The following is a 56853-nucleotide window of genomic DNA, read 5'->3' on the forward strand; positions in this document are numbered from 1 at the left end:
TTGCTCCGCAATTCGGCCTGCAGAAATTCGCTCCGCGAATTCCTGGGGCTGGCTAGGGTGTTGGGGTCTGTCTGATTTCGGCTTTCCTACTCATTTTTGAGAATCCGTCACATTCTCTAGATCCTCGGGCCGTTCCTATTCTTCCGGCCCTCTTCTCTGCCTGCCCGTTCTTCAATTTGAATAAGATCAACATGGCGTGGCCGGCTTCGCCATTCTAGGCAATTTTCGCGAATCCTCCGAATTCCCTTTGAGGAAAGGGGAATTGAGGTTTCCGTATTCCGTACTGGGTTCGTCCCTCCAGGCCTTCCCACACGGGCAGTGTGGCAGCGCGGAGGCCAGTCGACGCGCAGCACCCACACACCAGCCCCACCCCCAAGCGACACCGCCGCCCACAGCCCGACTCCCTCTTTCCTCAGTCAGGCACAGGGCACAGGAAACGCACAGGGGGATGTCAGTTCCCCGACCACACGCGGAACCCTTGGTTGACCTGCGGATACGTCGACCCTCCCGAAGGAGCTTGCGCAAGGGATGTTGCAAGAGAAGGCGCAGGCGTTGTTGCAAGAGAAGGTGCAAGAGATGTTGCAGGTCCGGGCGTTTCGGGTGCCTCCCCGAGGCAGAGAGTGTATTATTGATTTTGTGGTCAGGCGGCAACCTGACTGCGTCTCAACCACCAACACGAGGAGCCCCCTTGGAAACCGAAACCGTTGAGGCGGCAAGCCGACTCACGATCCACATTGCTGGAGAGCACGAGACCGATGCATTCATCGGTCTGACGCTCATTCCCCTACTCAAGATCCCCACGGCGATCATCGAATTCCGGCACCCTACCGGCGCACGCGTTTGGTGGGAAGGCTGGTGCGAGGCCGCCGAAATACTCGACAGGATTTTCCCCGAGCAGGTCGACGCAGGCGAATTGCGTGAACCCGAGCTCACCATCAATTCGTTTGTGATCCTGGACGACGCACCCCGACGCGCAAAAGTCCGAGCCCGGAGCGCGGCAGTAAGCCCCGACGGAATCGGCGCACTGTCCATCACTGTCGGAGGTCTGACGATCGCGTGCGCTTCTCGGGACGCGGTCGAGTGCCAGGTAAGCGGGTGGCGCGAGGCCTACGACATGTTCGCCCGTGACGGAGGCTTCGGACTGCCGTCCGCCGACGAGGTGGCCGCGCGCGTTCGGGCCAACCACGCGCGCCACGGGGTCAACGAGCTGTCCACGGCCGCCGAGGAGCAGCGGGCAGGCCGGACGCAGTGACGCACTCAGGGTGGGGTGACCGCCGGTTGCCCCACCTTCCCGCAGGCTCAGCCACCAGAGAGGGGACACCATGACCGCCACAGGACCGATCGGCCAGGGGCAGCGCGTGCGGATCGAGCGCCGCCCCGCCCGGAGCCTGGCCGCCTGTGCCCGCCCGAGGACCGCGCACCGGCCTGCCCCGTGGCCAGAGGTGTGGGAAGGCACGGTGTTGCAAGTGGCCTATGAGGACGACGAGTTGACCGAGGTCGAGATCTACGGCAAGCGCGCGAGCACGGGCGAGACCAAGCGCGTTGCGTTCAGCCTCAGCCGGAACGCGTTCTTCCGTACGACGGTGACGCCGCTCAAGTCGTCGTAACTCGCTACGTCCGGGGGGTGATTGTGGGTTGAGATCACCCTCCGCAAGAGCGTATTATTGATTCTGCGAGTGAGCGGCAACTCACCCGCCACCAACTCACCAACCCAAGGCAGGGGAACCATGAGCGAATACCAAGACCACGTACGGCAGACCCTCGCAGGGCAGAAAGTCGACCCGGGCGAGGATCTCGGCAAGGACGCGATGCGGTGGACCCCCGCACCCGTCGGCGACGCCGAGACGGACGACGCCATGCACACCGCCGCCGACACGGCACGCGCGTTGCTCAACCGAGCGGCGGACGCTTACGTGTCGCTCCTGAACGCCGCACTCGGCCCCGGAACCCACCACATGGTGGCCAACGCCAGCACGCCGCACGGTGACCTCACCGAAGGCCAGCACGTCACCGGCGTGGGTGACGCCCTGATCCTCGACGAGGTCGCATCCACTCGGGTGTGCACCGTAATCGCCGCATCTATGGTCGGGTACGCGACGGGTTCACTAGTCGTGCGGACGTTCGCCCCCGACGGATCGGAGTTCGTACGCGGCTGGAAGGTCCGGAACTACTGGCTTCAGCCGCTCACCGCCGAGGCCATCCGGGAGGCGTACTGCACCGGCCCCGACGGCGCGCCGTTGGCCCCGGAGCCGGGAGTCGAGTACCGCCAGGCCGAGCGAGTACCGCGCCCCGCTCAGGACCAGGCCGAGACGGGCGACCGGGCGGCCAGCCGCACCGCGCCCCGGGACAACCGGCCCCCGAACCGCCGCAGTTGAGCACCACCCCGCCGGGCCGGTCGCCCGACCGGCCCGGCGGGAAGGCCCTGCCTCCCCTGCCTTGCCTCCCGGTGTGAGCGGCAACTCACCCGGCACCAACCCGACCAGGAGTGACCCGACATGACCACGTCCACGCACCCCGCCAGCAGCGCCCCCGCCCAGTGGCAGGGCCCGGCCCCGGCCGACGTGCCGGAGCCCACCGCCCCACCCGCCGAGCAGCCCCGCGCGGCGGACGCCCGAGCGATGGCCCTACCCCGCAACCTGGCCCGCCTCACCGCCCAGGCCGAGGAGGCCGGATGGACGGCCACCGTCCAGACGCAGCCCGGACACTGCACACTGCTGCTCACCGCCCGTCAGGAAGCCGGGGAAAGCGTCCTGCGCTGTATGTGGCGACTCACCGCCCGGGGGCACCGCTGGGACGGCGCCACGCTCACCCGCTCCGGCCAGACGGCCGCCCAGGGCATCGCATGGCGCGCCGTCGCGGACCTGGTGACCGCCGAGGCGCCCACCGCCCGCACTCAGCCGGCCGCGCCGGACCGGGCGGACGCTCCCGCGCCCCGTCCGGCCGAGACTTCGGCCCCCCGGCAGCGTGCCCGTAAGGCGCCATCCGTGACGGAAGTCGAGCGCGCGCTTAGGGCGGCGGAGGAGTGGCCGGAAGCGATGGAAGCGCGGTCGCTGGGCGACCGCTACGAGGGTGAGTTCCGGCGCTCCGACCTGCTGTCGGAACTGTCCGTGTGCGGCGAGCGGTTCCCGTTCCGCTTCCATTTCACGTCCGGCGGCGGACACACCGTGAGCCTTCCGACGGGAAACGTGCGCGGCACGTGGGGCAAGGTCACGGGGGCCGCTATCGCGTACGTGATAGCTGAGCGTCCGGCGGCGGTACTGCGGGCGGCGGCCGAGACGGCGCGCGTGTACGGCATCCATGCGGAAGTCGCGGCGTGCAAGGCGGAGGAGAACGCACAGACAGCCGTGTCGGTCGGCATGGCGCGCGCTGCCCTGGACACGGTCCGTGCGTTCGCCCAGCGCATCGATTGGGACGGGCTGACGGAAGAGCAATACGCCAGCGCCCGGGGCGCGATCCGAGAGGCCGAAGAGTGTGCAGAGGGGGCAGAGTCCGCGTACGGGCTGGGCGACGCCGACAGGGCCCGTTGGGAAGCGCGCGACTGCATCGCCGTCGTGCGCTGGTTCGGGCTTGACGTGCCGTCGGCTCAGGAGTGCGCACAGCGTGCGCCGGAACCGCGCGCGGTTGGCGGGCGGGTGCGGCCCCATGCGTCAGCGTTCCTGCTGCGCATCACCCGCCCGGGGTGGGAGGAACCAGCCGAGACGACCGAGGTTCCGGCCGGCGACGCTCCGGCCAGTAACAGCGCGGCACCGGACCTTCCGGCCGAGGAGAAGGAGACCACGAAGACCCCGGCGGTATTGCCCGACGTCGTGTCGGACCCCGGCGGGGTGGACGGGTGGGCGACCGACGGGGGCGCGGTTGAGGTGCTGCCGGTGATCTGCCACGGCAACACGGGCGGGGTGTTCCCCGTGGCGTTCCGTGGCCCGTACAAGGGCACGGTGCGGGTATCGCGGGCGTGGCTGACCGAGCGTGCGCGCCGCGCGCTGACGGAGGCGGAGGAGCACGCGGAGACGTGCGCAGAGTGGCGGCGGGATGCGTACGAACTTCACCAGGAAGCACGCCGGTCGGCGGGTGTGCTGGGGCCGGATGTGTGGGTTGCGAAGGAGACGGCGGGGGCATGGGCCGCGCGTGCGCGTGACGTGTCGTGGGCCGCAGACAAGCAACGCCAGGACGCGCGGGATGTAGTGCGGTGGTGTGAGCGTGACCTGTCCGCGCTGGAGTCGGAAGCCAGGGAGGCCGGGAAGCGTGCGGCGGCCGGTCGCAAGTTCCTGGCCCGTGCAACGGCCGGTGACGTTCCGGCGGGGCGCGGGGCGTGGGCGTCGGCCGACGGCGGGGCGGCGGTGATGTTCGAGCTTCCGGCGTGCGCTGAGGTGTCGCCGGACATGGAACACGCGCCGGGCATGGCGGAGCGTCGCGCATACGTGGATCTCCTCGCGGACGCCGTGGCGGCCCGTGACGAGGGCCGCGCGCTGACCGGTCGTGACTTCCCGTCGAAGAAAGCGCACGGGCGTACGGGCGGGATTGAGAAGGGACAGGCGTCCGCGTCGGTCAAGACCCTTGTTCAGCCGTGGAAGGCGCCGAAGATCCCGGCATCGGGTAAGGCACCGACGGCCGCTCAACTGGAGGACTGGCAGGACGGTTACGCGGGTGCGCCGGTCGTGGCGGAGACACAAGCGGCGCCGGGCGTGTGGCTGCCCATGGCTGCCGTCGCGTTCGCCGAGACAGCAACGGCGAACGGGTGGACCGTCGCCATGCAGCGCCAGGGCGCCACAGTGACCGTGCGCGCCGGGGGGCGAGCCACGGGCAAGGTTTTGGGCGAAGTGCGCGCCGTGTGGACGGCCGGTCTGTACGACGTGACCGCCTCAGGTGCATGGGTGGACGGGGTCCGGCTGAACACCGTGGCGACGCTCCACGCGGTGAACTCCACCGTTGCCCAGCAATGCAAGGCTCCGGGTCCTCTGACCGAGGACACGCGGCCGGACGCGCACGCCGATGCGGCCGACCTGGACGAGTGGGAGGGCGAGGGCGGAGCGCTCGCGCGGGACGGCGGAGAGCTCCGCCCGCCAGCGATCCGTGCCGAGGTGTCCGCGCGGGCAGCGGACGTAGTGTCCGACCCGTCCGGGGTGGACATGTGGGAGGCGGAGGGAGGCGCAGTGCCGGGCGTCGACCCCCCGTCCCCCGTCGCGGCGGCCGCGGCGGTTATGCCGATCAACTGGGCGAAGCCCGCCGGGCGCGGTGACTGCGCGGCAGCAAACACGTGTAGCGGATTCGGAGTGCTCCTGTGGGACGTACCCGGCTGCGCTCCGCGCTGCGCCGAATGCGCCGCACGGATCATGGGCCACTCACCGGCGGAACTGCGCGCGCTCACCCTGCCCGGGGACGTCGCCGAGGCAGAGGAGGAGGCCGAGGCAGCCGACATCGTCATCCGGCACACCCACGAAGACGGCACCACCGTTGAGGGCTCCGCCAAGGGTGACGGGGTGTGGGAAGCACTGCGCCCACTGGGCTGGACCTACCGCCGCACCCCCGGGATCTTCATCCGTGGCAGCCGCTACAAGGGCGCCGACCGCTGGAAGATCAACCGGGCCGCAGAAACGGTGCGCGCACTCGGACTGTCATGCGCCGTGGTGATCGAAGAAACCATGTCGTTCGCCGAACGGGAGGCCGCCCGCGTAGACGCGGCCGAGGGCCGGGCGCAGCGGTACGCGGACCGCTCCGGACGTGCGGCGACATCCTCGCAGGCCGCGCGGGATGCCTCGGACCGGATCGGCGAACGGTTCTGGATGGGACAGCCGATCTTGGTAGGTCACCATTCGGAAGGGCGCGCCCGCAGGGATCAGGAGCGCATGCACAACGCCATGCGCAGGAGCATCGCCGAGGGCGAGCGGGCCGGTTACTGGGCCAACCGTGCCCAGGCGGCGGAGGCGTACGAGCGGTACCGGAAGAACCCGGGGCGCACGCTGCGCCGTATCGAGAAGCTGGAGGCGGAGCGGCGCAGCGTTCTGCGGGAGCGGGACGGCGTCGACGACAAGGGCCGTACGGCTGATGTGTGGCGACGCGCGCCGTCCGAGGCGCGCCACCAGGAGCTGACGCGCCGTCTGGCCGAGTACGACGACGAGCTGACGTACTGGGCGGAGACCATCAAGGAGGCGGAGCGGCGCGGCTTCAAAATGTGGGGTCGGGCCGACTTCATCAAGGGTGATTTCGTGCGGTGGCGGGAGTCCTGGTACGAGGTGACCCGAGTCAACGCCAAGACGGCGACCGTGCCGCACATCCACGCCGCGTTTGATGGCGGCGCCGTCGGCGCCGTCGGCGGCCGCCGCGTGGTCACCCGCGCGGCAACGGCTGAGACCCGGCACAGGGGCAGCACGTACACGCTCCCCTACAACGAGGTGAGCGGGCGCATGTCGGCCGAGCAGATGCGGGCCGCCCTGGCGGGCGAGGCGATCCCAGCCGACCCGCGCGACACCACCCCGGAGCACGCCCCGACACCGGTTTCATTGCCGCCGTCGGCGCCGGCTTGACCGTCACCACCGCCTGATCACCCCACGGCCGGGCGCCCACGGCCCCGGCCGTCCCATGAAGTCTCAGAGGAAGCACAGTTATGCGGCTGAGTGAGCGCCGAGCGACCTCCCTGAACCGACGCGCGAGGTTTCTGCACCAACACCGGAAGCAGCGAGCCACGTTGCCGTGTCTGGAGACCGGCGGGACCCAGGTCTACGCCTACTGGAGCCGCGGTGAAGGCCTGGTGGTGTCCGTCCATCTGGACACCGGCGAGGTTCCCGGCGACCTGATCAGCCCGGATGGAACGATCCCGATCCGGATCACGGTCAACGGTGAATGCGTCTTCAGCGCCGACTGATGTTGACCCCCTCCCCGCAAGAGCGTAATATTGATTTTGCGGGTGAGCGGCAACTCATCCGCCGCCAACCCAACTCGCAGCAGAAGGACGGGACATGGACTACATCGACACCAAGCACGTGGCCGCCGAGCTCCGTAGCCGCCTGAAGAACGCGTTCCCCGGTGTGAAGTTCAGCGTGCGCAAGGGCACCGGTACCGCCTCCGCATGGATCTCCGTCTCCTGGACAGACGGCCCCTGCACGGCCGACGTCGAAGAGCGCACCCGCCCCATGCAGGGCGCGCAGTTCAACGGCATGGAGGACCGCTACGAGTCCACCGACAACAGGGTCACCGTCACCGTCAAGGGCCGGAAGGTCACCGGTAAGCCCCTGGTCGACGGCATCAACACCCACCGGGACGTCTCCGACGACGCCCTGAAGGCCGCCGCCGTCCTGTGGTCCGAGGCCCACGACGGCACCGAGCCCCCCGCCAGCACCATGCTCGCCGCCTGCGTCATCGACGGCCACGTCATCCGGGAGAACTGGGCCCCGCAGCAGATGTTGCAGATCGCCAGTGACGTTGTCCTCCCCCAGCGCTGGGCCGCCGCCCAGGAGCAGACCGCCTCGCAGGCCACCGCCCGTCCGGCGAACGCCCGCGAGCAGGGCGACGAGGGTGAGGAGGGAATCACGCTCCAGCACACGGACGAGGACGGCACGACGGTCACCGGTACGCGCAGGGGCGACGGCGCCGCCGGCGTCCTCAAGCGCCACGGCTTCAAGTGGCACCGCAAGAACCAGTACTGGTACGCCCCCGGCAGCCGCGACCAGCGGGCCGACACCGCGTTCATCACTGCCGTCGCCGCCGACCTGCGCGCCGAATACCTGACCGTCACCACGGCGCAGCCCGAGCCGACCCCCACCGCCTGACCGCCCCACGGCCGGGCGCCCACGGCGCCCGGCCCGGCCTGCCTCCCGGAGTCCTCATGCCCACCCACGCTGCCTTCCAGCTCATCGGCGACCGCTCCCACCAGTGCGACGCCACCGCCACCTACACCCACCACGGCGCCCGCGCGTACGCATTGTGCGACGGCGTCGGCTCCAGCGACGCGGTACGCGAATGGACCCGCACCGCGGCCCGTCGGCTCGCCAGGGCCGCCGCTGTCCGCGCCGACGCCGAGACCGGTCTGAGGGCCGTTTACGAGGCGTGCGCCGCCGAGCCGGACCGGCAGGACCCGTACGCCCGCTACGACCTGCCCGCCGCGTGCGCCGTCGTGGCCGTCACCGCCCCCGGCAAACAGCTCAGCGTCGCCTGGTGCGGCGACGCCCGCGCTTACGTCCTCGCCCCGCGCGGCACCGTCCACCGCCTCACCGACGACCACAACCTTCGGCGCGTCTTCCAGGGCAGCCGCAACCGCATCACGTCGTGCCTGGGCGCGACGGAGACCGATGCGGAGACGAAAGCCCAGTACGGGCATCCCGCCATCGAGTCCATCACTCGTAGCGCGGAGAACTGCCGTCTGCTGCTGGCCAGTGACGGCGCGTACGAGCCCCTCGAGGACTCAGCCCGCAACCTGGCCGACTACCTCACCGGCACGCCGAGCCAGGCCGCGCGGGACGTCGCCGCCTCGGCGATCGGTCACGCCGGAGCCTACGCCGACAACGCAACCGCCCTGGTCGTCGACCTGCGCACCGCCCGCACCAGATAGGCCGCGGGTCGCACCCCGGTAACCACCTCCGAGCCGACCACCCGAACCGGCCGGGCGTCCCAGACGCCCGGCCCACCGAGCGGAGCCCTCATGTCCACGTACTTCGCCTCTCATCTCACCGGCGGGCACCCGCCCGCCGCCGTCACGGACCTGGCCGCCGTCGAGACGTGGGAGACGGACGGCGGGGCCTGCGCCGGCGTCCAGACGCCCCGCGCCCCGCAGGCCGCCCCGAGTGCCCCCGGCAGCGCCCGGCGGATGTTCATCGCCCGTTGTGCTGTAGGGACTTCCGGGTACCGCACGGCGGACGGCCTGGCCCTGACGGTGCACCGCGCTGAGGAGGACGGCGGCGCAGCTCTGTGCGGCGCTGCCCCGGCATGGTGGGAGTCCGCCGATCTGGGACAGGCCCTGCGCCGGGTGTCCTGTCACGACTGCACCGAACTGTGGATCGAGCGGGCAGGTATCGGGCCCCGCTGGCAGGTGGCCGACTGCATGCGGTGGAGGGTCTACCGGACCGAACGCAACCGGTATGGGTCGCCCATCAGCGTGTTCGACGGCTACGTCACCCGCTGGGATCGCGTCATTGCCCACCGTCGGTGGTACTTCTACCACTCCGCAACGACGGCCGGTGTCCACATCTCTGCATACCCCCGCGACGGCGACAACCGCAAGGAGTGGTGGTTCCCCGCCACGCCACAGCCCAGCGCGTAACGCCCCTCTCACCGAAGGTCCGACGCCGGTCCGGGCGGCACCCCAGACCGGCACACCCCTCCACCGCGAAAGGCGGCATGTCATGGCCGGAAAGCTCAGCAAGGAGCAGACCAAGCAGCACAACCGGGCGTGCGAACTGGTCGACATGGACCGGGACTTGACCGAGGAGGAGCGGGAATTCGTTCTCGACCACTTCCACGAGTCCGCGAACATGGGCCGCACCCTGGACGGCGCGTTCTTCACACCGGCCGAGCTCGCCGGCGAACTCCACCACGTGGTTCCGGGTGAGCGCATCATCGACCTGTGCGCGGGTATCGGACGCCTGGCCTGGCACGCCCGCGACTACTGGAACCGACGCTGGGAGCGTCTGCCGCCGCGCGAGATCGTGTGCGTGGAGAAGAACCCGGAGTACGTGAAGGTCGGGCGGCGCATCCTGCCGGAGGCCACGTGGATCTGTGCCGATGTGCTCGACGTGCCGGGCATGAACCTCGGCCTGTTCGACTGCGCGATCAGCAACCCGCCGTTCGGGCGGATCAAGCGCACCTCCAACGCCCCCGGCTATCGGGGTCCGTTGTTCGAGTTCCACGTGATCGCGGTCGCCGAGACCCTGGCCCGGCGGGGAGCGTTCATCATCCCGAGGGAGTCCGCCCCGTTCCGCATCGAGACCGGATTCATCTCGCAGGACTCGCCCGCGTACGAGCGCTTCCACCGCGAGACCGGGATCAAGCTCCGCCCCAACCCCGGCATCCCCACGGACGAGTACCGCGACCAGTGGCGCGACGCCTCACCGGCCGTTGAAATCGTGGTGCACAACCGCGGCGAGGACGAGCTGGAGGCCCAGGCGGAGCAGGCCGCGCGGGCGGAGCAGGAAGACCTGTTCTCCCGCCCGCGCAGGCCGAGGGCCGAGCGCACCTGCGTGGCCCCCGGAGCTGCGCAGTCGGCCGGGTTCGGCGACGGCGGCGGGGACACCCTGTTCTGAAAAGGGATTGATCAGCTCCCCTGAAGGTGTATTATTGATTTTGCAGGTGAGCGGCAACTCACCGGCCGCCGGCCGACCCGCAACGAGCAGACAGGGAACCGCACATGGGTGCATGCGGACACGACATCACCGCCGGAATGCTGGTCTTCGACCGGGAGGACTTCACCGCCTACCGGCCCGGCTCGGAGCCGGTCTGGCTGGTCGAGGAGGTGACCGGACATGAGGAGCGCCACCCGGTGGGCGGAACCACCATCTACAGCACGTACGCGCATGTCCGACACGCCGAGGTTCACGGCAGGGACACCACCCCGTCCAACTCCGGCTGGACCGGCACCAAGCCCGTGGGACGGCTGGTCGAGGCCGCCGCCGAGGACGACCACACCAAGCCGGGCGCCTTCCGCATGGACCGCGCCATGGTCGCCTTCCTGCGCGCGACCCGCTTCCGGGGATCCACCTCCGACGACTACCCCACCGTGCGCGACCTGGTGAACGCCGCCCCCTACGACCGCCACGGGTTCCTGGTGGGCGCGCGCACCGTCACCCCGCACGGCCTGCGGTACGAGCTCGGTGCCCTCTCGGTCTGCCTGGGGAACCTGTTCTGCGACCTGAAGGCAGGCCGTATGACGGCCTTTGGCCTGGAAGCGGGCGGCATCTCCGTGACGCTGCTGGACGCCACCCGCGAGGCCCTGCGCACCGCCCACTCGGCCGTCAGGGCCTGACCGTCCCGCCGGGCGTCGACCACGGCGCCCGGCCCCCAACCGGAGGAGCGGCAACGCATCCGGCACCACGTGAAACAGGAGGACGCACCATGACCACCACCTGCCCGACCGCACCGGCCCCGGACAACCCCTCCGGCCACGCCCGCGAGGACACGCGATGAGAACGCCGACCGCCCGCCACCGCTGCCCCTACCGGCCGGGCGCACCCTCCTGGTACGTCCGCGCCACCCGCAACGCCCTGCCCGCGAGCCGCTTTCCCGCCGCCGACCGCCCGCAGCTCACCGGAGAGCAGGTGACCGTGTCCGTGGACCACTCCGGCGAGGACGGCACCGCCCACGTGACACTTCACATCGGCCGCCATCTCGGCAAGCCGCCACGCCCCGGACCGGCCCGCGACACCTGGCTGCGGGTGCATGACGACATCACCGCCCGCCTCCAGCAGTCCGGGTTCGCCACCGTGCCGACCAAGGCCGGCGTACGGTCCACACCACCCCGGCCTGAGCCGGTCGCCGTCCACCTGGAGCACGCCAACGTGTTCCGTGACGGGCTCGACGCCTTGGGCCGCTACCGCATCTGGTGCCCCGAGCACCCGCACCTGTCCGGCCGCCTGCAGAACGCTCACGGCCTCGGATCGCAGGTGTTCACCTACGTCTACGCGACCGACAAGGCCCGGCATCCCGTCTGGCCAACGGGCCTTCGCACCCTGCGCGCCGCCGCCGAAGCCTGGGCCGCCCACATGGGCCTACCCCCGGTGTCCGTGACCGAGATCTGACCGCCCCGGCGCGTCCGCACCCACCCGAAGGAGCCCCCGTGTCCGACCGTTCCGCGCTCCAGCTGTACATCTACGCCCTGCCCGAGGAGGACCGGGCCGCCGCACAGCTCGGCATCGACGACAACTGCCTTGAGCCGTGCGAGCCCTCCAGCAGCGACATCACGCTCGGGGTGCGCTACCAGACCGAACAAGTCCCGGTCGGCTCCGCACACGGTCTTGCTGTGCATCTGCTCGCGAGCGCCCCCGGTACGGCGTTCGAGTTGTGGCAGGACCCGGTATTCGAGCACGCCGGCCACTACGTGGCTCACCTTCCCGGCATCGGCACCTACGAGGGGCCGTGCGACTCCCACGGCTCCCCTCTCGTGAAGCTCACCGAGGTACTCGACACTGTGGCCACGGCCCCGGACAGCCCCTCCGCCCTCCCTGAGGACGAGTTCACGCGCCATGGGCCGTTCTTCGCCGCCCTGCAGCGCGCCCAGGCCGCACCGCGCTCGTGACCTGCACGGCTACCTGACTCACCCTCAGAAAACAGGTGTTGCCCCTCCCCCGGAAAAGCGTATAATTGATTTCACGAGCAAGCGGCAACTTGCTCAACACCAACCGACCGCACGAGGAGCAATCCGTGAGCGACACCACAACCACCACACCGATGCAGCGGGTCACCCTGCGGCTCGGCCAGATCCGCGTCAACGAGAACAACGTCCGCCGGGACCTCAGCCTGGACGAGAAATTCCTCAAGTCCATCGCGGCCAACGGCGTGAAGGTCCCCGTCGTAGTCCTGCCGCTGGGCGAGGACACCTACGAGCTGAAGATGGGCCACCGGCGCTACTTCGCCTCCCGGGCCGCCAAGGAGACCGAACAGGAGCAGGACGCGATCGAGGTCCCCGCGTACGTGCTCGACCCCTCCCTGCGCGAGGCGGGCGAGGACTTCATCGACCAGCTCATCGAGAACGACGACGACTACCGCCGGGGCCTGACCGAGCTGGAGCAGGCAGACGCCCTGTTCGGCGCGGTCGGCGCGGGCATGAAGCAGGCGAGGATCGCCGAACTCACCGGCCGCACCCGCAAGGACGTGTCCCAGGCGGTGAAGACCGCCAAGACAGTGGGTGATCGGACCCGTTCGGCACTCGCCGAGACCGGCAGCTATGACCTCGACCTCGAAGTCCTCGGTGTGCTGGGCGAGTTCGACTACGACGCCGACGCCGTAGACCGGCTGCTGGAGGCCCATGCCAAAGGCCGCTTCGAGTTCCAGGTCCAGTGGGAGCGCGACGACCGCGCCGAGCAGCAGGCCCGCGCCAAGGTCCGTCCGCAGCTCCAGGCGGCCGGGGTGCGGCTGGCCGAGGACTCGGACACCCTTCCGTCGACCGCCGAGCAGCTCGCCGAGCTGGACGGCCCGGACGGCAAGCCCATGAGCGCCGAGGCCCACACCGGGTGCCCGGGCCACGTGGCGATCTGGGCCGAGAACCCCCAGGAGCCCGGCGAGGTGGACTACCTCTGCACCGACCCGGACCACTTCGGCCACCGGCCGCCCCAGGAAGACGCCCCCAAGACGGACGACGAGGCAGACGCACAGCCGACCGAAGCGGTGGAAGAGGCCAAGCCGTCCGAGCCGTCGCGCGAGTACGTCAAGGCAGGCAACAAGGTCTACCGCGCCGCCGAGAAGGCCCGGCAGGCATGGCTGAAGGACCTGATCGGCCGCAAGACCGCGCCGAAGCCGCTCGCCGCGTTCATCACCGAGCAGCTCCTGACCTGCCCTAAGCCGGTGGCCCAGTGGTCGGGCGACATCGGCCGCCACAACCTCATCAAGGAGCTGACCGGCTACAGCACCCTGACCGAGCGCACCAAGACGGCGACCCCGGCCAAGCTCACTCTGCTCAACTTCGCGGTGCTCGCCGCGACGTTCGAGAAGCGGATGAACGAGGTTCGGACCTGGCGCACCGACCGCACCGCCCGCTCCTCCGTCTACGAGCTGCACGAGATCCGCGGGGACGCCCGCACGTGGCTGACGTTCCTTGCCGAGATCGGCTATCCGCTCTCCAGCATCGAGCAGGCCGTCGTCGACGACGAGCCCTTCCAGGAGGGCGAGCCGGACGCGGACGACACCGACGCGCAGGCCGACGAGGACACCTCGGACGGCGCGAGCGCCGAGGACTCCGAGGAATCGTCCTGACCGCTGCCCGGGCCGGACCGCGCGGTCCGGCCCGGGCCCCCTCCCCTCTGCGTGCCGCCCGCCCGGAAGGCTTCGCCATGCTCCGCTCCGAACTCTGCCTCCACGCCCCTTTGTTCGTCGCCCAGGCCGCCGTCAGCAACCACACGGGACTTATCGCCCGGGTCGGGCTCGCCATGCCGGCCGCGCCCTTCGGATCCGCTGCCTGGCAGCTGCCCTCGCTGGTCGCCTACCTTCACCGCCTCCATCAGGACGAGGAAGACCCCTCCCCCGGGCTCTGGCGCGAGCACACCGAACGCCAGACCGGCCCCGTGCCCCGCCCGCAGCGCCGCTATCACGGCAACGGCCTGCACGACCCGGACACGGTGTGCGTGCTCGACATCCAGCTCGGACCGCGCGACGAGGAGACCGGCTGGCCCGCCGCCGACCTCGCCGTCATCGAACAGGAGGAAGGCGCCTGCCCCTTCGGGCGCGTCACCCGCCGCCACGGCGCCGAGGCGATCGCCGCCTACACCGCCGAAGAGCTGACCGCCGAGCACGCCCGGCTCATGGACCGCACCCGCCAGCGCCAGGACGCCTCCTTGGCGCGCCTCGCCGAACTGGCGCAGCGCGCCGCCGACTGGGCGGACAAGGTCCGCGCCGCCGCGCACGCCGACGCCGTCCGCGTCCAGGCCGCCAAAGCCCGGGCCCGCATCACCCGCTGACCAGGACCACTCGCCGCTGCCCGTGGAGGTCTGCGCCATGTACGAGTTCGAGCCCGTCTCTCCGACCTACGCCATCTCCGAGGCCGTTGTCGCACACCGGCTGCGCGGCGACGCGCGCCTTCGCGCCGACCTGCCCGGCGGCTACCGCCTGACGTTGCGGACCCGCGAGCCGGGCGGGCCGGTCCAGACGGCCCTGGCCGCGCCGTCGCCCACCGGGCCTGCACGGATCTGCACCGCGCGCATCAGCGCGCAGATCCCGACGCCCGCCGTGTCGAGGATCCTGGACGCCGTCACCCGCTATGCCCCGGCCCTGCCCGATGCCCGCGACGCCCAGCCGCCCCGCGGGGCCGTGGCCCGCCTGCTCACCACCGGCGCCCCGTTCCGGCAGCCCGGCGAGCCGGGGCTGTTCGTCCAGTTCGGACCTGCGCAGGCCTGGCTGGACGGTCGGCGGCTCAGCGTCACCCTGGGCGCCCCCGGTAGCGGGCTGAGCCTCATCCTGGGGGGTCCCTGGGACGCGCCGTCCACCGCGCGTCTCACCGCCGTCGTCCTGCGTGAGCTGACCGACGCCGAGGAACTCGCCGGCCACGTCGCCTCGTTGCTGCCGCCCGGGCCGTGGCAGGTTCTGTCCGACCAGTGGCACCCCGATGCCGCTCTGGTCCTCCCCTCGTCCCGGCGCTGGGACCCGGAAGACCCGCTCGGCCGTCGCGTCTCCCGAGCCCTGCGCGAGCTGCAGCACGGACTGCGCGCGGACCGGCCGGACTGGGACTTCCAGGAGCTGATCTCGGCCGAGGGGTCGGCCGTCGCCTTCCGCGTCACTCCGCGCGATCGCGCCGTCCCCCGCCTGGTCCGCACAGTGGTGGGCGACGGCGCTTTCGGCTCGGGGGAGTTGGGGAACACCCGCACGTCGTTCCTGCCCACCGACCTTCCGGCGTTCCCGTGCCTGGCGCCGGATCTGATGCCGCGCGCCGTCACGTCGCCCCTGGACCTCTACGTCGCCCCCGAGCCCGAGCGGGACATGTACGGCGTGAAGGTGGAGCTCGGCAGCTGGCGGTATGTCCTGGATTCCCAGGTCGTGTTCTACGGGCCCGGCTGGTACCCGTTCCACCAGCACGTGACGCGCCTGGAGAGGGACCCCACCGCGCCGCTCAACGACCGCTTGGTGCCCACCGGCCGCATGGTTCCCGCCGCGGTGCGGATCTGCCCTGACGTCGAGAACCGCTCCTGGCGCAACGAGTACGTACGGCTCACCCCCGTCGACCACCGCGTCGCAGCCCGGCTCCGGCTGTACGCCGGGGATGAGCAGGGATGCCCTCTCGTGCGCACCGTCACGCTGCAGATCGACCTGAGGGCGAGGCGGGTGACGCTCCCCTGCCAGATCCCCGAGGGCCCGCTGCGCCACCAGGCCGCCGTCAAGGGCGAACGGATCCTCGCTGTCCTGGCAACCGCGCTGCAGGAACGCGACCACGGTGCGAGCGAGCCGGGAGCGGTCCTCGGGCCCTGGGGTCGCGGCGACCCTCCCGGCACGGATGCCTAACGCCGCGCGGACGGGCGCAAGCCTCACGATCACCGGCTCGCCCCGCCGCCACGGCGGCGCCCGGCACTTCGCATCACAGCCGGTCCAGGGGCGGCAACCCCTGGACCGGCCCCGCTCACCAACTCACCCACGCCCTGAGGAACTCCCGTGAACGCCACACTCACCGCCCCGGCCCGCCGGATGTCATCGCCGCAGGCAGACGCCCTCTTTCCAGAGACGTGCACCTGCACGGCCGCCGTCCGCTACGCCTGCGGCCACTGCTACCACGATCAGTGCCTGGACTGCGGGTTCTGTGCCGTGGGCAGCTGCGTCTGTCACTGCGAGTACGGTCTCGGCTTCCACCCGGGCGACTCGCCGTCCGAGGGCCCGATGTTCTGGCTCGGCGGACATCACGCCAAGTCGCTGTCCGCCTGGGGCGTGCCGATGTGCGTCTCACGCTCCGCGCTGATCGGCCGCGCCACGCTGCCGCGCGCCGCCGAGGATTGGGTGTACGACTCGGGAGCCTTCTCCGAACTCGACAACCACGGCGGTTGGACGATCGGCCCGCACGCCTACGTCCGCGAGTTGCGCCGTCTTCGCGACGGAGTCGGCAGGCTGGTCTGGGCCGGTCCGCAGGACTGGATGTGCGAGCCCGACATGATCGCCAAGACGGGGCTCACGGTGCGTGAGCACATCGACCGCACGGTCGGGAACTTCGTCGACCTGATGGCCGAAGACCCCGGCGTCGACATCATCCCCACCGTCCAGGGCTGGCTTCCGGCCGACTACGAGTTCTGCCTGAACCTGTACGACAAGCGCGGCGTGCGGCTGGCCGACTATCCGCTGGTCGGGGTCGGCTCCGTCTGCCGCCGCAAGTCGGTCAAGGACGTCGAGGCCGTACTCGCAGCCGTGGCCGCTGCCGGGCTGCGCCTGCACGGCTTCGGGCTGAAGACCCAGGCCCTTCAGTCGTGCGCCGAGTACCTGGCCTCCGCCGACTCCCTCGCCTGGTCGCGCGATGCCCGCTGGAACGATCCGCTGCCCCAGTGCGAGGGCAAGCACAAGAGCTGCTCCAGCTGCGTGCACTGGGCGATGCGCTGGCGCGAACGCGTCCTGAACGTGCTCCATGCTCCCCGTCAGCTGATGCTCCCCTCGACGACCTGAACCCTCACCGACTGCCGGTCCGGGGCGGCAACCCCGGACCGGCATCTCTCACCAACCGACCGCTCCGAGAGGGCCACTGTGATGTCTGCCTACGAACAACCGCCGCTCGATTTCGGCGCCGTCTGCCAGCGGTGGAGGAACCGCCGGCACAGCTGGAGGCCGGCTGGTGAAGGCGGCTTCGACCCCGATCGCTACCGCGTCCGCGAAATGCCGAACGACCTGGTCCACACGGCGAAGGCCTTCGTCCTCGCCCACCACTACAGCGGCTCGTGGCCCGCCGTCCGCTTCGCCTACGGCCTCATCGACACCGCCGCGCCCCCGGCCGGCCAGTTGGTGGGGGTGCTCACCCTGGGCATCCCGACCCAGGCAGCCGTACTCACCTCGGTGTTCGGCCGACTCACGCCGTATGAGGAGTCGCTGGAGCTGAACCGGCTGGTGTTGCTCGACGACGTACCGGCCAACGCGGAGACGTGGACACAGGCGCGCGCCTTCCAACTGGCTGCCGCCCGGGGCATCCGCGGGGTCATCGCGCACTGCGATCCCGAGCCCAGGACACGCCTCACCGCCGACGGGCCCGAGACGATCTTCCCCGGCCACTACGGGACGATCTACCAGGCCAAGGGGATGGACTACCTGGGCAAGACGCGCCCGCGGCGCCTGACCATGCTGCCCGACGGCTCGGTCCTCCACGACCGCGCGATGTCCAAGGTCCGCAACAACGAGCGCGGCCGCGGCGGGGTCGAGCGGCGCCTGGTCGCCCTCGGCGCTCGCCCCCGTGAGGAGGGCGAGCCGGGCAGGGTGTGGCTGACGGAGGCCCTGCACACCGTCCGCGCGCAGGGCGTGCACCACGGCGGCCACCACCGCTACGCCGCCTACATCGGACCGCGCACCGGCCGCCGCCTCGCCGTCACCTCCTACCCGTACCCGAAGGCCGACCAAGGGGGTGCGGCCGCATGACCGCCGTCGCCCGCGTCGCAGCCGGCCTCGGCTTCGAGGGCATCGAGCTGGTCATCAACTGGGGATTGGGGGTCGACTCGACTGCGTACCTGGTGAAGATGCTGGAGGACCCGGCCGCTCACGGAGTCGACTTGGCCCGCACCCTGGTCATGCACCAGCTCACCGGAGACGAGTGGCCGGCCACCCGCGCCCACGCCGAGGAGTTCGTGCTGCCGCTCCTTCGCGAGCACCGGGTCAGGCTCGTTCAAGTTGCCCGGGCCAGCCGTGCGTTGGAGATCGCGGTCATGGACGACTCCCGGCAACCCGAGCGGATCATCGACCGCGGGCCCTGGGCACTGTGGGACGAGTATGAGGCGGGCGGCACGGTTCCCCAGCAGGGAGGCATTCGGCTCTGCAGCCTGCACGCGAAGGGCGAGGTCGGTGACGCGCTGATCGCCCAGGAGATCGGCGACCGGCCGTTTCGGCAGGTGATGGGGTTCAACGCCGATGAGACCGTCCGCAGTCGTCGGGATGCTGCGGCGAGCAAGAATCCGCTGCGCCGGGGCGTGTACCCCTTGATCGACTGGGGGTGGGGGGCGTGATCGGTGCGAAGCGTTCCTGTACGAGCGGTTCGGCGTGCGGTGGGAGAAGAGCTACTGCAGCTTCTGCTGTTTCCCGGTCTCGATGGGCGCCATGGCTGACCACCTGGACCGGATGCGTGCCCACCCGGAGATCGCCGGACGCGTGCTGCGCCTGGAGTACACCTCCGTCAGCCTCAACCCGCAGGCGAAGCTGTTCGGCCGGCGCAGCCTGCTGGAGCAGTTCGACCCCGGCCGGGCCGCGGACCGCCCCGTCCTCGCCGCGTTCGAGGAGGAGCTCACCTGCCCGTGGGCGCTGTACCACGTGCGGAGGATCCTGCCGGTCTCCAAGGCGGACCCCGCCCGGCGGGGGCGGCCGATGCGCTCGGTGGAGCAGGTCCACGTGGGCCGCGCCTCCGCTCTGGGCCGGAGGCTGCGCACCGTCTCGGAACGGCACGGCTACCCCGTCGAGGTCGATGAACGCTACGGGCGGGTGCGGGCGTGGATACAGCGGCGGGAGGCGGAGCTGCCCACAGTCGAGGAGCTGATGGTGACGGCTCCCCATCACGTCCGGGACAAGCAGGTGCCGCGCTTCGAACGGGAATGGAGGGCACATTCCTGGCATGGAGTGGGCCGGCGCGATTGACACCCACCCATCAAGAGCGCCATATTGATTATGCGAACGCAGCGGCAAAAAGCGGTGGGCGGCGGAAGGCACCCTCGTACGAGGGTGTCGACCCAGGGCGGCAACCCCGGCCGAACGTCCCGCCGACCACCATCACCAACTCGACCCGCCCGCCGGCGCGTGAGCACCGAAGGAACAAGAGGAGCAGGCCCTCAGTATAGGGCCGCCGCCAGAACCGGAGAGTGCAATGACCAAGGCCCTCAACCCGCAGCGTCGCCTCGTCGGCGGCCGCGCCGTGGTGAACCGCGACTGGATCCGCGAGCTCACCGGCGCCAGCGTCGGGACCGCGGCCCGCTGGTACAAGGTGCGCGACGAACAGCCCAAGGAGCACCGTCACCCGGAGAAGGAGCGCATCGACGGGACCGACTTCTACGACGAGCAGCAGTTCCGGGACTTCTACGCGTGGTTCCAGGAGGAGAAGGCGAGCAAGGTCCTCAAGGCCGACCCCGAGCTGTACCAGGCCGACCCGGAGGATGTCGTCTCCATCAACACGGCTGCCAAGTGGCTGGGCTTCAGCGGAGCCTCGGCCATCCGCAAGTACCTGAAGGACAACCCCGACTACTTCCCGAAGCCCCTCGCCGAGCCGGTCGAGGGCCCGACCGGCCGCATGATCCCCGGTTTCCGCGTCGGCGACCTGCAGGACTTCGACAAGAGGCGCACCGGGGAGAAGCTCGGCAAGGCCGGCCGCCGCCCGGGCCCGCAGCCCGAGGCGCCCGTCGGTCGGCCTTCCGCTCTCGAGGAGGTGCTCGCGGCCGAGCTGAGCGCCCACGCCGGCGGTGAGCCGCTCACCGCCACGCAGCTCGCCGAGCGGTTCGCCGTCGAGGCGATCGAGCGCGGCGGCTACCGCCCGGGCCTGGCCACGGAACTCAGCGTGCAGTACGGGGGGCCGCAGAGGTCCTGGGAGTGGGTCGTGCGCAACGCCCTCGAGCACCACCCCGCGACGGCGCCTCCCCGCAAGGAAGCCGACCGGCGGGCGGCCGTTGCCCTGGCCGCCCTGCGCGAGCACGGCGACGTCCGGGGCCTTGCCGCTTCCCTCGCCCGCGAGCACGGCGGCAGCCCCGACGTCTGGTCGCGCGCGGTGAACGCGGCCCGCCGGCTCTCCGACCCCACGACCTGAACACTCCCACCTGCCGAAGGACGATCCCCCATGCCCAGCTATCAGCTCCGCGACACCGCCACCGGCCGGCTGCTCGCCTGCGGCCTGGCCGACTACGCCGCGGCCGAGGCCGCGGCGGACCGCCTCGACGACGAACTGGAATGCGACCTCGCAGCCAACGGCGAAGGCACCGGTCGCATCCGGCTGCGCCTCGACGTCGAGAAGGTCACCGCCGGCAGCACTGAAGTCGTCGGACACCACGTGCTCCTCCTGGGCGTCGACGACCCCGTCGACCCCCTGCCCGCGCTGTAGCCGGCAGCGTTTGCCCAGGACCCGCGATACGCCGATCGAACACCAGCTGCCTCGCTCCCCCACGCTGCCTCCCGGCTCAGGCCGGGACCCGACAGCCGCCGTCAGGACGATCGCAGAACACGGACACAGGCTGGACAGGTAGCCCGCGGTCCCATCTCGTCGGGGAGCACCAATGAGATAACGGGGGCGCAGCACACAACCGCGGCCAAGCCTCGGTCGGGCCGACCACAAGCCCGACCACGGCTTTCGTGTCCTCATCGTGACCATGGTTGGGCGCATTGGTCGGGGGTCTGGTCGGGGGCCACGGTTTCCCTAGGTGGTAGCAACACCCGGTTCTGACCTGCTGGTTCGACCGATTCGCCCGCCCCGAAGGAACACCAGTGACTGCTACCTCTGCCGTGTACACTCCCCGGCCCGACGAGCCGCTGCCCCATCAGCTTCTGTCCGCGCTCGCCCAGCACCGGATGGCCACCACCCGCCAACTGCACACGCTGCTCCGGCCGAGCATTACCCGCCAGGCGGTCTCCGACCCACTGAACAAACTGCGCCGGAAGGGGTTCGTCGACTACACGGTGCTGCCCAAGTCCAATCTCACCCGTGTCTGGTACCTCACCGGCGAGGGCGCCCGCGTGGCCCGTGATTTCCCAGCCTTGCGGGGGCGCCCGCCGTACCCGATCACCTCCACAACGGCCGCCTCGCTCAAGACCCCGCACACTCTCACCGTGGTCCGCGGACATCTCGCCTTCCTTTCCGACGCCCGCAAGCTCGGCCACGAGCACGGCCCTTGGGACTGGACCCCCGAGGTCGCACACCCCATCGGCGAGGGCGAGCAGCTCATCGCCGACGCCGTCATGCATTACGCCCTCACCGACGGTGAGCGCCGCCGCAAACTCCGCGCGTTCATCGAGGTCGACCGCAGCACCATGGGCAGCGAGCGCCTCGCCGCGAAGCTCATCGACTACGCCCGGCTGTTCCGCTACGAAGCCCCGACGGTCGGGCGCCGCCGTCCCAGCTCACCGGGACCGGCGTGGCTGCGCTGGTATCCGGTGTTCCCCCGCGTTCTGTTCGTCCTCACCGGAGCCGGCCGAACCCGACTGAACAACCGCATCGGCGACCTGCGCGGGATGGCCCAGCAGCACCCCCTCGTCGCAGCACTCGGCAGAGAGGTCTCCCTGGGCGCGGCCGTACTCGAAGACATCGAGGAGATCGGCCCGTCCAAGGCCTTGTGGGTTCCACTGACCGGCGGTGAGCCGCGCCCGTGGACCGAGCTGTGACTGTTTGTCTGAGCCGGCGCCCGTCCATCGGACCACCCAGTCGACTCCACGAGGCTGGTCGCCGGTCATCCCCGTTGCCGGTCACGGGGTCAGGAAGTCCGGAGCTCCGCGCAGCACAGTGTGCAGTTGACGCTGGGTCGCGTGACTGTGCAGGCGCACGTCCAGGGGCCCGGGGAGCCGACTGTCCGCTCGGCGCGCCGTGCGGATCCTGGATGGGTCGAGTCCATCGCGTCGGGCGATGAGAGTGCCGAGTTCGTACCGGCTCACCGGCACCGCACCACCGAGGTGGTGCACACCGGCAGCATCGCTGTCCGCCAGTTCCAACAGCGCGGAGGCCAGGTCCGCGACATGGACCGGGCAGCGGATGTCGTCGGTGAACAAGGCACCTTCGGCTGCACCTGTGGCCAGTCGGTGTACCAGGCGTTCGTGTACGGACCGGCCGTGGCCGATGATCAGCGACGTGCGGGCGATGACGGCCGTGGGTTGGACCGCGAGGATCCCGGTTTCTGCTGCTGCCTTGGCTGCACCGTACGGAATGATCGGGTCGGGATGGGCGGACTCGTCGTACGTGGTGTCCGTGCCTGAGAAGACGGCGTCGGAGGACACCTGAACCATGCGGGCGCCGTGCTTGGCCGCGATCATCGCGAGATGGACGGGGCCCGTAGCCGTGACCGCCCAGTCAGACCCACCGCTCGACGCGTTCACAAGCAGGCGCGGGCGCACCTCGGACATGACGGCGTCCACGCGCTCCAGATCACGAAGATCAAGGTGATGCCACTCGGATTCGGAGGTATCACGGGGTCGACTCGCGTACGTGGCGGCCGTGAGATGGCCGGCCGCTGCCGCCTGTCGGATGAGTTCGGTCCCCAGAAAGCCGCTGCCGCCGACGATCAGAACTGTCATGGGCGACCACGGTAGACCGGCCATGCTGTCAGGGCGGGCCAAGTGGTCCGTTACAGAACGGGAGGCCTGCCTGCCGCGGTGAGGCGGAGCACGGTGTGCCAGCTCATCGGCTTGCGTGGCTGATCACGGCGCTGTGCCCAGCCTTCGCGCAGGCCTTCGAGGGATTCGCGGCCGCCTCCGCGCAGCGACCGTACGGCGGTGGCTGCGGTCCAGAAGCCGAGGTAGAGCGGAATCAATGGTCGCGGGAGGTTCCGGTAGGCGACCCATACGCGGTTTCTGGCGGCGAGCCGGTAGAAGCGGGCGTGGCGCGCGGGGCTGGTGAGCGGGTGGTGCATGCGGATGTCTCCGGCGTACCAGCCTGTGCGGCCGAGCGACCAGAGCTTGTAACTGAGGTCGAGTCCTTCGTGGTAGAGGAAGAACTTCGCCGCCCATCCGCCAACTTGGTCGAATTCGCGGCGACGGACCACGACGACTCCTTCGGTCATGGTCGTGATCGCGCCGGGCCGTTCGGGGTGTGTGGTGCGCAGTCGGGGGACCCACCGACGTGGGGTGGTGGTGTCGTCGGGTCCCGTCAGGCGCGGCTGAATGTAGGCGGCTTCGGGGTGTGCTTCAGCTTCGGCGACGAGGCGGGCGAGCACGTCGGGGGTGGGGAAGGACGCGTCGTTGTCGAGGGAAAACAGGTACTCCGCTCCACGGCGCTCCATGGGCGGCGTCGTGTGGCCCGTGGAGCGCGGTTCGGGCTCTGACAGGCCTGCGTCGCAACTTCCTGGCCCGGCGGCCGTTGACCCGATCATGAAGCGACTGATCCTCGCGGCCGCCGTCGCCGCTCTCGCCCTGCCCGCCGCCCCGGCTTCGGCTGCACCGTCGCCCTCGTCGGCTCCTGCGCTGCCGACGGCGGCCCGTTGCATCGACGTGGAGGTCACTGGCCGCACGGTGGCGGTGCGCCGTCCTGCAGGTGATGCGCCCGTGGCCAAGGCCGATTCGCCGATCGTGCGGTACGTGCACCGTGGTGATGTCCTGCGTACGTGTGTGACCGCGGTGGACCGGACCGAGAGCGGTCCCGCGTACCGTAAGTGTGGCAAGGGCGGTTGGACCTGGTACATCGTGCGGGGCGGGCAGATCCCCACCACCTGCGCCCGACCGGTCTGAGCCGGCACTGGGGCACCTTGAAAGACGCCGGGCCGCCCTCGCGCTCACTGTCCCCGAAGGCGTCGTCCCTCGCGGCCCAGTTCCTCGATCCGGGCGGCGCGGTCGGGGTCGGCCTCACGTAGGCGCTGCCACCCGCGTTCGAGTTCCGCGAGGTACTGCTCGCGGGTGTGCTCTTCGGCGGCGTCGAGGCGCTCCGGGGTCACGCCGAACAGCGGTGACGCCCACTCCTGCCAGGCGGCCCAGCGGTCTTCGTTGCGGTCGTAGCGGGCGCGGGCGAGGCGCCCGCGCCGCCCGGTGGTCTCCACCTGGCGGTAGGTCTCCTCGGCCATGCCGAGCGTGCGTGCCATGGCGGAGCGGCTGCGGCCGGTGAAGATGCGCAGGTGCGCGAGTGTCTCGCGCTCGACGGTGCACAGCGCGGCCGGGTCGACGCCGACGGCGGCCGCCAGCCGCGGCAGGATCTCCGGGCGCGGGGTGCGCGTGCCGGCCAGGTAGAGACTCACGGCGCGTTCGCTCACCCCGGCGGCCTGGGCGATCCGGGCGACCGAGGTCCCGGCGGCGGTCCGGGCTGCGCGGAGCTTGGCTGCGTCGAAGCCGTACGGGGTCTCGCTCACACCCTGCTCCTACCCACTGGTGAGTGGTTCGTTCGGGGTGAACGAACCTTCGTAGGGCCGCGTCTATGAAGGCTTGTTCAGGGGTGAACGAACCTTGAGCCTCCGGAGAGACTGGGAGTTCATTCACCCTCGGCGTGTACGTCAGGCGGCGGAGCAGGTGGGACGCGCCAGAACGCGGCAGCACCCCGGCTACTGAGGGCCGGGGTGCTGCTCCTTGTGGTGGTCGGCGATGGGGGGACATCGCCACCGCGGTCAGGATGGCACTGCGCAGGGTCTGGGATCCATCGATCGGACTGGCGCGGCTAGAAGTGGTCGGGCAGCCACGGTTCTCGTTCTGCGGTGGCGCGGACCAGCGTGGCGAGGGCCTTCTCCGAGACGGTCTGGACGCCGGTCATGCGTGCGGAGGCGGCGGAGCGGTAGCCGCCGGCGTACCAGACGGCGAGCTGGCGTCGGGTGAAGGTGACGAGGCCTTCGACGCTCGTGGGGGTGAGTTCGGCTTTGCCGTCTTTGGTTTGGAGCATCCACCGGTCCCAGGTGTAGCCGGTTTCGTTTTCGATCTCGATCGGGACGTGGGTGGTGAGGTCGGCGGGCCAGCCGCGCAGGCGGATGGCTTCGGGGGTGTCGAGGATGCGCAGCATCCAGGGGTGCCAGGACTGGGCGGTGGGGCGGAAGCGGTGGAGGTTGTGCAGGAGCGCGGGGTAGGGCGGGAGGACTCCGCGGCGGAACTCGATGGTCTCGGCGCGGGTGTTGTGGCGTCCGAGGAACGCGAACATGGCCGCGGCGGTGGCTTCGGTGGCGGCCCAGAAGTCGTGGACCACGAGGTTCATGCCGTGCCGTTCTCGGCGTTGGGTGGCGAGGGAGAGCAGCCCGGCGGTGGGGTGCCCGGGCCGGCTGAACCGGTAGGTGGTGAGGTTGCTCTTGTTCTGCTTCCAGGCCGCCCACCAGGCGGGGCGGTGGACGGGGCCGTTCCACTGCTTGGCGAGGTCGCGTTGCAGGTCCTGGGCGTCGTCGGTGAGGCCCGGCTGGATGTCGAAGGCTGCGCTCATGAACGAGCGGGCGAGGTCGTCGGTGGGCACGGTCCAGCCGAAGACCGGGGTGGGGGCCTCCCATCCGAGGCGGCGGGCGTAGCCGTTGGAGGCGGTGGAGTGCACGGAGATCACGGCGCCTTGGTCACGCAGCGGGGCCAGGCGGGCGGCGGTCATGCGCGTGGCGAGGTGCTGGCCGCGCTCCTCTGGGGCGACGCAGCCGGCTCCGAGGCAGGCGGAGGGGACGGCGGCGCCGCCGAAGTACTGGCCGGCGACGAAGCCGAGGCCGCCGGCGATGACGCGGCCGTCGCGCAGGGCGACCTGGAGGTCGGCGTGGTCGCGCAGGGCGGTGATGTCGCCGACGCGGTGGCCGTAGGCGCGGGTGGCGAGTTCGTCGTACTGCTGCCACCGGTCGTCGTCGGCCGGGGCGAAGGTCAGGGTGCTCATGATCGCCTCGCGTTCTAGTAGTGGGTGGCGTCGCGGACGCGGTCGGGGTCGGTGGGCACGAAGAAGGTGCGGGTGAAGGACAGCACTTGGGTGCCGTCCTGGTTGTGGCCGCTGGTGCGGCAGGTGACGATCCCGCGGTCGGGGCGGCTCTTGGAGCGGCGGCGGGCGGTGACTTCGGTTTCGGCGTACAGGGTGTCGCCGACGAACACGGGGGCCTCGAACCGGACGGCGTCGAGGGCGAGGTTCGCGATGGTCAGGCCGCTGGTGGAGCGCACGGTCATGCCGGCGATGAGGTTGAGGGTGACGCCCCCGCAGACGAGGATGCGGCCCCAGTGGGTCTGGCTGCTGTAGTGGGCGTCGGTGTGGATGGGGGCGACGTTGCCGCTCAGCGCCGTGCCCATCAGGTTGTCGAATTCGGTGACGGTGCGGCCCGGCCGGTGCTCGATGACCATGCCGTCGGTGAAGTCGTCATAGCCGAGGCCGATCGTCTCGCGGATCCGCTGGGTGTCGATGCGGCGGTATCCGGCGGGCAGGGGGGCGCTCACCGTGCGCCGTCCACGTCGTCGACCAGGGCACGCGCGGCGGTGAAGAACGGGGTGCCGACCATCTGCCCGTCGACGGCAGTCACGCTGTTTGCGCTGGCTTCTCCGGCGGCGACGATGGCCCGGGCGCGGGCGATCTCCGCCTCGGAGGGAAGGAACACGTCGTTGATGACGGCGGCCTGGCGGGGGTGGACGGCTCCCTTGCCGTAGAAGCCGAGTTCCTTGGCCTTCTGCGCTTCGATGCGCAGCGCGTCGGGGGCGTCCAGGTGGTAGACGGGGGCGTCGATGGCGGGGAGTCCGGCGGCGGTCGCGGCGTTGACCAGGGCGGCCCGCACATAGGCGAGGGCGTCCCAGGTGAGGTGGCAGCGGACGGTGGCGGCGTAGTCGGCGGAGCCGAACACCACACCGCCGAGGCGGGGCGCCGAGCAGATCGAAGAGAGCTTCTCGAAGGCCTTCGGGGACTCGATCAGGGCCCAGACGTCGGGGGTGTAGCCGGGGGCGTCCAGGACGGCGGCGACGAGTTCGATGTCGCGGGCGGATTCGGTCTTGGGAACGAGGACGAGGTCCGGCTTGGCCGGGTAGGCGGCCATCGCCGCCAGGTCCTTGATGCCGTCGAGGGTGAGCGGGGAGTTCATCCGCACGCCCAGCGTGGAGGAGGCGGTGTCCGCGGCCTGGAAGAAGCGGTGGGCGGTGGTGCGGGCCTGGTGCTTGTCGGCCATGGCGACGGAGTCTTCGAGGTCGACGAGGGCGACTCCGGCGCCCGCGGTCTGCGCGGTGGTGAAGCGTTCGGGCCGCAGCGCCGGGGTGATCATCCAGGCGCGGCCCGGGTGGGTGCGGGTCGTCATGACGCGGACCTTTCCTTGTCGGCGGTGCGGGATCGGATGAGCTGGTCGAGTTCGTGCAGGTGGGTGAGGCGGTTCAGTTCGGCGTCGCTGACGGTGATGCCGTGGCGCTCTGCGAGGAGGACGGACAGTTCGACGATCGCGAGGGAGTCGATGCCGGCCGCCTCCAGGCTGGTCTCGGGTGTCAGCTGGTCGGCGGGGACGTTGAGGTCGTCGCGCAGGATGGTTTCGAGTTCGCGGATCATGCGGGGATCGCCTTTCGGGCTCGGCTGCCGGCTGGTGCGGGCGTGTGGAGGGTGCGGGCGACGTCGGCGATGAGGTCCTCCTGGCCGGCGACGGCCTGCCGCTCGCCGAGTGCGAGGAACAGGTCGAGGGGGTCGACGCCCTCGCGGCGGGCGGTCTCCAGGACCGGTTTCCGGAAACCCGAGAAGACGCCGGCCAGGCCGCTGATGAGGCTGACCGAGTCGATGACGGGCTGGGCCTTCATCAGCCGGTCCGCGGCGATGTCCGCGGCGGCCAGGACCTGGCGCAGGTCGATGCCGGTGACCTGGCCGCGGCGCTCGAGGACGCAGGCGAGGACTTCGAGCGGGGTGTTGCCGGCGCCCGCGCCGAAGCCGCGGGCCGTGGCGTCGATGATCTGCGCTCCGGCATCGACGGCGGCCAGGGAGTTCGCGACGGCCATCGACAGGTTGTTGTGCCCGTGGAAGATCACGGGCACGTCGACGGCCGCCACGATGGCGCCGATGCGGTCGGTGACGTCGGTGGGGAGGTAGTGGCCGGCGGAGTCCATGATGCCGACCGCCTGGGCGCCTGCCTCGGCGAGCAGCGCGCACTGGCGGGCGAGAGTCTCGGGGCTGGTCATGTGGCTCATGAGCAGGACGCCTTGGGCTTCGGCCCCGAGGGCGCGGGCGACGCCGAGGTGGTGTTCGGCGACGTCGGCTTCGGTGCAGTGCGCGGCGATCCGTACGACGTCGGCACCGAGGTCGACGGCCGTACGCAGGTCGTCGGCGGTGCCCCAGCCGGGGGCCATGAAGACGCCCATCCGCGAGCGGGTGAGGGCGGCGCGGACGGTCTTGAGCATCACGGCGTCCGGGAGTTTGGCGCGGCCGATCTGCAGGCTGCTCGCGCCAAGGCCGTTGCCGTGCCCTACCTCGACGACGGGGACGCCCGCGGTGTTCGCGGCGGTGGCGTACGCGGTCAGCTGGTCGATATCGAGCTGGTGGGCGACGGCGTGGTGCCCGTCGCGCAGGGTGGGGTCGTGGAGCTGCACGGCGGGCTGCAGCGGGCTGCTGGCGGCGTTCATGAGCGCGCTCCTCGCGGGCAGGCGGCCGTGTGCTGCTCGGCGAGCAGCAGCGCGGCGGCGTTGATGATGTCCAGATTTCCGGCATAGGTGGGGATGCGGCCGCCGGTCGCGGTGACCTCGACGGCGACCGTGAGGCGGCCGTCTGTCGCGGTGACGGCGGTGACGGTGAAGCCGGGGGCGAAGGCTCGAACCGGCGCGGCCGCGGCCGCCACGAGGTCCGCGGCGTCGGCGGGCAGGTCGGGGGCCAGGACCGTCATGACCACCCGGAACGGCGGCGCGGGGTGTGCGGGGCTGAGGTTGACGAGCGTCTTCACCGCGGGGACGCCGGTGAAGGCGCGGATCGCGCTCTGCGTGGTGGTGATGTACTCGTCGAGGTTGTCCCGGGTGGCCCGTCCGGCGCTCGCGCTCGCCCCGGTGGACACCACCTCGATGTAGGTCGGCCGGCAGTGCCGGGACAGGGCGTGCAGGATCGGGATGGCTGCCTGGCCGCCGCAGCTGACCAGGTTGATGTGCCGGGATCCGGCCGCCTCCTCGCCGTTGACGCTCGGCACGACGATCGTCCCGCCCCGGGTGGGCGTCAGGTCGATCAGCGTCGTGCCGGTGGCGGCCAGCGCCTGCCAGTGGGCTTCGTGAGCGGCCGCGTTGGAGGCGTCGAAGACGACATCGAAGGGGCCGGACGCCAGCACGGCGCTGACGCCGTCCGCGGAGGTCGCACAGCCCAGGTCGGCCGCCCGGGCAAGACCCCGGCTCTGCCTGCTGCGGCCGGCCACCAACATCAGGTCCACGTGGTCGGAGCGCTGGATCTTGTCGGCAAGGTCGATGCCGATCAGTCCCGCGCCGAGCACCGCAGCGCGCGGACGCCGTTCGCGTAAAGGCATGCCAAATCTCCCTTTCACCGGGGCATGGGTTACGGGGTTCCGGCGGCGGGGGCCGCCGGCGGACAGAGGTGGTGTCAGCAGGTGCGCAGCGTGACGGGCGGCAGGTGCGGGGAGTCGACGCGCACGGTCGCGGCCGCGGGGAGCGGGAGGCTGGCGTGGACGGAGCCGGCCAGCACCAACTCCCCGGCCTTCAGGCCCGTGCCGCCCTCGGCGAGGCGGTGGGCGAGCCAAACAAGCGGGCGCAGCGGGTCGCCGAGCACGGCCCGGCCCTCCCCGGCCGCTGCCTGTACGCCGTCGACGGACACGACCAGGCGCTCCGCGCACAGATCCACCGCCGGGTCGTACGGCAGTGCGGGGCCGGCGACTACGCGGGCGCAGGACGCGTTGTCCGCGATGCTGTCCGCGACGGTGATCCGCCAGCTCGGGTAGCGGGTGTCGATCACCTCCAGTGCCAGGCACACGGCGCTCACCGCGCCTCGCACGTCCGCGAGCGTCACCTGCGGTCCGCTCAGGTCGCGCCCGAGACGGAACGCGATCTCCGCCTCGATGCGCGGCTGCAGCAGGCCGCCAAGGGCGAGCGTCGCCCCATCGCGGAGCAGCATGTCGTCCAACAAGACGCCCGAGTCGGGCTCGTCGACGCCCATCTGCTCCTGCATGGCCTTCGAGGTGACCCCGGCCTTGTGCCCGATGATCCGGGCGCCCTTGGCGATACGGTGGGCGATGCCGGCGGCCTGGATCTGGTAGGCGTCCGCCAGACGCAGCACGGGCCGCTGCTCGCTCAGGGCGGGGACGGGAATGCGGTCCCGCTCGGCTGTGAGCAGGGCTGCGGCCGTGTCGTCGATCCAGGCAACTCGCGGCGTGATCACAGGGATTCCCTTCGCCGGACTCGAGGAGGCCTCGCTGGGCGCCGATGGCGCGCGCGGCCTGGGCCACGGTTCCGGTTACCCGGGTTCCGGCGGCCTGATAGTGAGTCAACCCGCGAGCGGCTGTGGGCGGTACCGTGGCGGGCAGGGCAAGCGGTATACGCCGTATATCCGGGCAGGTGCTGATGACCAGACGCACGCCGAACCAGCAGCTCCGCGACCTTGTCGCCGAGTCCGGCTACACCTACGAGGCGTTAGCCAAGGCCGTGCGGGCCGTCGCCGCCGAATGCGGCCGCTCCGTACACACCAACAAGAGCAACGTGGACCACTGGATCGCCGGCGCCGTCCCACGCGGGGACACCGGCCGCTACCTCACCGTCGCGTTATCGAGGCGCCTGGGCCGGTTGCTCACCCTCGCGGATCTGGGCCTCCCGGATACGAGCGGCGCGGCGGACAGTGACACCATCGACATGTCCCTCGATCGGGATCCGCTGGATGCCCTGCTGCCGATGTGGAGGCACGAATTGGACCGGCGCCACTTCTTGACGGCCTCCGCGTACTCCGTGGCCGCGGCCGCGCTGCCGCTGTCCCACGTCGCGGACATCGCCGCCCGTACGCAGGCAGCCCGCACCGGCCACATGGTCGGCATGGCCGAGGTCGAGGCGGTCCGCGACATGATCCGCGCCTTCTCCGACATGGACGAGCGCCACGGCGGACAGCACGGCCGCAGCGCCCTGGTCACCTACCTGCGAGACGACGTCGCCCCGCTGTGCCGGGCCCGGTTCCGTACCAACGACGTGCGTCAGCAGATGCTGTCAGCGGCCAGCCGCGGCGTGCACCTGCTCGGCTGGAAGTCCTACGACGCCGGCCAACAGGGCCTCGCCCAGGCCTACTACCTGCAGTCGTACGCGCTCGCCGCCGAGTCGGAGATCGCCGGCCAGGACGGCTTCGTGATGCGCACCATGGCGATGCAGGGCCTCAAGCTCCATCGCCCGGAGCACTGCCTGACCCTCGCCGAAACCGGCCTGACGCGGGCCCGGGGGCGCGTGGACGCAGAGACCGAGGCCTTGTTCCGCGTGGTGCACGCGCACACGCTCGCCAAGACCGGCAAGCGCCGCCGGGCGCTCGCCGAGGCCGAACTGGCCCGCGAGCTCCTGGTGAACGCGCCCGGCGACGAGGTGTCGTTCTGGGCTCTGACCTGGGGCCCGCCCGCCGCGTCGGTGTACTCGCGGACCGCGAAGGTCTACGAGACGCTCGGCGAGCACAGGGCGGCGGCCGAGCAGTACGCGCTCGCCGCGAAGGCCCGCCCGGCGCAGACCTACGCGCGGATCGTCGCGCTCGACCTGGTCGCGGGCGCCGAGATGCACCTCAAGCGCGGCGGCATCGAACAGGCCTGCGCCACCTGGCACCAGGCCATCGACCACATGGACGGCGTACGCTCCGTCCGCACCCGCAAGGCGGTCCGCCGCATCCGCGGGGACCTCGCCCGGTTTAGGGCCCGAGGGCTGCGGTGCGCGATCGACCTCGACGCGCGGGCCCGCGACTTCCTCGCCGCGTCCTGATCAACCACCGAGTCCTGCGGGCGGCTGCGCGCAGCGGGCGACGAGCGGCTCCAGGTAGTCCGCGTGCGGGCCGACCAGACCGGCCAACTCCCGCGGCGCGCGCACCAGAGCGAGTTCGTCGAGCTCCGGCTCCACTCCGCGGGCACGCTCGACGGCCGTGACGGCTGCGAACGCCTCCCGCACCTCCGCCTCGGGCAGGGTGGGGGACTGGTAGGTCACCCCGACGCTGGTGTTCTCGCCGCGGGTGACCGCGAACAGCCGCAGCCGGTCCGGGGCAACGTCGATCCCGAGCTCCTCGGACAGCTCCCGCGCTGCCTGGGCGGCCAGCGCGGTCTCGTCCAGCGGGGCGCTGTCCTTCGGAGGCTCGACCGAGCCGCCGGGCAGCTGCCACCGTCCCGGCGCGGCCGTGGACGGCGACATGCGCGCCACCACCACCCGCCCGTCTACGGTCGGCTGAATGACGTTCACGAACAGCGAGCCCAGCGCGCGGCCGCCGGGGACACGGCGCAGCGCGTAGTGCCGGTAGGTCACTGGCGCCCAGCGCAGGTGCAGCACGTGCGGCTCGGCCCACTCCACCCCGGCGCACGCCACCACGGGCCCGTCGAACAGCGAGGGATTCGCGCGGACCGCCGCGTCCCACACCCGATCCCGGGCCTCGGCATGCTCCGGTGAAGGGACCGGCACCGGGATCTCCGACAGGAGAAGCCGGTGCGCGTCAAAAAGGTCAATACCTGCCAAAGGCGCAGTCTTGGTCACCGGGGGATCCTAGGGGACACGAGCCGTTTTGGGTGTCCGCCTCAGAACGAAACCCAGCTGCCACCCTGCTCCCGGTCCTGCACCTCATGTTCAGTACGACAGCGTGATGCGACTGTCCTGCTTGTCGATGTGGCGTTCCGTGCCGGAGGCAGTGTGGCCTTTGACGGGGGTAATAATGATCTGCGGTGTGGCTGTGCGGTTGGTGCCCCATGTGTTGATGTGCGTGATCAGGTCTTGGGCCAGGGCCGGTCCGTTGGGCCCGTAGCCGGCGGCGCCGAGGCAGAAGGGACGTTCGGGGTCGGTGCCTTCGCGGGCGAGGATCAGGTAGGCGAGGGAGCCGTGGGCGACGAGGGCCGGGCTGAGTGCTGGTGCGGCGGGGCGGCGTACCCCGCTCTCGATGGCCTGGGGGATGACTTCGATCCGGCAGACGCGGTCGTCAGTGGCGGAGGCGCGGAGCCAGATGCCGTCGAAGGATTCCTGTCCGCCGATCCGGGTCTGTGACCAGGCTTCGGTGGCCGGTTCGGTGAGCAGGTCGGTCAGGGTGCGCGGGTTGATGTCCTGGTCCTGGTCCTGGTCGTAGTGGATGCGTACGGTCTGCTCCGGGTTCAGGGCGGCGGTCTTCTCGCCGTCTTGGCCGATGATGGGGACGAATCCGCACAGTTCCACGCTGTCGGAGATGAGGGTGTCGCCGCGGCGGGTGAGGGCGACGGAGCGGGTCTGGCCGCGCCAGCGCAGCGGGAGGGCGAGGCGGCCGCCGTCGGCGAGCTGGTCCCACCAGGTGGTGGGTACGTCCCAGACGCCGACGGTGGCGATGATCTTTGTGTAGGGCGCGTTCTCGGGGGCGCCTTCGAGGCCGTTGCGGTGGATGATCTGGACGTGGGGGTATCCGGCCTGGTTGAGGGTTGTCCGTGCGTGCAGGGCGACGTCGGCGTCGATGTCGAGGGTGGTGACGTGTCCTGCTCGGCCGACGAGTTCGGCGAGCAGGGCGGCGTTGTAGCCGGTGCCGGCGCCGATTTCGAGGACGTTGTCCGCGCTCCGGGCCTGGAGCTGGGTGAGCATCATCGCGACGACAGTCGGGACGGAGGCGCAGGACAGTGCCTGCGGTCCGGCCGGGTTGTCCTTGATGGTGACGGCCTGGTCGCGGCAGGCGTCGGCGAGGCTGGCGCCGGGCAGGTGGGCTTCGCGGCGGACGTGGCGCAGGACGCGCTCGACGTCTGCGGGGAGTGGGTGCTGCGCGGTGATCTGGTCGACGAGCCGGTTGCGGAACTGCTCGGCGGTGGGGTTCTGGTTCACAGCGGGGTCTCTTTCAGCCGAGGAGGCGGACGGCTTCCAGGAGTTCGCGGTGGCCGCGGCGCATGAGCTGGGCACCGATCCCGGTGAGTCCAACGATCCGCCTCGACGACAAGCGCCCTCTACACTGTGCTACGCGCTGTCGAGGCCCGTATCGGCAGCGAGCTGGTAGACGATAGCTGCCCCCTCACTGCGACTGAGGGGGCAGCTATGTTCGGTATGTGGAGATGGTCGATTAGGCGCGGGGGGCGAGCTCGCCCTCGCCGAGCGACGTTACGAAGGTGGTCCACGCCGACCGCGGGAAGACGAGTGCGGGGCCCGCCTTGTCCTTGGAGTCGCGGATGCCTACCTGGGGCGCGAGGTCCGTGGCCTCGACGCAGTTGCCCTCCGCGCCGCTGCTGTATGAGGACTTGAACCAGGCGTCGTCGGGTGCCAGGTCGGTGGACGTGCGGGTTCGGTTCACGGTGTCAACTTTCGTTCCAGGTCCCGGTGGACTTCATCAATGAAACTCGGCGTCTCGTTGGGGGCGAGCGCCGCGGCCCGCAGGGCTTCAAACCTGCGGGAGTACCGGCCGACGTCGGGCCTCTTGTCGGTGATGCTGGCCTGGCCTCCGGGCTGGTCGGCCTGGACGATCTTTCCCAGCGGTTCGCCCATGTCGAGCAGCGCGAAGTTCTGGCTGGCCCGGTAGCCGGTCGACGCGGCCGGCAGTATCTGAACCGTCACGGTGTCGAGGGCCGCCAAGCGCTTGATCTCCTCGTACTGCTCGGCCATGACTTCACGACCGCCGATCGTGCTGCGGATGCTGTCCTCGCTCATGATGACCCATAGGTCGCGCGGGTCTTCCTTGGTAATGAGCGCCTTGCGGGCCATTCGCATTTCCACATGAGCGTCGATGAACTCGGTGGTGGTCTCGTCGACCCCCTTCGCGGACAGCAGGAGGTCGCGCGCGTACCGCTCGGTCTGCAGGAGTCCGAAGACGAGGGACGGCTGCCACGCTGCGATGGACACAGCGTCTGTCTCCATTCCAACGTACTCGCGCATGCCCTTCGGCAGGTGGGCGGAGTACGGGACCCACCATCCCTCCTGGAGCGACTCCCGGTGGATGACGAGCAAGCTCTCGACGACCTCGTTGTCCCTCACCTCGTAGTGGGTCAGGAGGTTCTTCAAGTCGGTCGGATTGGGGAGGCTGGTCCTGCCCTTCTCGACGCGCCACAGTTTCTCGGGAGAGAAGCCCAAGGCCAAGGCGACATCTTCACGCCTCATGCCCAGGCCCTCTCGCATCCGGGTGAGCACCTTGCCCAGATGAACCCGCCTGCTCGTCGGCCCCTTCGGTGCGGCCACTCGTCATCCTCTCCGTCGTGCCGAGGCACGCGCCCCTTGAGTCGGGTCTGTCCGTCCCGGAGTCCCGTACATGCGTCCCTGAGTCCGGACCGTGCTTCCCCAAGTGCCGTTTGAGCGTCCCTGAGTTGGAAGTGTGCCACCCCAAGCTCCACTTGCACAGCCAAGAGTCAAGTCAATCGCATATGCCATTCGGCGTGAAAATTGCACGGCGTCTTGCACGTCAACTGTGCCATGCAACACAGTAGTTGAACCACGACAAGGCGTAACCAGAGCAGTCGGGTTCCCGACTTTGCTGTGCCCGAGTCGTGCCAGTCCCTTACTGGCCGTCCGGAGGTCCCGGAATGACACCCCCCGCACTCGCCCGCCCGGAAGGCATTCGTACTGCCCTTGAGCTGTCAATCGAGCGACACCCGCACCCTGGAACTGACGAGCTCTCGGACGTGGACGCACTCTGGCCGCAGAGGCTGCGCCGCATCGCTCGGGCCAGCTTGATCAGTTGGCGTCTGCCCGCCCTGGTGGAGACGGCGGAGCTGTTGCTCACCGAGCTGGCCACCAACGCCCTCCGGCATGCTCACGCCCAGGAAATCGGCGTCCGCATGTACGTACGGGACGGCAAGCTCGTGATCGAGGTACGCGATGGCTCACCGCTCGTCCCCGTGCCGCGCAGCGCTGGGGCCGACGACGAGAACGGCCGTGGTCTTCTGCTCGTCGAAGCACTGGCCGATTCGTGGGGTGTCAGCCCCGACGGCACAACGACATGGTGCAGCCTTTCCCTGGTCAAGAGCCCGTCCGGCGTGAAGACCGACTGGGCGGCCGCGCCGCTGTTACGCGAGGCGCTGCTGGACCTGCCTGCGACTTCCAGCGCCGTGACGGTCGCTCGCGTCTCCGGCCGGACCAAGCTCACGATGCTCGACTGGCCCGGGAACGGGCACGCGGCGATCGCCGTACTCAGTGCCCTCGTCGACAACGCCGTGACGTACGGGCTGCCAGAAGCCCCTGCCCAGGGCTTGTCTGCCCGCCTCGGCGTCACCGAGGCGGAGGAACTCGTCATCGACGTGACCGACCCGAACCCGAAGTTCCCCGACTTCACCGAGGCTGTCAGCGGCACCATCGGCCGTGGCTTGTGGCACGCCCGGCAGCACGGGGCTCAGCTCTCCTGGTTCGTCCCCGCCGACGCCGAAGGCAAGACGGTACGGGCCACCCTCCGACCGGGACGGGTGGAACTGTGAATTCTCCAGCCGCGATGCCGCCCACCGGTGTCGAGGCGCCGCTGGTCGAGTCTGCCGGTGCACGGGTGCCGGCCGCCGACATGGCCGACCTCGCCGACATGATCCGCACCCTCCTGGCGGTCGACGCCCGCCGTGACACCCCCGTCCGCCTGGGTGGCGGCCTGTTCGATGTCGTCGTCACCGGCTCGGGCGCGGAGGCGTACGCCGCCGTGGACCTGATGGACGCGCTCCAGGGCGGATGCGGTCCCGTGATCGAGGATCCCGACGCGGGATGGCTGTACTGGCTGGTCCCGCCCGGGTCGTCCGCCCGGTGGGAGCCGCACCCCTATGCCGTGTGCCTCACCACGCCGCACACGATCATCCTCCCCCCGCTGGGCCGGTCGAGACCGCCGGGTCCGTACTGGCACCGGCCGTCGGCCAGCGACCGCCTCGTCCCGGCGGGACCGCTGCGCGAAGCGCTCACGCAGCTGCAGCCCGAGCCGACCCCGCACGCCGCGCTCGCTGCCTGGCTCGGCGTCGAGTTCTAGACATCCATCCTTCTGCCGCAGGTTCCGGGGGGAACATCGTGCACCGACCAACCGCGCCGTACGTGACACCGTGGACCGGGGAGAGCCCAATACCCGCGGCCGTAACGGTCACCGGGTCCGGCGTCGCCTACACCGATCCCGTCCAGGACGGCCTCGCGCGCGACCCGGACGGCGTGCTGTGGACGCTGTGCACCGGCACGGCCACCGGCAAGCCGCAGTACGCGGCCGAGCTCCACCCCGAGCGGCAGCGCACCGCCATGGAAGCGCTCCTGTGCGCCTGCTGCAGGCAGCCGGCCGACCGTAACAAGCAGGGCATGCTGTGGGTCCTGCCGCTCCTCGACGACGCCGAGGAAGCGTGCTGGGACGGCGTGCACTCCGCGATCCCGCCCATGTGTGAACCGTGCGCCGTGCTCGCGCCGCTGTGGTGCCCGCGGTTACGGGAAGGGCATGTGCAGCTCCGCGTGCGTGAGGCCGAACGGATCGGCGTGCACGGCACGCTCCACCCGCGGCCCGGCAGCCCAGACGTCCCCGACCCGGACGCGCTCGTCCTCTACGACTCCGCCGACATGCCGTTCGTCGTCGCCCGCCAGGTCGTACGCGAACTGAACTGCACCACCGTGGTCGCCGTCGTGGCGGCCGCCTGCTGACGCCTGTCCGGCCGCCGGTCGAGCAGCGCTCCCGCCGCCGGACAGGGCAACACCCCCGGCGCGGGACGGCCCCCGGCTCGTGTCCACCGCAGTCAGGTTCTGCCCGCGCCGGGTTCCACTCTCGACCCGACCGATCATGAAGGAAACATGACCGACCTTGGGATGCCCTACGTTCCCGAGCAGAAGCGCCGGGACATCGGCGGGGGTGTCGGCTACGCGTTCAACGGGCAGCACTTCGACGCCCCGGCCAACCACAGCATCGAGGAGATCGCGGACACGCTCACCGCGCCGCTCTCCACGATCGTGGAACCGCACAAATGCGCGGGCCTGTCCTGGCACCCGTACGACCAGCTCCCGGACAACACCGTCCCCTACAACGCCCTGGGCATCGCGCACTACCTCAAAGGCGAACCGTTCTCCGTACACGGCTGGTAGAAGGCTCCACCCGCTCCTGGGCGGTGAGGCGGGCGGTCGGCCGCATCTGCCAAGATCTCACCCGGTTCAAGGCACGCGGGCCGTGGTGCGCTATCAACTCGAAGCACGAGCCCGTGCTTCATCGCCGCACGCGGATCAGCCGCCGAGCCCTGCGAACGGCAGCGTGGCGTGAAGCGGGCGCCGAGCGGCTCCAGTTAGTCCACGTGCGAACCAGACAGGCCAGCCACCATCGCCTGCGAGGCAACGGGACGCCCGCTCCGGCAGAGCGGGTACAGGGCATCGGAGCGGCGCGTACGAAGAGTGCGGGGCGCCGGCTGCGGGCACGGCCAGGTCTGCTGGGCGTTGCGTGCCCGCGCGCGGAGACAGCAGCCCCCGGCCGGCCGCCTGTTTCCGACTGATCCGCGGGCCGCCGTCGGACGACTCACTTCCGGTCGTCCGGCGCCTCGCGCCGCGACGGACCTCTGAGGGCATCGGATGGGGCTTCGATCTCTAGTCGTTCGGTGTGCTGCGTATCAAGACTGTCGAGGATGTCAGCCGCATGCTGGTGGGCCTCGATCGCGACCTGAAGGTCACGTTGCACGTCGTCAACCAGTGGGCGTAGGTCCGGCGATGGCTCGATCGGGCGCTCGTTGTCGCCGTGGGCGGGTGCGGTGTGTGAACGTGCTTCGAGGTCCATGACCGCGGCGCAGGCCTGCACCGACGCGCATGTGAGCTCTTCAAGCTGCTGGGCGGATGCAGTGCTCGCGGTGTCGAGGTTCTCATGTGCGGCGATGGCCAAGTCCCAGAGCAGCTCGCGGCCGAGCCGGGCGGCTGTCCGGCATTCGGCGAGTCCGCTCTCGGCCGCGGCCGCGTCCAGGTCCATCTGCAGGTCGAGGTAGGGCGCGAAGTCGCGTACGGCGCCGTGGTCGTCGATGACGACGGTGTGCCGTCGGGCCCATCGGTCGATCTGCCCGGGCAGGAACTCGGTGAGCAGGGGCGCGACGAGCGTGAGCGGCATGGCGGCGGTGAGTGGCAGGAGTCCGTCGATCAGCAGTTTGCCGACGAGGAACAGGCTGCATGCTGCGGCGAACACGGTGGAGATGCTGAAGGTGAGCGTGCGGTGCGGCGTGTCGGGGTCGAGGGTGAGGAGGGTGGCAGGCGGGCGGGTGAGCCATCGCCGTGCGATGCGGGTCCTGCGGGGCGGGTTGGGCGGGGTGACGCCGATCTGTACGAGCTGGATGACGTCGCGCCGGCCGGGCACGGCATGCCAGCGGGTCCAGCCCCAGGGGGTTCGGATGTCGCGGCGGGCAACGGTGCGGTCGTGGCTCGGGTTCATCGGCAGCAGCTCCAGGGGCGCGTCGGGGGTCAGGCGGTCGCGGGGTGCGGGGCGCAGGTGGTGCACTGGCCGGTGCCGCCGGGGTGGGCGCGGCGTCGGCTGGGGCCGGTGCAGGTCTGGCAGTGCGGCCAGTCGAGGCACACGGGGCACAGGTTGCTGTCCGGGGCCGGTCCGGGGCGGCCGCATCCTGCGCACTCGGGCAGTACGCGCAGGGTGAGGGCTTCGGCGACGGTGCGGTCGGCGGCAACAGTCCGTCCGGCTCGGGGTGCGGGATGCGGCCGCGGGGATGGGGTTGGTGGCGGGGTGGAGCGGGCTTCCCGCAGCCGAGCGGCGATGATCGCGCCGACGGAGGTGAGGACCGGCTCGGGCAGCGGGCGGCCGGTGATGATGTGCTCCAGCTGCTCGAGGGTCCAGCCGTCCTGGAGCATGGCGGTGGCCACGTGTCCCTGGTCGCGCAGGGACGCTCCGGTGAGCAGGAGTTCGGGCCTTCGGGCGCCGATGGTCAGGAGCAGCTGAACGCCGGGGGCGTTGTCGCCGGTGGAGTCCGGTTCGTGTTCGCGGGCGCGCGCGTCACGGACGGACGGATGGGGGTTGTTCTTCTGCTTGGTGGTCTTCTTGAGCTTGGTGTTCTTTGTTGCCGGATCACCCTGTGCAGGTTCAGCCTGTGCAGGAAAACCCGTCTTAGGTTCTGGCCTGGGCGTTCCTTGTGACGCGGGTGTGGTGTCGCCGAGGAGGTCGTAGAGGTGGGCCGGCATGTCGGTGATGGCGTAGACGGCGTCGCCGAGGGTGCCATCGGGGCGGCGCTCCCGGTCGCGGGTGAGGTATCCGTGCTGCTCCAGCTCGCGGAGCCCGCTGGTGACAGCTTCGCGGCCTTCCCGTCCGCGGCGCGCGATTTCACTCACGGTGATCCGCCAGCCGTCGCGGTGGGTGGAGATCAGCCCGAAGATCCCTTTGGCTTTGAAGCTCAGCCGCGGGTCGCGGAAGAGGGCGTTGGAGATCTGCGTGAAGTGATCGGCTGCCATCGCGCCGCGCTGGATGCCACGCCCGAAGCCGCTCATCGGGCGACGCCCGTGACTTGGGCAAGCGTCGGCACCGCAGCAATGAAGGGCCCGTGTGCCGACGGTCGGCGGTCTGCCGCGGTGGGTCGCAGGGCATGCGCGTAGCTCATGTGCCCACTCCACGGGGGCGGGTCGACCGGAACCCGGGCCGGGCGGCCCGACCCTGCGTCACGATCTGATGACGTCCCTGTCCGCGCCGGGTGGTCGGGGCGACCACTCCCCCGGCCGCCGTGCTCGCGCCGGGTTGCCGGGCCGCTCTCCACGAGACACGTGCCTCGAGGCGCGTACCCCCTCGACTGGTTCGGGCATCGGCTGCTGCGCACACAGGATGCGCGGTCACCCCGCTGCACATCGCGCTCGGGTATGTCGCTGCGCACTGCGCCACGGGTGCTGTGCGTCACGCTGCTGGCTGTGCGGTGCGGTGCGCAGGACGCGGTGCGCACTGGCCCCCTTGGTGCGCACCGCCCGGGCCGCCGCGGAGGACGCGCGTGCAGCAGTTGATGCAGCGCTCATGCCAGCTGTGCCCCCGGTGGGTGCTCGCTCTCCCTGTCGGCGTGGCGGGGCTGTGGTCCGTGGATCGAGGACGATGCGGCCGTGCTTCCCGGTGGGCTCTGAGCTGGGCGGTCGGGGCAGTGGTCGGTTCGACCAGTACCCCGACCGGTGTTTTGTGGCCGTCTCGTGACGCTGGTCGGGGGTGACTGGTCGACGGTCCGGTCAGGCTGCACGGGTCTTCTCGAGGTCAGCAACAGTTCGTTCTGACCTGGGAGTTCGCATGAGTCCTGCAGAGAAGGTCCGGGAGGGCACAGAGGCCGCTCCCGTGGCTGCGGGGGCGGTGCTGCACACGATGTATCGCCGGGTGTGGCTTGGCCGCCTCGCGGTGGCGGGCGCCCTCGCGGCCGGCCCGCTCGCTTTGGCGGTGGCTGTGATGGCGCCCTCGCCGACCGTGTCGGCGGCTCCGAAGCCGGTGCCGGTGAAGCTGCCGGTGGCGCCGGCGGATCCGTCGGGGTACGCCGAGGTGTTCCTGGCCGCGTGGCTGCGCAGTAGCGATGCGGATGCCGATGTGCAGGCGCGGGTTGCGCAGGCGATGGCTCCGTCCGTCGCGCTGCCGGAGCCGGCCGGTGATGTGCAGCGGGCCGCGGATGTGCATGCGGTGCGCAGTGTGCAGCGGGCGGGCGGGCGTTGGTCGGTGACGGTGGCTGCGCAGTACCCGGACGGTGCGGTGCGGTACTTCGCGGTGCCGGTCGTCGCGGCCAAGGATGGCTCCGCGTTCGTGGTGGAGTCGGCTCCGGGTCGGGTCTCCGGTCCTGCGGTCGCGCCGGTGCCGGATTCCGCGTACGGGGTGCCGCTGGACTCGGGCAGCGAACTGACGGCGACGGCGGCCGAGTTCCTCAGGGTGTACCTGTCCGGTGACGGCCAGGTCGACCGCTACCTGGCGCCGGGCGTCGTGCTGGCTGGTGTGGCGTCGGGCGGATACACGGATATCTCGGTGCGGGCGGCCACCGCCGACAGCGACACGGCGGCCGCCGAGCAGGTGCCCACGGACGGCACGAAGGTCCGGCTCCTGGTCGAGGTGTCCGCGACCGACAGTGCGGGCACGTGGCCGCTGTCGTACGAGCTGGAGATGTCGACGCGGGCGGGACGCTGGGAAGTGGCCGCTCTTCTGTCCGGCGCTGCGGCCACGGGCGGTGACGCCTCGTGAAGAACGTCATCCTCGCCGGGCCGATCGACAACCTGGGCGACAACTTCATCGACATGCTCAAGGACTGGGGTTCCGGGGCGCTGGTCGCGATCCTGATCGTCATCGTGGCGATCGAGGCGGGGCGCCGCCTGTCGATCAAGGCAGGGATCGGCGCGCTCCTCCTGATGATCATTGCGCTGGGGTTGTACGCCGCGCGCAACGACCTCGCCGGCATGTTCGAGACCGAGATCAAGGAGGCCAGCACGGAAGGCGCTGCGGCGGGGAGCGCGCCGCCGGTCGCCGGGCTGGACGCGGACCGTGGCCTCGGTGGTGCCCGGTGAGCGGCGAGGCCTCCCGCCGGGTGGGCCGGTTCTACACTGCGGCGCGGCGCCACCCGTGGGTCCTGGGGAAGATCGGTGACTTCCGGCTGTGGTTCGGCCCGTACAACCCGGCGCAGATCGCTATCGCTGTCATCGGTGCGCTGCTGCTGATTCTGACGGTGTCGTGGTGGACCGCGCTGGGGCCACTGCCTCTGGTTGTGTGGCTGCTGGCGATCTGGGCGGTGCGCCGCCCGCGGATCGCCGGGCGGGCGCCGCTCGCGGCGGTCGGCGGCTGGGTGACGTTGTGGTGCAAGCCCGCCGCCGGGCAGATCGGCGGGAAGCGGGCCAGGGACAAGAAGCCGCAGGTGCTGCTCGGCGGTTTCACCCTCGAAGACCTCCCCTGCCCCGCCGCCGGCGGACGACGACGGTCTGGGCGTCGTGCCGCGCCGGTGCGGCGGGTGCGCACGGAGCGCCGTACGGCGGCAACTGCGCGGCCGCCGCGGCCCGGGAGTCAGCCACGGCCCGCGCCGTCGCGCGAGAGGCGCCGCACGCCCGCGGCGGCGGGGCCGGTTTCGTCGGTCCAGCAGCTGGCCGCCCGGGCGGCAGCCGTGTCCGAGGAGCGTGCGCGGTGAGGGTTCCGATCCGGCATATCGCCGGCCATCTGGTGTGGTCCACGCACGGCACCGTGTGGGCGGTCTACCGTCTCCACCCCGGTCCGGACGAGACGGGCGCGGGCGAGGAGATGGTGCAGGGCACCTATGTGCCCGCCGCCGTCCGGGAGCAGCTGCTGGGCAGGGTGACGCACCTGGTGCGGTCCTTGTCCGGGGCGCCGCGGCTGTTCGGGCTGTGCGCGCAGGTCGACCCGGGCGAGATCGCGCTGGCCATGGTCGACGGCGTCGATCCTGCCGCGGCGCAGCTGACGCCGGACGGCGAGCATCCGTGGGCTCAGACGGTCGAGGCGGCGCTGGGTGTCCTGGAGTACCAGGAGATGCACCGCCGCACCCTGTGGCTGGCGGTGCCGCTTCAGGCCGAGGGGCGCGGGCTGAAGGTGTCCGCGGCCGTCGGCGCGGTGTGGGCGGAGCTGTCCGCCGTACTCGGCATGCGGCAGGGGCCGGTGCAGCGCGGCGAGGTCGCCGCCTACCAGGAGCAGGCCTCCCGGGTGGAGGCGCAGCTGTCCGGGGCGATACCGCTGCGGCCGGCGCGGCCGGCCGAGGTGGTGTGGATGGTGCAGCACGCCCTGCACCGGGGACTTGCCGAGCCGCTGCTCTCCGATGCCGAGTCGAGCGCCCTGTATGGCGGGCAGGTGCGCGGCGGGACGCTGCGGTCGCCGAGCTACGCCGAGCTCGGGCAGGTGCGTATCGCCGAGGGCGGCACCGGCCCCGTCGCCGAGGAGCAGGCCGAGGACCACACGGCGCAGCGCGGGCCGCGGGGACGGGCTCAGGCCAAGGCCTCGTCGCCGCTGGCGCGGCGGTGGCTGGAGGTGGAGACCGAGCAGGGCACCGGGTTTCAGGCCCATTTGGCGCTGGCGGAGTGCCCGCCGACGGTGGCCGCGGACTCGGCGGATCTGTTCGCGCAGCTCGAGGTCCTGGAGTACCCGGTCGATTACGTCATCGACCTGACGCTGGTGGAGGCGGAGAAGGCGAAGGCGCAGGTGCAGCGCAAGCGCACCGAGCTCGTCGACCAGGCCGACCAGTACGACGCCCGCCCCACCGGCATGCCGTCTTCGCTGCTGCAGGCGGCCAAGGACCTCGGGGAGCTGGATGCCCGGCTGTCGCAGACCTCGGTGGAGGTCGAGGTGCAGTCGGTGACGAGCCTGGCGGTGTGGGCGCCGACGTCACAGCTGTGTGATGCGCGGGCGCGGTCGCTGGCGGCGCTGCTGGGCAAGCTCGACTACCGGGCGGTGCGGCCGACGGGTCTGCAGGAGGCGCTGTTCACGCTCGGTCTGCCGGCGACGGTGCGGCCGCAGCCGGTGCGGGAGTTCACCCAGCACCAGCTCAGCGAGGACTGGTCGATGGGCGGCGCGTTCACCACCATCGAGGTCGGCGACCCGAACGGGCAGCTGATCGGGTTCGACCTGGACTCGGGCACCACCCGCCCGGTTCTGATCAACCTGGCGAACGCGCCCCGCTCCGACTCGTCGGCGAGTTTCGGCATCGTCGCCGACCCCGGCGGCGGCAAGAGCGTCATGGAGAAGGCCCTCACCATCGGCGTGGTCGACCGCGGCGAGCGGGCGATCTGTATCGACCGCACCCCGTTGAAGGAGTGGGCGCTGTTCGCGCGGTCCGCGGCCGCGGGCCGCTGCCAGATCATCGACGTGGTCGGCGCCGAACTGTCCATCGACCCTCTGCGGATCTTCGCCGGGCATCCGCAGGCCGCGCACTACGCGTTGAGCTACCTCACGCTGCAGCTGTGCATCGGGCCGATGAGCCCGCAGGGCGGCGTCCTGCACCGCGCCGTCGAGATGGCCGCCGCCTCACCGCAGCCGTCGATGCGGCTCGTCCTGGACGCGGTCGAGGAGATAGCGGGGCAGGGCGGATCGCTCGGCGACACCGCGGCGTCCCTGCGGAACATGCTCGGCATCGTCGCCGACAACCCCCTCGCCGCCATGATCTTCGACCCTGCGCTGCCTGTCGTCCAGCTCGACGAGCACATGACCTCGGACGTGATCGTGTTCACCACGGCCGGGCTGACGCTGCCGCCGAAGGAGGCCTTCGGGAACATCGATGTCCTGCACCAGCAGCCGCTCGAGGCGTTGATCGGCCGGGCGGTGCTGTATCTGATCGCGGCGATCTCCCGGCAGGTGGCGTTCAGCGACCCGAACCGGTTCTGCGCCCTGGCCGCGGACGAGCTGTGGTGGCTCACCAACTCCGCCGAAGGGTCCGCGCTCGTCTCGGAGTTCCTCCACGACGGCCGCAAGCACGGCGCCGGGCTCATCGCCGCCGCGCAGGACGAGGAGGAACTCGGGCCCGATCGAGGGCTGATGGCGTATCGGGCCGCGGGCCGGATCACCGACAAGAAGCGCGCCCGCCGCGCCCTGGAGTTCATCGGCCTCGACCCCGACAACAAGGAGCTGGTCGAGCTGGTGACCACGAAGCTCTCCCCTGTGCGCCGCGGCCCGAATGGCAAGCCGCTGGCGGACAACCCGAGGGCCGGTGAGGTGCTGCTGACCGGGCCGCGCATGAACACCGGCCGCATCAAGGTCGCCATCCCGGACGTCAAGCGGATCGCCGCCGCCATCAAGACCACCCCCGAAGAGACCACCGCCGCACCCAACCGGCGCGACGTCGGCCGCGAAATGGTCGACGCCGCCCAGCGAGCCGGCGTGTCGGTGACGAAGGAGAGCAGCCGATGAGTACCCGGATCTGGGACCGGGCCCGGCGCCGCGCGATGGGCTTCGCCGTCGCCGCGGTCGCGACGGGCGCCCTGACAGCGACCCTGCTGATCGGTTTCGCCGTGCCCGACGGCTGGTGGCCCACCACGGGGCAGGCCTTCGCCTCCTCCGCACCCGAGACCGGTGCCGGTGCGGATGATCCGTGCGATCTGGTCGTCGGCCCGGCCAAGGACTACTGCCGCGGCCAGGGCTTGCTGCAGGGCGCCGCGCCCGCACCCGAGTTCGACGCGGTCGACGCGTGGATGCTGCTTCCGCCGGCCGTCGGCATCCTCGCGCTCACCGCGTACCGGCTGCGCAGCGCACGGAGGCCGTGATGTGGCGCCCGGACCGGGGACCGTGGCGGACGGCACGGCACGTCGCCGTCCTCACGCTGGTGTTCCTGATCGTCAACACCCAGGTCGCGTACGCCGCGGGCAGCAACAGCGCGGGAGATCTGCTGTCCCCGCTGAACGTGACCACGTCCGAGGGTGTGCCGATCAACGGCTACGAGCTGCACGCGGAGGGCGGGTCGCTGGTCGACTTCAGTTCCCAGTTCGCGTCGATGGCCCTGTCCGGGCTGTTCTCCATCATTCAGGTGCTGGTCGGGCTCGGCTGCTGGGCCGTGGAGTTCGCGTTCCGCTTCCCGCTGATCAGCATGCTTGCCGAGCCGGCCCAGCAGGTCTCGGATGTGTACAACGACCTGGTCGTCAACAACCTCGGCCTCAAAGGTCTGATGCTCTCCTGGGCGTTCGTGTTCGGGCTGATCCTTTTCGTGCGCGGCAAGATCAGCAAGGGTCTCGGCGAAATTGTCCTCACCCTGATCATCGGTGCGCTCGCCGCGTCCATGTTCGTACGCCCGGACTATCTCCTCGGAGAGAACGGGCCGATCGCCCAGTCGCAGCAGGCGGCGGCGGAGGTCGCACACACTGCGGTCGGCAACTACAACTGGGGCGGCCACATCTCGTCGGAGGAGCTCGATGAGTGCTCCTCCTCCACCGGCGCGGCCCAGCAGTACTGCGAGGAACGCCGCGGCGACCAGAAGATCATGCCTTCCGAGGTGGCCCGGCCGATCCAGGACGCTACGACGAACGCACTGGTCGTGAAGCCGTACATGCTGCTGCAGTACGGCCGGATCCTCGACCCTGCGAAGGAATCCGACCGCAAAGCATATGCCTTGCACCTGAAGTGGGTTGTCGGCGGCTACGACAAGAACCAGGTCAAGGAGGGCGACGACCCCTGCAGCCTGATCATTGGTCCGGCCAAGAAGTACTGCCAGAACGGCGATATCAAGGGTTCGGACAAGCTGCCCGAACTCACCCCCGGCGGGGACCTCCTGGACACCATCAGCCCGGTGGTCAGCGGCGAGGACGCCCAGTTCCAGGTGTTCCTGAAGGACCTCGAGAAGGCCGGCCCCGTGGGCAAAGCGGCCGCCGCCTACGCGCAGAAGGCGGACTGGTGGCGGGTCTGCTCCGCTCTGCTGCTCCTCCTCGCGGTCCTGATGATCACAGCGATCCTGGCGTCATCCGCGATGATCCTGCTCGGCGCGGAGGGCGCCGATGTCGGCGGCGCCGCCGGGGGAACACTCGCCTTCGTGTGGGGCATGCTGCCCGGCCCGAACCGGCAGGTCATCTGGAAATGGCTCGCCCTGTTCGCGGCGTCCGTGGCGGCGATGTTCGCCGTCTGCATGTTCCTGCCGCTGTACGGCATGGCCATCGACACGGCGCTCACCAACGGCCCCGACCTGGTGGCCGAACGGATCCTGCTCCTGGACGTCCTCGCCTTCCTCGGGCTGGTGTTCCACCGGTGGATCATGACGCGGATCTCCCAGATGGGCCGCTCCATGGCGGTGCGGATGCGGTTCGCGAAGGTCGGCGGCACGCACCTGCCCGGCGACACCTCCGAGATCGGCGCTGCCCTGGCCATGAACGGCGCGGGCGCCGCGGGCGGCTTCGGCTACGGCGGAGGCCTGCGCTCGCTCGCGTACGGCGGCGGAGGGTTCACCGGGCTCGGCACCCGGCACCGTTTGATGGGGCACCTCGGTGCGATGGCGGACGGCGCCGGCATGCCGTTCGACCCTGGCCGGATGCTCGGCGCGGGGCTGGCCGAAGCCGGCCGCGGGCTCGCGCCGCTCGGTCTGGCCTCGGTCGGCGCGCGCCTGGGGATCCGCGGCGCCTGGGGTCTGGCCGTCGGCAAACACCCCGGGGCGGAGGCGCTGGAGCGGTGGCGCAAGCCGACCGCGGACGCTGACCCGAACAACGTCGCGGCCGGTCAAGACGGGCTGCGGCGCGGGCCGCGCGACCGCTACCGCGATGCGGACGGCCAGATCTCCGACGCAGACGGGCACTCGCTGCACTCCCAGAGCACAGATCGCACGCTGCTGTCCACGCGGGCGCACAACCGGCTGGTGCGGCTGCGCGGCTACCGGATCCTGAACCGGGGTGGCCGCCTCGCGTACGGCTCCACGGTCGGGCTCGCAGAGAACCTGCGCCGGGGCCGCGGGCACGCCCGGGATCTGCGCTCGGATGCCCGCCAGCAGGTGCAGGTGTGGCGCAACACGGCCCGGCGGGACGGACAGGCCTGGTCCGATGCCACCGTCGGCACGGCCCGGCGGCACACCGCCGAGTACGGCTCGGACTACGGCGGCGACGGCTTCACCCGCCGCCGCCTGACTCCGGCCCCGTCCGGATCTGCGACCGCGGTGCGCGCCGCGTCCGAGCCGCCGCTGGACGTCGGTCCGCCGGACGACACGCCGCGCAGCCAGTGGCCGCCGATGGGATCGCGGCGCGTCTCCGCGCGCCCGAACTCGCCCTCGCCGAGACCTCCTTCGGCGTCGCCCGGGCCGACCGCGTCTGCGCGCGGGTCGGGGCTGCCGGGCGGGCGCAGTCCGCGGGATCGGGCCCGTGAGGAGGCCGCCGAAATGATGCGGCGCCTGATGCGCAACGCCGAGGAGGAACGCCGCAGGCGTGAGCGCGGCGAGAGCGACGGGGGCGAGTCGTGAGCGCGCCGCGCCCGAGGCGTCGCCGGTGGGGACGCTGGGGGTGCCTGGTGTTCCTGCTGATGGTCGCGGCGGTGTGCTGTGCGGCGCCGATCGCGGGAGGGCTCAGCGCGCTCGCCGCGCTTCAGGGATCAGGGGACGGCTTGGACGACGACTTCGCGAATGCCGGGTTCGTGGCGGACATTCCGCCGCGGATGCTGGCGGCCTACAAGAAGGCCGCCGCGACAGTCGGCAAGCACGTCCCGAAGTGCAAGGGCATGGCTTGGCCCGTCCTCGCCGGGATCGCCAAGGTCGAGTCCAACCACGCGTCCGGCCGCAACATCGCCGACAACGGCGACATCCGGCCCAAGATCCTCGGCGTGCTCCTCAACGGCTCCGGAGCCGGCGGCAACACCAGCGTGTTCCCCGACACCGACAACGGAAAGTGGGACGGCACCGCCACCGGCGAGCGGGCCGTCGGCCCCTTCCAGTTCCTGCCCTCCACCTGGGAAGGCGTCGGCCAGGACAACAACGGCGACGAGAAGGCCGATCCGCACAACGCGTACGACGCGGCGCTCGGCGCGGCGATCTACCTGTGCGGAGGCGGCCGCGACCTGACGAAGAAGTCCCAGTTGCGCTCGGCGCTCTTCCAGTACAACCGGTCCAACGCCTACGTGGAGAACGTGTCGAACTGGATCAGCCAGTACCGGGAAGCCGCCAAGGGCCCCGACCTGAGCGGCGCGCCGAAGAAGGTCCGCACTGTCGTCGAAGCGGCGCTCGCCCAGCGGGGCGTGCCGTACTCGTGGGGCGGCGGCAACGCGAAGGGCAAAAGCACCGGCCGGTGCTGCTCGCCGAGCGGAAAGACCGGGGCGAACATCGTGGGCTTCGACTGCTCGGGCCTGGCCGTGTACGCGTACGCCAAGGCCGGCATCACCCTGCCGCGCACCGCGGCTATGCAGGCCGGGCGGGGCAAACGGATCCCCGCCTCCGCGGGCAAGGATGCCCTCAAGCCCGGCGACCTCGTGTTCTACGCCTTCGCCCCGGGCCGCGACTCCACCATCCATCACGTCGGGATCTACGTCGGCGGCGGCCAGATGATCAACGCCGCCCGTCCAGGCACCGATGTCCGCCTTGACCCGGTAGACGCCATGCCGGGATATGCGGGAGGGGCCCGGCTGCTGTGAAGAGTGCGAAGAGGAAGCCGACGGCGGGGGAAAAGTCGCCGTGGCCGATGGCGTGCTGCGCGCTGCTCCTCGCCCTGGTCTCTGCTGCAGTGCTCAACCTGCCGGGCCAGAAGGCATCGCCACCGCACACGGCCGCTCGCCCCTCCGCTTCCCCGACCGCCGAAGCCACCCCTTCACCCGGCGGCGAGGAGACCGCACCGCCGGGCGGGCCGAGCCCGGCGCCGGGCGCTGTGCCGGCGCGCGGCGAGGGCAGGGCCGCGGACCCGGCGATCCAGGCGCTGCTCGAGGGGACCTGGCCCAGGGATCTTCCGCCTGGTACGGAGCAGCAGCTGCTGCCGGTGGGGCGCGCGGTGCTGATCGCCGATGTCACGGGGATCGGCCGCAACGAGTTTCCGCAGCTGTTCGACGACGGCGCGGCGGTGGTGCCGGCGTTCAGCCGGGTGCGGGTCCAGGCCGCCATCGCGCGGCGCGGCAGCAGACCGGACACGGCGGTGGTGCATCTGGTGTGGGCCGGGGCCGATCGCGGCGGCACCTACAGCGAAGGCCGCATCGCCGACGTCACGTTCACCCGAACCGAGAAGAAGGGAGAAGCGGCATGGACACCGCAGCCGTCATAGGGGCCGGTCAGGCGGCAGTCGGCTGGGCCGGCGGCCTCCTCCACGCAGTGGAGGTGGCCGCGGTGTGGCTGCGCGAGCACTGGTGGCTCGTGGCCGGTGTGCTGGCCGTCGGATGGGCGGGCGCCGAGGTCCTGATCCGGCATCTGGCGGCCATCGCGTCCAAGGAGCGGATGGCGCTGGAGCTGTATCCGGCCAAGCACTTCGACCCGGGCCTGGAGCAGATCTTCCGCCGCGGCATCCAGCTCGCCCGTGCCTCCGGGATGCAGCCCTGGTGGACGCCTCGGCGCAGCAAGGCCGTACGGATCGCGATCCGCGCGGACGGCACGAGCCCGTTCCGTACCCGGATCGAAGGACCGTCCGGCGCGGAGAGTCTGCTGACGATCAGCGCCTTCGGGCCGGACGTGCGGATCGAGAAGGCCGAACCGCTGCTCGACAAGAAGCGCGAGCACATCGTGCGGGCCGAGTTCGTGCTGCGCGGCGACCCGGTGGCGGCGCTGCGGGAGGTGCCGCTGGAGCCGGATCCGCTGCAGCCGCTCATCGACGGCGTCGCCGACCTGCGCGCGGATCTGGGGGACCTCGCCGAGGTGTGTGTCGACATCCAGAAGGCCCCCAAGTGGGCGCTGCGCGCCCGACGGTTCCAGGTTCTGGCCAAGGCGCGTCAGCGCGAGCGCCGCGAGGCCGAGCGCTCGGCGCGGTGGGCGCGCCGGGATGCCGCCGCGGTCGACGAGTCGATCGGGTCATGGTTTCAGCAGCTGTTCACCCACGGCCGCCCCGCGGCGAACAGCAGCGGGCGGGGGGTGGTGCTGCCGTCGCCGCACCGGGTGGACCGCGACGAGGCGCTCGGCAAGCTCGCCGAGTCCGCGCAGCTGGTGCGGGTGCAGATCCTCGTGAAATGCTCCAGCAACACCCAGGGCCGCGCGCAGGCGCGGATGGCGCAGGTCATGGCCGGGCTCGATGTGTTCGGCGGCCGCGCGAAACTCTCCACCCGCGGCTTCACCTTCGGACCCTTGCGGGTGGGGGCGGACCACTGGCCGTTCCTGAAGAGCTTCGAGTACCGGTGGGCGACCGGGCAGTGCCGCGCGCCGCGCCCGAACTGGCTTCGCCTGGACGAGCTGACCGGGTTCCTCAAGCCACCCACCCGGCACGCGCGGCTGCCGGTGCTCGCCGGGGAGCTGCCCACCTTCGACTTCGACGACCCGTCCCTGCTCCTGCAGGGCGTCTACCGCGGCCCGGACGGACGCTCCCGGCTGGTGGCGACCCGCACGGAACAGACGCTGTTCGAAGTCGGCGTCGGCAAGGCCGGCGGCGGCAAGACGGAGCGCGCGCTCGCGCAGGCCATCGGTGTCGCGCACGGCGGAGGCGGGCTCCTGTTCGTCGACCCGCACCGGGACTCCTGGACGCGGGCCTCCACGTTCCTCGCGCACGAGCAGCTCGCCGCCCGTGTCGCCCTGATCGACCTGACCGTCACGGGCGATCAGGCGCGGGTCAGCTCGTGGAATCCGCTCGACATGCACCGTCGCCCGGCCGGCGAGCAGGTCGTGGACGCAGTCGTCGACTCCATCGCGACGATGCTGGGCTGGCAGGACGTCGAAGCCCCCAGGGCGCTCACCATCCTCACCGAGGCCCTGTCGGTCCTGGTCGCCGTGAACGAGGCCGCCTGCGAGGCGGGCCGACCGCAGGACCAGGCGACCCTGTTCCAGATCCGGCCGCTGCTCACCGACCCCGCCTTCCGGGCCGCGTGCCTCGCCGTCGCCGGGCCTCGCCTTGATATGGACACCCAGGCCTGGTGGACCACCACGTTCCCGACGTTCCAGCCGGATGCGTTCAACGTGGTCCTCAACCCGCTCGGCCGGCTCGGCCGCAACCCCGTCACCCGTGCCTTCCTCGGGCAAGGCGTCGGCACGTACGACATCCGCGCCGCCATGGACGCGGGCATGGTCGTGTGGATCTGCACGCCGGGCAACACGCCCAACGACCGGCTCCTGCTCACCATGCTCGCCCGCGACCTGCTGCGCGCCGGACGCTCCCGCCGCGACACCCCACAAGAGCAGCGGCGGCCGTTCCGCCTGTACTTCGACGAACTGATCACCCTCACCGGCGCCTCGCCTGAGACGTTCGCCGAAATGGTGGAGGAGTTCCGCAAGTTCAAGCTCCGCGTCCACGGCATGACGCAGCTCATGGCACGCCTGCCCAAGGCGGTTCAGCTCTCGCTGCTCCAGAACGCGTCCAGCCTGTCGACCACCACCGGCTCGCGGGCCGCGATCTCGGCGGTCACCGCCGAGTGGGGCGACAACCCCAGCCCCGACCGGGTGGTGGCGCTCGACCAGTTCCACCACTACGCGTCGTTCACAGTCGACGGCCGCCGCATCGGGCCGCTGCTCCTCGAGGGACCGCACCTCGACGACGACCTGAAGCGGTGGGCCCGCCCCGCGGACCGGCAACGGCTCGAGAACGCGGCGCTCGCCAACGCCGAGGCACGGCCGATCGGCGAAGCGGCCGCCACGGCCGACAGTCAGGGCGAGCGGGTCCGCTCCTTCGTGTCCGCCTCCGCCAGCCGGGTCGATCTCAAGAAGCCGGACACCGAGAAGCCGAAGGACTACCAGTGACCTCCACATCACGCGAGAAGGCCGCGTCGCCGTTGCCGATCCCGGTCACGCGGTCTGTTCCGGGTCTCCCGCCGCATCGCGGACTCGCTCGGTTCGGCACGGGGTGCGCGCACGGAGCGGCCGTGCAGCCGTCCGGTCGGCGGGGGCTTGCGGAGGCTGAGGTATCAGATGCCGCGGCCGAGGAGCCGCATGGGGGCCTTCGCGAGGATGATGCGCCGCTCGCCGTACCGGGACGTGAACACGATGACGGCCATCGCACCCGGGCCGGGATGCTGGTGCAGCTCGACGATGGTGCCGATCCCGTACGTCATGTGCTCGACCACGTCACCGATTTCAACCTCGCCGACCCGTGGCCCGGGCGCGGGGCCCCGCAGCTCTTCTTGCCGTCGCCGCTCGCGCTCCTCGATGACGGCGCGTCCGTACGGGAGCGGTGGGGCGGGCACCGGGTCTTCCGTCTCTCCGGGGCCCAGCGACCACCAGTCGAGGTAGGACCGGTCTTCCGGCTGCGGCGCGGACTGCGCGGGCACGTCTGGTCGGTGGAGCGGGACTGCGGCCGGGCGACGGCGCTCGGTGGGATGGTCCCAGACCGGCACCGCGTCGTCGTCCTCGTCGTCGAGGTAGTCGGAGAGAGGGCGGCGCGGCTGGCCCGGGCGGGCTACGGACCCGTCGCTCACCGCGGCTTGCGGTGTGAGCGCCTCACGGAGCTGCTGTGGGGTGGGGCGGCGGTGTGGCTGTTTGTCCAGGCAGACTGCGAGTGCGGGCAGCAGCTCGGGCGGAGCATCCCTCAGGTCGGGATCGTCGTGCACCACCTTGTACAGCAGGGCCGTTGCGCTGGTGGCGGTGAAGGGTCCGTGCCCGGTGGCCGCGAACGTGAGGGTGGCGCCGAGGCTGAACACGTCGCTCGCCGCGGTGGCGTCGTCACCGAGGGCCTGTTCGGGCGCGAAGTAGCCGGGGGTCCCCAGCACCACGCCGTAGGTGGTCAGGGCCGGACCCGTGGCGTTGGCTTTGGCGATGCCGAAGTCGATGATGCGGGGGCCGTCGTCGGTGAGGACCACGTTCGACGGCTTCACGTCCCGGTGGACCAGGCCCGCAGCGTGGATCGCGGCGAGCGCATCGGCCAGGCCCATGCCCAGCACCCGCACGCCGTCAGCGGCCAGCGGGCCGTGTCCGGTGACCTGGCGGGTCAGGTCGGGGGCGTCGAGGTGGGCGGAGGCCACCCAGGGGACCGCGGCCTCGCAGTCGGCGTCGATGACGGTGGCGGTCCAGCGTTCGCTGACCTGACGGGCCGCAGCGACTTCGCGGCGGAACCTCTCCCGAAAGGACGGGTGCTGGGCGATGTGCGGGTGCACCGTCTTTATGGCGACCGGTTGTCCGCCGGGGGCGTGCCCGAGGAAGACGGTGCCCATGCCGCCGGCACCGAGCCGGCCGGCCAGCGCGTAGGGACCTATGCGGTGCGGGTCACCGGGTTCCAACGGCTGCATCGCGCCTCCGGTATGTGGGCCGTCGCCCCGCAGCGTACCGGCACCGATCATGCCTCGCGCCGTGGTTCTGCACGCGGACCTCCGAGCGGAGGCAGGCACGTCCAGGCTCCTACAGGCCCTCGCGCAACACCCTTGACCGTTGCTTCAGCAAAACCATAGTTTCGTATGCAACGGCTCGCCTCATTGGATCAGCCCTATGGCAGGCGACGTTGGGACTTCCCATGCACAAGACGAGCACATCAGTTCACCTCCGCGAACCTACATCGTCGGTGCGGTCCGCCCAGGAGCAGCACGACCGGGTTCCGCCGCCCTCCCCCACGGGGCCCGGCCACGACCACCGCGGGCCCACTGCCCGTGCGGAGGACGCCGAATCCGAGCGAGGGCCCTGGCCGGTGCGTACCGACAGCGTGCGTCGGCACAACGGGATGGTCGAGCTATGCGGCACGTTCACGGAGGCCGACCTGCAGCAGCTGCAGCGGTCGGTGCCGGCCCGGGTCATCACCCGCGGCCTCGGCCGGATCCTCATCTGCCCGCCCGGCACCCGCTCCGTCGAGCACCACAACCGCGGCCTGGTGCTGCTGCGCGGCTTCTTCGAAGCCTCCGATCTCGCTGCCATACGGACCCTTCATCCCGAACAAGCCGTGACCCAGGCCGGCGACCAGATCACCATCTGGCCCTGCGGCGTCGACAACACCCGCCTCGGCACAGGGGAAGCGTGATGCTCTGCTCTCCTGGGCACGTCGTTCGAGATCCACAGTTCGGACACGGATGGACAGCGTGGTATGCGCCTCCGAGCGGGTGCGGTGAAATGGTCATGTCGACCAATCGATTTGCGCTGCTTAAGGAGCAAACCCTTCCGGGGGATTCGCGCGGGGAACGTGCGTATCAGCTACACACTCCCGAAACGCGTTCTTCGACCCCTCTGACTGTTCTGAACTGCAGGAAGAGGGTGGGGAATTGCCGCGAGATCACGTACGGTGCTGATGACGCCACAGACAGGGAACCGTCATCGCGTCAGCAACGTGGATGGGGTTGTGCCGATTTGCTTCGGTACGGAGACGTCCACCTGCGCGGTGGCTATGGCACGGGGAGGCCGTAATGGCATCGGCAGCGCATGTTCAAAGCGCCACGGGCTCGCGCAATCATCGCTTCGGGCTGTGCCTTGTGATCCTACTCGGCGCCTCACTGGTCGTCGGCTGCAGCAAGGACACAGAGCCTTCCTCGGGCGCGACGACGTCGACCCCGCCCGCGCCCACAGCGTCTGCACCAACCGACCCCGACGCCGCCGAGAAGAAGGCGCTCAAAAAGGTGTACGCCAAGTTCTGGGAAGCACAGGCAGAGGCATATGCCAAGGGGTCTAGCAAGGGCACGAATCTCAACGACTACGCAACAACCGATGCGCTGGTCGCCGCCGAGAGCGACCTGCTGGATCTGCAGCAACAGGGCATCGTCACCCGCGGCAAACCGACGAGCACGGTCAGCCGGGTCTCCGTCGATATGGATCGCAAAACCCCCAGTGGCCGCTTGACCGACTGCCTGGACACCGAGGGCTGGACGTTCCACTACAAGGACACCGGTAAGCAAGTACCGCGCTCGGACAAGCGCATCCTGCGATACATCGCCGAGGTCGAAGCCGAGAAGTGGGGGAAGCAGTGGATGATCACAAAGGTCACTCCGTCAAAGCGCAAGTGCTGATCAGCGCAGTCGCAGGCATCGCGACAGCTTCGTTAGTGGCGCTCGCGCCTCCAGCACTG

General features: G+C 70.8%; 56 protein-coding genes. 39 read left to right on the forward strand and 17 right to left on the reverse strand.

Going from position 1 to position 56853, the window contains the following annotated elements:
* Positions 1-688: 688 nt before the first annotated feature.
* The 22 genes from ACLF6P_RS28820 to ACLF6P_RS28925 all read left to right on the forward strand — a co-directional run bounded on the left by ACLF6P_RS28820 (position 689) and on the right by ACLF6P_RS28925 (position 22146).
* The gene (locus ACLF6P_RS28820) at positions 689-1252 is read left to right on the forward strand and encodes a hypothetical protein (protein WP_415954349.1); all 564 of its coding nucleotides are present in this window, start codon (positions 689-691) and stop codon (positions 1250-1252) included.
* A gap of 70 nt (positions 1253-1322) precedes the next feature.
* Positions 1323-1607: a hypothetical protein gene (locus tag ACLF6P_RS28825; RefSeq protein WP_415954350.1), complete on the forward strand. Its 285-nt coding sequence runs from the start codon at positions 1323-1325 to the stop codon at positions 1605-1607.
* 120 nt (positions 1608-1727) lie between these two features.
* On the forward strand, positions 1728-2375 hold the full coding sequence (locus ACLF6P_RS28830) for a hypothetical protein (RefSeq protein ID WP_415954351.1): 648 nt from the start codon (positions 1728-1730) through the stop codon (positions 2373-2375).
* Positions 2376-2984: 609 nt separating this feature from the next.
* Entirely contained in the window at positions 2985-6521 is a 3537-nt protein-coding gene (locus tag ACLF6P_RS28835; protein ID WP_415954352.1) for a DUF3560 domain-containing protein, read from the forward strand.
* A gap of 161 nt (positions 6522-6682) precedes the next feature.
* Positions 6683-6859, forward strand: coding sequence for a hypothetical protein (locus ACLF6P_RS28840; RefSeq protein WP_415954353.1), 177 nt, complete (start codon positions 6683-6685; stop codon positions 6857-6859).
* A 94-nt stretch (positions 6860-6953) separates the two neighbouring features.
* A complete protein-coding gene (locus ACLF6P_RS28845; RefSeq protein WP_415954354.1) occupies positions 6954-7763 on the forward strand; it encodes an LPD29 domain-containing protein in 810 nt (269 codons plus the stop codon).
* A 56-nt stretch (positions 7764-7819) separates the two neighbouring features.
* Positions 7820-8542, forward strand: a complete 723-nt coding sequence (locus ACLF6P_RS28850; protein ID WP_415954355.1) for a protein phosphatase 2C domain-containing protein — start codon at positions 7820-7822, stop codon at positions 8540-8542.
* Positions 8543-8632: 90 nt separating this feature from the next.
* Complete coding sequence (locus ACLF6P_RS28855; protein WP_415954356.1) at positions 8633-9250, forward strand: hypothetical protein; 618 nt, start codon at positions 8633-8635, stop codon at positions 9248-9250.
* Between the two features lie 82 nt (positions 9251-9332).
* Positions 9333-10229 carry a class I SAM-dependent methyltransferase gene (locus tag ACLF6P_RS28860; protein ID WP_415954357.1) on the forward strand — a complete coding sequence of 299 codons (897 nt, stop codon included), beginning with the start codon at positions 9333-9335 and terminating at the stop codon, positions 10227-10229.
* Between the two features lie 104 nt (positions 10230-10333).
* A complete protein-coding gene (locus tag ACLF6P_RS28865) occupies positions 10334-10948 on the forward strand; it encodes a hypothetical protein (RefSeq protein ID WP_415954358.1) in 615 nt (204 codons plus the stop codon).
* Positions 10949-11105: 157 nt separating this feature from the next.
* Positions 11106-11720, forward strand: coding sequence for a hypothetical protein (locus tag ACLF6P_RS28870; protein ID WP_415954359.1), 615 nt, complete (start codon positions 11106-11108; stop codon positions 11718-11720).
* A 38-nt stretch (positions 11721-11758) separates the two neighbouring features.
* Positions 11759-12217, forward strand: a complete 459-nt coding sequence (locus ACLF6P_RS28875) for a hypothetical protein (protein WP_415954360.1) — start codon at positions 11759-11761, stop codon at positions 12215-12217.
* 125 nt (positions 12218-12342) lie between these two features.
* Entirely contained in the window at positions 12343-13890 is a 1548-nt protein-coding gene (locus ACLF6P_RS28880) for a ParB/RepB/Spo0J family partition protein (protein ID WP_415954361.1), read from the forward strand.
* A gap of 77 nt (positions 13891-13967) precedes the next feature.
* Positions 13968-14591, forward strand: coding sequence for a hypothetical protein (locus ACLF6P_RS28885; protein ID WP_415954362.1), 624 nt, complete (start codon positions 13968-13970; stop codon positions 14589-14591).
* Positions 14592-14628: 37 nt separating this feature from the next.
* Positions 14629-16125, forward strand: coding sequence for a hypothetical protein (locus ACLF6P_RS28890; protein ID WP_415954363.1), 1497 nt, complete (start codon positions 14629-14631; stop codon positions 16123-16125).
* Positions 16126-16272: 147 nt separating this feature from the next.
* Positions 16273-17265 carry a deazapurine DNA modification protein DpdA family protein gene (locus ACLF6P_RS28895; RefSeq protein ID WP_415954364.1) on the forward strand — a complete coding sequence of 331 codons (993 nt, stop codon included), beginning with the start codon at positions 16273-16275 and terminating at the stop codon, positions 17263-17265.
* A 207-nt stretch (positions 17266-17472) separates the two neighbouring features.
* A complete protein-coding gene (locus ACLF6P_RS28900; protein WP_415954365.1) occupies positions 17473-18222 on the forward strand; it encodes a Mom family adenine methylcarbamoylation protein in 750 nt (249 codons plus the stop codon).
* Positions 18219-18803 carry a hypothetical protein gene (locus ACLF6P_RS28905; RefSeq protein ID WP_415954366.1) on the forward strand — a complete coding sequence of 195 codons (585 nt, stop codon included), beginning with the start codon at positions 18219-18221 and terminating at the stop codon, positions 18801-18803. The genes ACLF6P_RS28900 and ACLF6P_RS28905 overlap by 4 nt, the downstream gene beginning before the upstream one ends.
* Before the next feature lie 91 nt (positions 18804-18894).
* On the forward strand, positions 18895-19425 hold the full coding sequence (locus tag ACLF6P_RS28910; protein ID WP_415954367.1) for a hypothetical protein: 531 nt from the start codon (positions 18895-18897) through the stop codon (positions 19423-19425).
* Positions 19426-19651: 226 nt separating this feature from the next.
* The gene (locus tag ACLF6P_RS28915; protein WP_415954368.1) at positions 19652-20581 is read left to right on the forward strand and encodes a hypothetical protein; all 930 of its coding nucleotides are present in this window, start codon (positions 19652-19654) and stop codon (positions 20579-20581) included.
* Between the two features lie 30 nt (positions 20582-20611).
* Complete coding sequence (locus ACLF6P_RS28920) at positions 20612-20872, forward strand: hypothetical protein (protein WP_415954369.1); 261 nt, start codon at positions 20612-20614, stop codon at positions 20870-20872.
* A gap of 380 nt (positions 20873-21252) precedes the next feature.
* Entirely contained in the window at positions 21253-22146 is an 894-nt protein-coding gene (locus ACLF6P_RS28925) for a replication-relaxation family protein (RefSeq protein WP_415954370.1), read from the forward strand.
* 81 nt (positions 22147-22227) lie between these two features.
* On the opposite strand, the gene ACLF6P_RS28930 is transcribed toward ACLF6P_RS28925, so the two are convergent.
* Both ACLF6P_RS28930 and ACLF6P_RS28935 read right to left on the reverse strand, forming a co-directional pair.
* A complete protein-coding gene (locus tag ACLF6P_RS28930; protein WP_415954371.1) occupies positions 22228-23049 on the reverse strand; it encodes an SDR family oxidoreductase in 822 nt (273 codons plus the stop codon).
* A 50-nt stretch (positions 23050-23099) separates the two neighbouring features.
* Positions 23100-23753, reverse strand: coding sequence for a glycosyltransferase family 2 protein (locus ACLF6P_RS28935; protein WP_415954372.1), 654 nt, complete (start codon positions 23751-23753; stop codon positions 23100-23102).
* 88 nt (positions 23754-23841) lie between these two features.
* Here ACLF6P_RS28935 and ACLF6P_RS28940 point away from each other — a divergent pair, with 88 nt between their 5' ends.
* Entirely contained in the window at positions 23842-24198 is a 357-nt protein-coding gene (locus ACLF6P_RS28940) for a hypothetical protein (protein ID WP_415954373.1), read from the forward strand.
* Positions 24199-24242: 44 nt separating this feature from the next.
* Here the strand turns inward: ACLF6P_RS28940 and ACLF6P_RS28945 are convergent, their stop codons facing one another.
* From ACLF6P_RS28945 to ACLF6P_RS28980, 8 genes are all read right to left on the reverse strand, one after another.
* Positions 24243-24809, reverse strand: a complete 567-nt coding sequence (locus tag ACLF6P_RS28945; protein ID WP_415954374.1) for a helix-turn-helix domain-containing protein — start codon at positions 24807-24809, stop codon at positions 24243-24245.
* 302 nt (positions 24810-25111) lie between these two features.
* Positions 25112-26281, reverse strand: a complete 1170-nt coding sequence (locus ACLF6P_RS28950; protein WP_415954375.1) for a GNAT family N-acetyltransferase — start codon at positions 26279-26281, stop codon at positions 25112-25114.
* A gap of 14 nt (positions 26282-26295) precedes the next feature.
* A complete protein-coding gene (locus ACLF6P_RS28955; protein ID WP_415954376.1) occupies positions 26296-26826 on the reverse strand; it encodes a MaoC family dehydratase in 531 nt (176 codons plus the stop codon).
* Positions 26823-27668 carry an HpcH/HpaI aldolase/citrate lyase family protein gene (locus ACLF6P_RS28960; RefSeq protein ID WP_415954377.1) on the reverse strand — a complete coding sequence of 282 codons (846 nt, stop codon included), beginning with the start codon at positions 27666-27668 and terminating at the stop codon, positions 26823-26825. The genes ACLF6P_RS28955 and ACLF6P_RS28960 overlap by 4 nt, the downstream gene beginning before the upstream one ends.
* Complete coding sequence (locus tag ACLF6P_RS28965) at positions 27665-27910, reverse strand: acyl carrier protein (RefSeq protein WP_415954378.1); 246 nt, start codon at positions 27908-27910, stop codon at positions 27665-27667. Before ACLF6P_RS28965 ends, ACLF6P_RS28960 begins: the two co-directional genes overlap by 4 nt.
* Positions 27907-28968, reverse strand: coding sequence for a 4-hydroxy-2-oxovalerate aldolase (gene dmpG, locus ACLF6P_RS28970; protein ID WP_415954379.1), 1062 nt, complete (start codon positions 28966-28968; stop codon positions 27907-27909). The genes ACLF6P_RS28965 and dmpG overlap by 4 nt, the downstream gene beginning before the upstream one ends.
* Positions 28965-29846, reverse strand: coding sequence for an acetaldehyde dehydrogenase (acetylating) (locus ACLF6P_RS28975; RefSeq protein ID WP_415954380.1), 882 nt, complete (start codon positions 29844-29846; stop codon positions 28965-28967). The genes dmpG and ACLF6P_RS28975 overlap by 4 nt, the downstream gene beginning before the upstream one ends.
* Positions 29847-29920: 74 nt before the next feature.
* On the reverse strand, positions 29921-30712 hold the full coding sequence (locus ACLF6P_RS28980; RefSeq protein WP_415954381.1) for a 2-keto-4-pentenoate hydratase: 792 nt from the start codon (positions 30710-30712) through the stop codon (positions 29921-29923).
* A 182-nt stretch (positions 30713-30894) separates the two neighbouring features.
* Here ACLF6P_RS28980 and ACLF6P_RS28985 point away from each other — a divergent pair, with 182 nt between their 5' ends.
* On the forward strand, positions 30895-32271 hold the full coding sequence (locus ACLF6P_RS28985; RefSeq protein ID WP_415954382.1) for a hypothetical protein: 1377 nt from the start codon (positions 30895-30897) through the stop codon (positions 32269-32271).
* On the opposite strand, the gene ACLF6P_RS28990 is transcribed toward ACLF6P_RS28985, so the two are convergent.
* The 4 genes from ACLF6P_RS28990 to ACLF6P_RS29005 form a co-directional block, all read right to left on the reverse strand.
* Positions 32272-33027: an NUDIX hydrolase gene (locus ACLF6P_RS28990; RefSeq protein ID WP_415954383.1), complete on the reverse strand. Its 756-nt coding sequence runs from the start codon at positions 33025-33027 to the stop codon at positions 32272-32274.
* Positions 33028-33117: 90 nt separating this feature from the next.
* Complete coding sequence (gene fxlM, locus ACLF6P_RS28995; protein ID WP_415954384.1) at positions 33118-34320, reverse strand: methyltransferase, FxLD system; 1203 nt, start codon at positions 34318-34320, stop codon at positions 33118-33120.
* Positions 34321-34552: 232 nt separating this feature from the next.
* A complete protein-coding gene (locus ACLF6P_RS29000; RefSeq protein ID WP_415954385.1) occupies positions 34553-34780 on the reverse strand; it encodes a DUF397 domain-containing protein in 228 nt (75 codons plus the stop codon).
* Positions 34777-35658: a helix-turn-helix domain-containing protein gene (locus ACLF6P_RS29005; RefSeq protein WP_415954386.1), complete on the reverse strand. Its 882-nt coding sequence runs from the start codon at positions 35656-35658 to the stop codon at positions 34777-34779. The genes ACLF6P_RS29000 and ACLF6P_RS29005 overlap by 4 nt, the downstream gene beginning before the upstream one ends.
* Positions 35659-36098: 440 nt before the next feature.
* Here ACLF6P_RS29005 and ACLF6P_RS29010 point away from each other — a divergent pair, with 440 nt between their 5' ends.
* From ACLF6P_RS29010 to ACLF6P_RS29025, 4 genes are all read left to right on the forward strand, one after another.
* Positions 36099-36887, forward strand: a complete 789-nt coding sequence (locus ACLF6P_RS29010; protein ID WP_415954387.1) for an ATP-binding protein — start codon at positions 36099-36101, stop codon at positions 36885-36887.
* Positions 36884-37414: a hypothetical protein gene (locus ACLF6P_RS29015; protein WP_415954388.1), complete on the forward strand. Its 531-nt coding sequence runs from the start codon at positions 36884-36886 to the stop codon at positions 37412-37414. The genes ACLF6P_RS29010 and ACLF6P_RS29015 overlap by 4 nt, the downstream gene beginning before the upstream one ends.
* Before the next feature lie 38 nt (positions 37415-37452).
* The gene (locus tag ACLF6P_RS29020; protein ID WP_415954389.1) at positions 37453-38061 is read left to right on the forward strand and encodes a hypothetical protein; all 609 of its coding nucleotides are present in this window, start codon (positions 37453-37455) and stop codon (positions 38059-38061) included.
* A gap of 147 nt (positions 38062-38208) precedes the next feature.
* Positions 38209-38496, forward strand: coding sequence for an NUDIX hydrolase (locus ACLF6P_RS29025; protein ID WP_415954390.1), 288 nt, complete (start codon positions 38209-38211; stop codon positions 38494-38496).
* A 421-nt stretch (positions 38497-38917) separates the two neighbouring features.
* Here ACLF6P_RS29025 and ACLF6P_RS29030 read toward each other — a convergent pair whose 3' ends face one another.
* Together ACLF6P_RS29030 and ACLF6P_RS29035 are read right to left on the reverse strand one after the other, a co-directional pair.
* Positions 38918-39877, reverse strand: a complete 960-nt coding sequence (locus tag ACLF6P_RS29030) for a hypothetical protein (RefSeq protein ID WP_415954391.1) — start codon at positions 39875-39877, stop codon at positions 38918-38920.
* Positions 39841-40869 carry a hypothetical protein gene (locus ACLF6P_RS29035; RefSeq protein WP_415954392.1) on the reverse strand — a complete coding sequence of 343 codons (1029 nt, stop codon included), beginning with the start codon at positions 40867-40869 and terminating at the stop codon, positions 39841-39843. The genes ACLF6P_RS29030 and ACLF6P_RS29035 overlap by 37 nt, the downstream gene beginning before the upstream one ends.
* Positions 40870-41641: 772 nt before the next feature.
* On the opposite strand from ACLF6P_RS29035, the gene ACLF6P_RS29040 reads away from it, so the two are divergent.
* Genes ACLF6P_RS29040 through ACLF6P_RS29080 form a run of 9 tightly spaced genes read left to right on the forward strand, consistent with a single transcriptional unit; the run spans position 41642 to position 53618 of the window.
* Entirely contained in the window at positions 41642-42568 is a 927-nt protein-coding gene (locus ACLF6P_RS29040) for a conjugal transfer protein (protein WP_415954393.1), read from the forward strand.
* A complete protein-coding gene (locus ACLF6P_RS29045) occupies positions 42565-42888 on the forward strand; it encodes a hypothetical protein (protein ID WP_415954394.1) in 324 nt (107 codons plus the stop codon). Before ACLF6P_RS29040 ends, ACLF6P_RS29045 begins: the two co-directional genes overlap by 4 nt.
* Positions 42885-43499, forward strand: a complete 615-nt coding sequence (locus ACLF6P_RS29050) for a hypothetical protein (RefSeq protein WP_415954395.1) — start codon at positions 42885-42887, stop codon at positions 43497-43499. The genes ACLF6P_RS29045 and ACLF6P_RS29050 overlap by 4 nt, the downstream gene beginning before the upstream one ends.
* Positions 43496-46219, forward strand: coding sequence for an ATP-binding protein (locus ACLF6P_RS29055; protein ID WP_415954396.1), 2724 nt, complete (start codon positions 43496-43498; stop codon positions 46217-46219). Before ACLF6P_RS29050 ends, ACLF6P_RS29055 begins: the two co-directional genes overlap by 4 nt.
* Positions 46216-46572 carry a hypothetical protein gene (locus ACLF6P_RS29060; RefSeq protein ID WP_415954397.1) on the forward strand — a complete coding sequence of 119 codons (357 nt, stop codon included), beginning with the start codon at positions 46216-46218 and terminating at the stop codon, positions 46570-46572. The genes ACLF6P_RS29055 and ACLF6P_RS29060 overlap by 4 nt, the downstream gene beginning before the upstream one ends.
* The gene (locus tag ACLF6P_RS29065) at positions 46572-49235 is read left to right on the forward strand and encodes a hypothetical protein (RefSeq protein WP_415954398.1); all 2664 of its coding nucleotides are present in this window, start codon (positions 46572-46574) and stop codon (positions 49233-49235) included. The genes ACLF6P_RS29060 and ACLF6P_RS29065 overlap by 1 nt, the downstream gene beginning before the upstream one ends.
* Positions 49236-49282: 47 nt before the next feature.
* Positions 49283-50395, forward strand: a complete 1113-nt coding sequence (locus ACLF6P_RS29070; RefSeq protein WP_415954399.1) for a C40 family peptidase — start codon at positions 49283-49285, stop codon at positions 50393-50395.
* On the forward strand, positions 50392-51012 hold the full coding sequence (locus ACLF6P_RS29075) for a hypothetical protein (protein ID WP_415954400.1): 621 nt from the start codon (positions 50392-50394) through the stop codon (positions 51010-51012). The genes ACLF6P_RS29070 and ACLF6P_RS29075 overlap by 4 nt, the downstream gene beginning before the upstream one ends.
* Complete coding sequence (locus ACLF6P_RS29080) at positions 50991-53618, forward strand: ATP/GTP-binding protein (protein WP_415954401.1); 2628 nt, start codon at positions 50991-50993, stop codon at positions 53616-53618. The genes ACLF6P_RS29075 and ACLF6P_RS29080 overlap by 22 nt, the downstream gene beginning before the upstream one ends.
* Positions 53619-53782: 164 nt before the next feature.
* Here ACLF6P_RS29080 and ACLF6P_RS29085 read toward each other — a convergent pair whose 3' ends face one another.
* The gene (locus ACLF6P_RS29085; RefSeq protein WP_415954402.1) at positions 53783-55099 is read right to left on the reverse strand and encodes a serine/threonine-protein kinase; all 1317 of its coding nucleotides are present in this window, start codon (positions 55097-55099) and stop codon (positions 53783-53785) included.
* A 392-nt stretch (positions 55100-55491) separates the two neighbouring features.
* Here ACLF6P_RS29085 and ACLF6P_RS29090 point away from each other — a divergent pair, with 392 nt between their 5' ends.
* Together ACLF6P_RS29090 and ACLF6P_RS29095 are read left to right on the forward strand one after the other, a co-directional pair.
* Positions 55492-55818, forward strand: coding sequence for a hypothetical protein (locus tag ACLF6P_RS29090; RefSeq protein WP_415954403.1), 327 nt, complete (start codon positions 55492-55494; stop codon positions 55816-55818).
* 379 nt (positions 55819-56197) lie between these two features.
* Complete coding sequence (locus ACLF6P_RS29095) at positions 56198-56794, forward strand: hypothetical protein (protein WP_415954404.1); 597 nt, start codon at positions 56198-56200, stop codon at positions 56792-56794.
* The last annotated feature ends 59 nt before the right edge of the window (positions 56795-56853 follow it).

The sequence above is a fragment of the Streptomyces lothianensis genome, assembly GCF_047779955.1.
GTDB lineage: Bacteria > Actinomycetota > Actinomycetes > Streptomycetales > Streptomycetaceae > Streptomyces.

Bases quoted from the DNA above. Each gene is read 5' to 3' on its own strand.
- ACLF6P_RS29095 (WP_415954404.1), top strand. From the start codon at position 56,198: ATGGCATCGGCAGCGCATGTTCAAAGCGCCACGGGCTCGCGCAATCAT.
- ACLF6P_RS29035 (WP_415954392.1), bottom strand. From the start codon at position 40,869: ATGAGCGGCTTCGGGCGTGGCATCCAGCGCGGCGCGATGGCAGCCGAT.
- ACLF6P_RS28905 (WP_415954366.1), top strand. From the start codon at position 18,219: ATGACCGCCGTCGCCCGCGTCGCAGCCGGCCTCGGCTTCGAGGGCATC.
- ACLF6P_RS29085 (WP_415954402.1), bottom strand. From the start codon at position 55,099: ATGCAGCCGTTGGAACCCGGTGACCCGCACCGCATAGGTCCCTACGCG.
- ACLF6P_RS28900 (WP_415954365.1), top strand. From the start codon at position 17,473: ATGCCGAACGACCTGGTCCACACGGCGAAGGCCTTCGTCCTCGCCCAC.
- ACLF6P_RS29060 (WP_415954397.1), top strand. From the start codon at position 46,216: ATGAGTACCCGGATCTGGGACCGGGCCCGGCGCCGCGCGATGGGCTTC.
- ACLF6P_RS29080 (WP_415954401.1), top strand. From the start codon at position 50,991: ATGGACACCGCAGCCGTCATAGGGGCCGGTCAGGCGGCAGTCGGCTGG.
- ACLF6P_RS28930 (WP_415954371.1), bottom strand. From the start codon at position 23,049: ATGACAGTTCTGATCGTCGGCGGCAGCGGCTTTCTGGGGACCGAACTC.
- ACLF6P_RS28920 (WP_415954369.1), top strand. From the start codon at position 20,612: ATGCCCAGCTATCAGCTCCGCGACACCGCCACCGGCCGGCTGCTCGCC.
- ACLF6P_RS29025 (WP_415954390.1), top strand. From the start codon at position 38,209: ATGACCGACCTTGGGATGCCCTACGTTCCCGAGCAGAAGCGCCGGGAC.
- ACLF6P_RS28950 (WP_415954375.1), bottom strand. From the start codon at position 26,281: ATGAGCACCCTGACCTTCGCCCCGGCCGACGACGACCGGTGGCAGCAG.
- ACLF6P_RS28890 (WP_415954363.1), top strand. From the start codon at position 14,629: ATGTACGAGTTCGAGCCCGTCTCTCCGACCTACGCCATCTCCGAGGCC.
- dmpG (WP_415954379.1), bottom strand. From the start codon at position 28,968: ATGAACGCCGCCAGCAGCCCGCTGCAGCCCGCCGTGCAGCTCCACGAC.
- ACLF6P_RS28935 (WP_415954372.1), bottom strand. From the start codon at position 23,753: ATGGAGCGCCGTGGAGCGGAGTACCTGTTTTCCCTCGACAACGACGCG.
- ACLF6P_RS28910 (WP_415954367.1), top strand. From the start codon at position 18,895: ATGGCTGACCACCTGGACCGGATGCGTGCCCACCCGGAGATCGCCGGA.
- ACLF6P_RS28985 (WP_415954382.1), top strand. From the start codon at position 30,895: ATGACCAGACGCACGCCGAACCAGCAGCTCCGCGACCTTGTCGCCGAG.
- ACLF6P_RS28885 (WP_415954362.1), top strand. From the start codon at position 13,968: ATGCTCCGCTCCGAACTCTGCCTCCACGCCCCTTTGTTCGTCGCCCAG.
- ACLF6P_RS28850 (WP_415954355.1), top strand. From the start codon at position 7,820: ATGCCCACCCACGCTGCCTTCCAGCTCATCGGCGACCGCTCCCACCAG.
- ACLF6P_RS28870 (WP_415954359.1), top strand. From the start codon at position 11,106: ATGAGAACGCCGACCGCCCGCCACCGCTGCCCCTACCGGCCGGGCGCA.
- ACLF6P_RS28940 (WP_415954373.1), top strand. From the start codon at position 23,842: ATGAAGCGACTGATCCTCGCGGCCGCCGTCGCCGCTCTCGCCCTGCCC.
- ACLF6P_RS28860 (WP_415954357.1), top strand. From the start codon at position 9,333: ATGGCCGGAAAGCTCAGCAAGGAGCAGACCAAGCAGCACAACCGGGCG.
- ACLF6P_RS28960 (WP_415954377.1), bottom strand. From the start codon at position 27,668: ATGACGACCCGCACCCACCCGGGCCGCGCCTGGATGATCACCCCGGCG.
- ACLF6P_RS28855 (WP_415954356.1), top strand. From the start codon at position 8,633: ATGTCCACGTACTTCGCCTCTCATCTCACCGGCGGGCACCCGCCCGCC.
- ACLF6P_RS28845 (WP_415954354.1), top strand. From the start codon at position 6,954: ATGGACTACATCGACACCAAGCACGTGGCCGCCGAGCTCCGTAGCCGC.
- ACLF6P_RS28975 (WP_415954380.1), bottom strand. From the start codon at position 29,846: ATGCCTTTACGCGAACGGCGTCCGCGCGCTGCGGTGCTCGGCGCGGGA.
- ACLF6P_RS28830 (WP_415954351.1), top strand. From the start codon at position 1,728: ATGAGCGAATACCAAGACCACGTACGGCAGACCCTCGCAGGGCAGAAA.
- ACLF6P_RS29040 (WP_415954393.1), top strand. From the start codon at position 41,642: ATGAGTCCTGCAGAGAAGGTCCGGGAGGGCACAGAGGCCGCTCCCGTG.
- ACLF6P_RS28865 (WP_415954358.1), top strand. From the start codon at position 10,334: ATGGGTGCATGCGGACACGACATCACCGCCGGAATGCTGGTCTTCGAC.
- ACLF6P_RS29065 (WP_415954398.1), top strand. From the start codon at position 46,572: ATGTGGCGCCCGGACCGGGGACCGTGGCGGACGGCACGGCACGTCGCC.
- ACLF6P_RS28825 (WP_415954350.1), top strand. From the start codon at position 1,323: ATGACCGCCACAGGACCGATCGGCCAGGGGCAGCGCGTGCGGATCGAG.
- ACLF6P_RS28915 (WP_415954368.1), top strand. From the start codon at position 19,652: ATGACCAAGGCCCTCAACCCGCAGCGTCGCCTCGTCGGCGGCCGCGCC.
- ACLF6P_RS28965 (WP_415954378.1), bottom strand. From the start codon at position 27,910: ATGATCCGCGAACTCGAAACCATCCTGCGCGACGACCTCAACGTCCCC.